Here is a 57201-nt window from a genome sequence, read left to right as displayed (position 1 = left end):
AAATTGCTGTGCAGGCTGATTGCCTAACTGTATGGACTGAAACGCACCATTTGTATACTCAGATATAATTTTGTGCCAGAAGGACCGCGAAGCTGCATTGCTCTCGATTTGAGACACGATCCAGCGGCCCGGAAACAGCTCGAAAGCTTGGATAGCAGCAGCGCGGCCGATTCCGAGCTTCTGATATTTGCGTAGAATGAAGAATTCGGCCATCAGCCATGTTATCGATTGGTCAGGAGCGCGCTCCCACTCTCTCACCAGAACCAAACCCACTATTTTGCCGGAGGATCGGATGAAGAAAGGATGCCTGGTTCCGTCCGTCCAGTAATGGTCCAGCATGCGGTATTCGAATTGTCCGTAAGGATTCAGCTCCAAGCTGTCTAAATACGCACTGATCTCATATAGATAAAATTCCAATAAATTGCGTAATATCCCCTTTTCCTCGTAGGAGACCCGTTGCAGCTCTACGTTCATCTCCCCACCTCACGTTCGATTAATTCAAACGCTGAATGACTTGTTCCAGGCTCATTTCGCTCATAGAAGAAATCCGCAAATCATACTTCTCAAATGTTAAAAACTGTGTTAATTCATTCGGCACAATCACGCATTTTAATCCCGCCCTTGTTGCCGCTTTGGCCCCGTTGGCTGAATCCTCAAAAGCGACAGATTCATCCGCTGCCACATCCAAATGCTCTAGCGTTCTCAAGTATAAGGCAGGATCCGGCTTTACCCTCTCCACCTGATCGCCAGTAGAAATCACTTCAAAGTATTCTTTAATGTGCAGTTTATTCAGGAAAAACTCGACCCATTCTCTTGAAGAACTGGAGGCTAGCCCTATTTTTAGCCCCATTGATCTCGCGTCGTTCAAGTAATCCCTAACTCCATCCCTCATAGGAATCGCTTTCATTTTTACTGTATGCAGATCTTTGGCTTGACGTTTGATGTCATCTCTACCGATTTGCATGCCTGCTACTTTCTCATCAATGTATTGGTTCAGGACCGAATCGTCCGTCCCGACACACTTCACGAACAATTCCCAATGAAACTCGAGATGATAAGTCTCAAAAACTTCTTTATACGATTCATACCATACGGTTTCCGTATCAATAATCAAACCATCAAAATCAAATACAACCGCCTTAATCATGCTGAATCCCCCTCTATTTCATTTTGCCTACGGTAATATATCGTCTTCAATGGCACCCATTCTTATATACTTTATCATTTTACGGGATTCCGCTTCTACTCTCTTAGCCCCCTCAGGAGTTAACCACCAGTTGTCCTTTTGGGTCATTTGATCGTCTGCCGGACAAAGGGTATATTCAACCCAGCGGGGCATATAGGTTCTCAAAGTCAAATACGCTCTTCTTACATGATAGGCCGACGTTACGACCAATAGTCTTCGAATATTATGAAGCATGAAGGCTCTGTCCAGCACCATTAAGGATGAAAGAACATTTTCCTTGGTATGCCGGGATTCCGTTTCTATCAAAATATGCTGCGGCTGGACCCCCAGCTCAATAGCTCTATCTCTCATTAGTACAGCCTCTGATTTATTAGATTGACCAGCCCATACGGTTCCTCCTGAGAAAAGAAGCTTCGGTGCCCTACCTTTTTTATATAATTCAACTGCCGCCGGCAGCCTGTATCTTAAGCTTCTATTGCTTCCAAATACGAAAATGCAATCGCCGTACTGACCGTCGTCCACTATGCCTTCGAACAATAAGGTGGTCATCTGTTTTCTCGTTAAACGATCAGGGTCCAATTCTGAAATCCGAACGGTGAACACCCCCGCTTCCATTTAGTCAGAACTTAGAGCTCTACTTCATTTTATCATAAAACCTTAGAAACGACCGGGCATGTCAAAATATAAATGTTGCAAACATACGTTCTATGTTATACATTGGTATTATGGGTAATAATGGGAAGTGATGTTTTTTCTACGATCATGAATTCGTAATCGAAACATCATTCAAACCAAAAAAAGAACCTAAGGAGCTGACTTATAGTATGACAGTTAGATTGATCCCTTATTTAGTCATGAGCGGTAATGCCAAAGAAGCCATTGAATTTTATGAAAAAGCATTAAATGCTAAGGTGAACCAAAGTTTAACATTCGCGGATATGCCAGAAAATCCAGAATTCCCATTGCCTGATTCTGCTAAGGGACTGATTGCTCACGCATTATTGAAGGTCGGCGAGACGGACCTCATGCTTTCCGATACATTCCCAGGTCAGCCTCACCAAAGCGGCAATCAGGTTACGATCTGCATCTCAACTAAAGACGCAAGCCAATCCAAACAAATGTATGAAGCTTTGCAGCAGGGCGGTCATGTAAATATGCCTCTGCAGGAAACCCATTTCAGTCCTGCTTTCGGTAATGTAAGGGATAAGTACGGCGTTACATTCCAAATTTTTACGGAAGGTGTCCAATAAGAAGGCTGCCAGCAATAGTCGGGTAATTGGAAAAAGCTCCGCCTGTTCTATACGCCGCAGCGGAGCTTTTTCGTTATAATTAGCCTACATCAAGTAATGCAAGCCGTTCCCTTACACTTATTTCAACCTGTTAGATAAATCATCCATTTCAGCTTTTATCACTTTAATGTGCACCTTTTTTATAGCCTTCAAGTAACCGTCTAAAGCCACGAAACACTCCGTTCTGCCCTTCATGCAATTTGTAATAGCCTAAATCATAGAACGGACTGTTGCCTTCCAATTCTCCAAAATCAATGATTCCTGTGTACTTCTTGGATTCCTGAAATATGTGAGTATCGTCGAAATCCCCATGAATCAAATGAGGCTTATGCCTTAGCATAAGCGAACTACCGGATTGTATCAGGTTGGCGATTTGGGTTGTTTCCTGTTGGGTGAAAATGGGTTCCGATAACAAAGATAGATTATCATCTAAGTGCCCAAAGAGATACTCATGCATCGAATGTTTTTCGCCGTTCAGCTCGGTCCCTGGTTCGGTCCATTCCCTTCGGATCATCCCATAACCATCTACTTTTACTTCATGGATCAAAGCTAATTGTTTGCCTGCCTCGAACAGTACAGCCTCGTAATCATTCTTTAACGTACAGTCTCTAACAGACGAACCAACGATTTCTTTTACAACCATCAAGGACATATCCAGCGCTTCATGTCGTGGCTCGAAGTAAATGACCTCCGGTACGTGTAGGTTACGAAGCCTTAATAAGGAATGCACATGCACTTCCACACCGAAGCTCATGCCGATCTCAGGTAATATCCGTACGTACAACGTTTCTCCACCTGTTTGCACTCGATACACATAGGTAGATGATCCTCTTAATACTCTTACCAAATGAAAGTCTCTAATTGACAACGCTTCACCTACGGCTCGTTTCACTACTTCAATTTCTGTACACTATGCTTTTTTAATATGAGCTATTCCTCCCTTAGCGCTACCGTCATTTTACGTTGGGTTTCTCCCAACCGTTCTTCTGCGCCATAAAGAACCAACGGTTCGCTCCAGCTGAAGCCATCTCCTTTGTATCTCGGAATCAGGTGCATATGGTAATGTGTCAAGTCGTTGAATACGCCGCCGTTTTGGCATATCGTGATTCCATCTGGATGGAATACTTGTTTTAATATCGAGGATAGCTTCATAGAGGCTTCCATGATGCGATGCGCCACTTCCAGGCCCATTTCCTCCACATCTAGTACATGCTTTTTAGGAAGGATTAGGGTATGGCCTTCGTTAAAAGGAGCGATATCCAGAACGCAGGTTATATGCTCATTCTCATAAACCACATTGACGTTGGGTTCCCTTCCATTTGCAATTCGGCATCCTAAACAATCCACTTATTCTCCTCGCTCCTTTCCTATTTGCACACGCTTAGCCATAAAAATATCCGGCTTACCGAAGCCGTTAGCATCCGGCAACACGCCAACGACTTCAAACCCCAGCTTTTTATAAAATCCAAATGGGTGTCTGTTCCGGTTCGTCATGTTCATCACTTTGTCCAGCACATTCGGGTAAAGATCTTCTCCATATAGGCTCGTGCTGTTAGTCTCATCGTCTGAACCTAGATAAATGGTGATGCCTCCTCTAGCTCTGACAACCGCTTCAAAGTCGTCTACTAACGCTTTACCAATCCCTTTGCCCCGATAACTTTCCTCTACAACGAGCGGATGCAATTCCCACGCCTTACCTCTATAATTGCTTTGTCCTGCTATCCATCCTACGACGGTGCCGTCTTCTACAACAGCAATTCGGCTTATTCGATCCTCCTGCAAGCTTTCTTCTACTTCCAGGAGAGCTTCCTCCATGTCATTCCAAGCTTCCGTAAAGCCTTTCATCAACAAGACCGCAACCTCATGTATAGGTTTCTTATCTTCCATAGATAAATCAATAATGTGCATACAAGCATCCTTTCAGACTCTCTGTCTTTTTCTATTAATTGCTTGCCGTATGTTTTAAACTACATCCTTAATTGTTTTATTTTACCATACAGATTAAGAGCGCTTGGAGTGAAAAAATAAGTATGGCCATACTCTCCTAACTGAACAGCCCTTGTTCGCGGTACTACTAGCTTTTGCATCGATTGGGCTAAAACCCGTTGACAACAACTGGAAATGGAGTTACGATAAACAAAAATGAATGAATCATTCATTCATTAATGGAGGCGTTGTAACCATGAAGAAAATAATGAATAATAATCATTGGACGGTACAAGGCAAGTATGTTGTCCTTACTGGAGCTACTAGTGGAATCGGATGGGCCGCGGCAAAGGAGCTTGCTGCCCGGGGGGCGCACTTAGGCATCGTTGCTCGCAATCAAACCAAAGCGAGTGAAGCAGCTGCTCAAATCCGTGCTCTAACTAATGGACGCACAGAAGTAGACATATTCCAAGCGGAAATGGCGTCTCAAGCATCCATTCGCCAGGTTGCAAACGACATTTTGACCCGGTGCCCCAGGATTGATATCTTAATTAATAATGCAGGGGCTATGTTTGATACCCATCAGCTCACTGTCGATGAGATAGAAATGACTTGGGCCGTCAATCATCTGGCCCCCTTTCTTTTAACCAATCTGTTGCTTGATCGACTGAAACAAAGCCAGGCTGCCCGTATCATTACGACCGCCTCCCACGGTCACAAAATGGCTAGGCAGGGTATCCGCTTTGAAGATATCCGCGCGAAGCGCATGTACAGCTTCCCACATAATGTATTAGGGGGTGCAACCGTTCGCTATGCTGAAACCAAGCTGGCTAATATTTTATTTACTGCTGAATTGGCTGAACGGCTGGAAGGAACTCAGATTTCCTCGTATTGCTTTGATCCTGGCCTAGTTTCCACCAATTTCAACCAGAATAATGGGCGACTGGCTCGTATGACGATGGGAGTTATGAACTTATTTTCCCGTACCCCCGAGAAAGGTGCTGAAACATTAGTCTGGCTGGCTGACTCCGACGAGGTTGCAGGTCAAAGCGGACTTTACTATGCTGATATGCAGATAAAAACTCCATCGGTACCCGCTCAAAATAAAGCTGCGGCTAAGCGTTTATGGGAAATAAGTGAGGAACAAACGAAAAACAAAGTTGGAGTGTGAATAAGATTGAAACCATTGAATGGAATTGGAACCGAGCATGTTCAGGATGAGCGTAAAGACCGGATAAAGAAAGCAGCGCTCAAAGTATTCGCAGAACGGGGCATCTCGGGTACCAAAATGAGCATGATTGCCTCCGAGGCCGGCGTAAGCCAAGGGCTTTCCTATCGTTATTTTGATTCCAAAGAAGAGATCTTCACTATGCTTGTGCAGGAAGCTATGGAAGAAGCCCAATTTGCATTAAAAAACATTCATCATCTACCAGGCACTCCCTTGGAGCAAATCAAAGCACTGACGATGCAAATGCTTGATGAAAGTCACAAATACAGTTTTCTCCTACTACAAAACGCGCAAAAATCAGACGAGGTCCCCATTAAAGCTAAAGAAATCCTGCTTCAATATTCTCCTAAAGAAACCATCGATCTTCTGGTTCCCATACTGACGAAAGGACAACTAACAGGGGATTTTTGCGAAGGGAATCCTTACGATCTGCTGATGCTTTACTTCTCCGTAATAACAGGATTGATGCTGCAGGAAGCTCCTGAGAAAGGCTGGCTGAATGAAGTAGATCATCTTCTGAAGATCTTAACAAAATAAGACCCTTTGCGTATATGAAGTGCTAGTACTGTACTGCATAAAGCATACTAAGGAGGCATGAAATTGATAAGCGAAGAGGTTTTAACGGAAGTGCTCTCTCAACTCCAGTGTCCTCCCTCATGTGCTGAGCTTCTTGGTGGTTACAACGATAATGTGTTCGAGGTGGGTCGTGAAGAGAAGATTGTAGTAAAAATTATGGAGAGTTCAGTCTATTCATATGCGAGCCAAAGAGCTGAATTGGAATGGTTAGATTATTTACACGCACAAGGTGTCAAAGTCGTTAAACCGCTGCGTTTAAAATCGGGTAACTATATCCAGCCCATATCAAATGATTTCTATTTTATTACCTTTGAAAAGATTAATGGCTTACACCCTAGTCCGCGCGATAAAGATGTTTGGGGGCCGACCTTATTTGAACTATGGGGTGAAGCGATGGGCAAAATCCATACCGCCGCTAAAAACTATGTACCCACGAGCAATCATCCCCATTGGTATCAAAACAGCTTGCTGTTACAAATACATTCCATTCAACTTGATCCTCTCATTATGAAGAAGTGGAACAGTTACGATAAACAATTAAAAAAACTACCTAGGACTAAAGATTACTACGGTCTTATTCATGGGGATCTACATCATGGTAACTTTCTTATTACTGGAAATGACCTGACCATTATAGATTTCGCAGACAGTGAACACCATTGGTTCGCTTATGATGTGGCTATCGCTATTTATCATACAGCCCATACGGTACCGAAATTGGATAGAAAGGAATTCGTTAAAGGTTTTGTCTACTCTTTTATGAACGGATATACTCGTGCCAATTCAAACACAACGTTTCTATCACAGATCGATGATTTCATTAATTACAGGCATCTATTCTCTTATACCTATCACACACTTAATGCAGATAAGAGCCAATTAACAGAGCAGCAGCATGAATATCTCCATGAAATGGAGCTGTCGCTTTTAACCAAATCATCTTATTTAGGATTCTCTGTAATATGATCACACGATGTTGAGGTTCTCAATTGCTTCGCCCGGCACTCCATTACTATTTATTAAAAATAGCAAGAAATTCTGCATCTTCTCGTACATCATCAAATTCAGGCTGCTCCATAAACATATGAATGTATCTTGAACGCAAGCCTCCGTTGCCTTTGACCTTTAGTTCAGACAAATGCAGATGGCGCATGGTTTCTTCTTTATTTTTGGTTGTTGCCCAAACACATACAGCATAGAAGAAATGTGTGACTCCAACTCCTTGATGTTCAAGTGCAAACTCATATAAAGGCATGGCCTGTCGATACCGTTTCTCCCACATCAGACAAGTTCCAATCTCATGAGCCATGTCGCATATTTCTCCTATATTACTGGTTTTACCTTGATTGTACAGGGTCATACAGCTCTCTATTGCTGCTATAGCCCTATCAGCGGTTTGCTCATAATGATCCCAATCCTCCTGAGCACTATACAATCCGAGCTCATAAGATGTTAACCGAATATCAAATTGATTGAATTCATCCCATGAAGTGTCTTCGTATAACACGGTACGATAACGCTCAAGTTCGTTCAGAGCCTCCGCGTAGTGTTTCAAGTAAAATACAAGAAGCCCCACCGCCGTTTCAACGTATAGTACTCGGTTGTGACGATTGCTCGCTGTCGGTTCAATACAATGCATTAATTCGTAATAAATTTCGAACCATGCCTGAGCTTGGTTTTCCTGCACCCAACCAATGGCTTGAGTGCTATCGTACATCACTTTTATCCAGTAATCCGGCTTCATGTTTTCTTTCGACCATGCCAAAAAATTTCGCTGTTCTTTCGTCATCTCTGGATATCTCTTGAGAAGAGCTAGATTGTCGACAAGCTCCCAATTTGCCCAGAATCGGTCCTCTAGAGACTCACCTTCAGCATTTTGCAAATACTTTCTCGACAAGGCCACTCTTTCATCTAAACCTTTATCGCCCAAATATCCGAATATCTGATGGGCCAGTCTCACGCTTTCTATCGCATAATGAGATTGGATTAATTCTTCTTTAACTAGTTGATAAGCACTTAACAGCAAGGTTTCCTTATCTTTTACTGGGTCTATTTCCGTCGCTCGCATAAATTTTTCTAGAGCCGAGGATGCGTTCATTATTCTCCCCCTTCCAACTAGTTCATAGCCATACTGTCACTCACCCATGTAGATGGGAAGCCATATCGAAAAAGTGGAACCTTTACCTTTACAGCTCTTAACCTCAACATTCCCGCCATGCTCCGCTATAATCCACTTTGCAATCGATAGCCCTAACCCGCTGCCTGGAGTTGTACCTCTAGACGAGTCCGCTCGATAAAATCGATCAAAAATATGAGCGATTTCCTCCCCCTCCATACCAATACCAGTATCCTGGATAGTGAACCCAATCTTACAATCTATCTTTTCGACTTTTAGTTTTACATATCCGTCTGGTGTGAACTTTAAAGCATTATCGATAAAAATGAAAAGTAACCGCTGCAAATCATCACTATCTCCTACGACGCGGATATCTTGCAAAAGCTCTATGTTTTCCGCTGACCATTCAACGGTTTTCGGGATTGACTCTGTCTTTCTTACGACCGCTTCAATGATCGGTTTTAACTCCCATACTTCCTTTTTCAGCTGTAATCCTGAATCTGCTCTAGCAAGGGACAAAAGATCATTAACGAGTCTCCTCATTCGCTCGGATTCATCTGTAATATCCTGAAGCGCTTCTAGTGAAATTTCAATTTCCTCTTTTTCAGGTAAATGGGTCAGCTTGTGATTTAAAGCTTCCCACACTTTCTTCAAAAGTACTGCATTCCCGTAAATGGTCGTAAGCGGGGTTCTAAGCTCATGTGACGCATCGGCTACAAATCTTCGCTGCTTCATGGATGATTGATTTAACTCGGCATAGATGGTTTGTATCCGTTCTAGCATCTGATTCATGGTTTCACTCAAATGACCTATTTCATCAAATGGACCTTTATGAAGGATCCGAGTTCCGAAATCTCCACTATGCTGGATTCTTTTTGTCGCATTTACTAATGAATATACAGGCTTTAGAGCTTTGCGTGAACATAGCCATCCCATGTACGTAGCTAAGGATACTACAATGATCGTTAACAAACTAAGTATCCAACGCAGACTCAAAAGAAATCGCTCCATTAAGCCAACATTATAAGCAGCTTGTAATACACCTACGATGCTGCCATTTAAAATTAACGGATCACTATATACCAAGAAAGGCGTGTTATGAATATGAACCGTGGAGTAATCCCCCCCTTTATTACTTAATAATGCCTTGGAGGATAGAGGAAACTCTACTTTACTTAGATTTTCAGTCTTCGTCTTAGAACCACTGGTGAAATTGGTAATCTGGATGAATATACCTGAGCCAACGGTATCAATATCATCAAGTCCAATATACAAATTCGATCCTCGCGGAGAAATCTCCAATTGATAGGCGACATTTTTATGAATCAGCTCGGTTTGAGCTTTTAGTGATTTTTTTAAGTCATTATAAATAGAAAACTGCATGAACACATATAGTGCAATACCAAACAACAATAAAGCACATGTCAAAATACAGGAATAAAGTAAGGTCAATCTTAAACGGACCGTCACGATATATCACTTCCATTTTCAAAGTAAATATACCTTTATTATCCATATACAGATTAACTTTAAGTTAAATTAACATAAATCTTCAAGAGCCATCTGCAAAGCTTTGTCCCTTCTCTGCCAGAGCACGACGAATCAGATCCATAGCTTTAGGACCCATGCCGTGCAGTTGAAGAACCTCGGATTCTTTAAGCTTCGTGAACTGCTCCAGACGCAAATATCCAGCACCAGTTAAAGCCCTTAGTGCCGGCTTCGATATACCAGCAGGAAGATCTGACACCGGATCTACGAGACTGGCTTCCTTAGACCCATTCACTTTCATCGTCATTATGGGGGCTCCTTTTTCATTGTTTTAGAAAATCATTCCACTTAACTAAGGCAAAAACTTCGCAGCATAGTTGATTCTCATATAATCTTGCTGGAAACCATATTGGTGATACAGTGACTTAGCCGCAATGTTCTTACTTTCTACGGATAGTCGAACATCCTCAGCCCCTAGAGCTTTTAATCTCTGCAGAATTAAGGAAAGCAGTGCCTTTCCGACGCCTCGCTTTTGATACTCACGTCTTACTGCGACGGTTGGTATTCTCGCCTGTGTTCCTCTGAGGATGGATAAGACAATTCCCATAGGTTCCCCTGCTGTATCGGTACACATGATATATAGATTTGGAGAAAAGCCTGTGCCTTGGAATTCATGAACTACACTTTCTACACTCCTATTTCCACCAAAAGCATCATTATAGATCTCCGCCCAACTCTGGGCATCTGTAACGGTTGGGGTACGGAACAATAAACCAGATGCTTGACTGAAATCCTTCAATTCCAGCAAAGGGTTCAAGCGGAGAATTTCCAAGCTATTTTGCTCCTGCATGCCGAGTTGAATTCCAAGTGTCGTTTCTCCAGGAATAAGAGTGATTGCGCGGTGAATGAAATGAATCGGGATACATTCCTGTTTTGCTTGCTTCTCAAGTCTTGAGAATATAAAGTGAAACATAGCCGTACCGATCCCTCGCCTGCGCCAATCGGTGTCTACTGTCCCATAGCAGTATACCGCTATGTGAGAATCCCGTTTAACGAAACATAATGAAAAGCACGCAACGATAGTTTGCTCAGTCTCGACGACAAATGTATTATCACGTATTCTTTCACCCGGTTCATCTAAACCTTGTTCAAACTCCTCAGCCACTATCCCATTCATCAAATGAAGCGGTTCGCGGTTAATCATGGACACTATTACATCCGTATCTGACCGCCTATGTAATCGAAAGATCAATTCCATTTTCTGAAGCTCCCCCTCTTTTCTCCCATCAAGAAAATTCACTATCCTCCGCTCGCCATTGAATTCGCATTCCATTCATGCTCGAGGATGCTGAATACGAAAGAATCACGCCATCCGTCCTTAATCAACATTGCATCCCTTAATCTTCCTTCCTGCGTCATCCCAATTTTGAAAAGAACTTTTGAAGATCCTACATTTCTAGGGTCACAAGTCGCGTAAATACGATGCATTTGGAACTCTTTGAAACCAAAATCCACCAATAATTTAGCAGACTCCGTAGCAAAGCCTTGACCCCAATATTCCGGATTGACGATATATCCAATTTCACCGCTTTTGTCAGTCACACTTCGAATATTAAATTCCCCTGAACCAACCATCTTTTCAGTAGCACGCTCCATTATCGCAAATACATACCTTGTTCTAGGTAATTGTTCAGCATCTTCCATGGCCTGCTTAACAAATAATTGCGATTGTTCCTCTTCGTTAGGTCCCCATGCTTGGAATCGACACACACTTTCCTGCGAAGCATAGGCATGTACATCCGTCCAGTCGGTGAACTTGAGCTCACGTAAATAAATGCGGCTTCCTGCTAAAATGATCATGATGAAACTCCTCTCTTTTTCTTTCAATCTTGAAAAGCTCTTGGTCGATTCACTATTCGTTCCACAATACCATAAAATTCCATATCCATGACTCCCTCCACTGAGTTCGCGGCTTTCATTAAGAAAGATCCTTTTTTAAATAATAGTGCTTATGACCACCTGCATTCAGAATTGTCCCGAACACTTCAAAACCAAGCTTTAAATAAAAATCTAACGCTTGGAAGCTTAACGTATCCAGTTTTATGAAATCACAATTCTTCTCCCTAGCTATAGTTTCAGCTTGTGTCATAAGTTCCTTCCCATAACCTAATCTTCGATGTTCCTCATCAACAAAAAGATATTGTACCTCCAACCAGTTCCAGCATATTTCTCCTACCATCCCACCGAAAATTTGACCCTCTTTATTTTTTGCAAATAAATGCATCTCTTCATATTTACCTCTTAAATCAGCAGGAAAATGATGCAAATTGTACTCAATCATCTTGTTTCTAATGTAGGTTTTTCCGTCGCTGCTTAATTCATGAGATATGTATACTTCCATTCGACTTGCTCCCTTCACTATGCACATCGAGCCCCATAATATAAATTTACCTTATACTCCCTATTCCACAGTTGTAAAATATCTTTTATACATGAATATTACCGAGTGGTATCCCCTCCTACCGTCAGTAACTACCTTCTGAAGCAACCGATATTTAAGCATCGTACATTTAAACAATGTGGTCAGGCCAGAGTTAAAATAAAAAGGACTGCCATAGCGGCAGCCTTAAGATAGTACATTATCGGACCATAATGTCTGCTTGTTTATCTGGATGTACCTCATTGTGCTTCTCCAGCCGCTGCATCAATTCATCAGCCTGTTCCGGCCAATGGGTAAGGAATTCCTCCCAACCCTGAAGCACGAACCTGCCTGGCAGTCGATTGGTTCGTCCGAGCGCATCGGAAACAGCATCCCAATCAGACAAAGCTTCTTTCGATCCGATCTTTCGCTTTAACAACGTAAATACATGAGTCTCCTCCGTCACCTTATGCAGTGGAACGAAAATCCGATGGTCATCATTCACATCAAAATAGTTGCCATCCAGATCATAGAACTGAAAGTTGATTCCGCAATCATGTCGATCAATCAATTCCGTAACCTGTACTCCATTAGCTCTCAAATGATTGTACAATTCTTCGATATTTTTGACGCTAAAGCACCACGCAGCCTGCGGCTCGCCACCATCTTCTTTATAGAAGTTAACTTTAGATTCATGATCCGTATGGATCAAAAACAACCCCATGCTCGGCATCGATAACATAGCATGACTTCCCGGTTCGAGAATGCTGGCTTTCATACCCAGCATCTGGTAGTACCATTCAGCAGCCCTAACTACATCCCTTGTTGGAATGTAGACACAAGCTAGACCCTTCCATTCAAATGTTGCTGCTTGGGGTTGGTCCTCCGTCTTCATCTGTACGCTCATCATAAGCCTCCTAAATATTTTATTTCAGAGCAGTGTGCCTGATCATAATAAGGATGCCGTCGCAAGGTGATAATCTGACATTAGCCCAAATATATTGAAACATTTGTAGGGATATACCACTCGAACCGTACTATTTCTGGGTAAGCGTCTTAAGCTGAACTGGGTGTTGAGGCTCTAGAACATGCGTCTCTTCCCGTCCTGATCTTTCCACAGGAGAAACCGGTCAAACAATCTACCCTCTTCATCAATGGCCCTTATCTCCATATCGTCTGCCGTTATAACAACCTGCACAAAATGAGGCACAGCCAATGACTGCGACGTATGCCATTCTCTCTTCGGCAGCAGCCAATTAGGCATAGCGCCTGCACCCCCAGCCACGATATAAATGATGCCGTTATCCATATCTACTTTACCTTCACGCAGCGGATGGCTTCTTTCATATACAATGGTGTGAGAATTAAATACAACATCCACCCCGTACTGTTCCATCACTGGGCACAGCAGACGCATATCCTCTACCTGATAGCCACCTGAAACATACGGTGGATAGTGGAAGAATACGACCTTCCATTTCGCAGAGGCTGCCTGCAAATCTTGGACTAAAAAATCGTACTGCTCGTTCCCCGTACTCAATTCCCCTGCCGTATTCGGGTAGCTGTCCCGTTTGATGAAATCGGTGCTGTCCAGACAAATGAAATGAACATCTCCATAATCGAACGAATAGTAGTTTTGGGGAGGCGCAAAAGCGAAGAAATCATAGTACCATGACCCGTAATTTTCGTGATTCCCAAGGCAGCTATAGAACGGCGTATCCAACAGCATTTCCTTGCCCGGACCAAAAAAATACGTTTCCCAATCCTCGTACTGTTTGCCATCATTAACAACGTCACCTACAAACAAGGCGATATCGGGCCGATATCTTTTCATCTGCTCAAATATTCGCTTATTGATTTGACCCTCGGATTGATCAAATCCGCTATATCCTCCTGTTTCGCTCGTCACTGTGAAGGAAAAAGGAACTCCTCTTGGGACTGCCGTCTTTAACGGATAAGGACCTGCTTCTATTTCTCCTTGTTCGTTCTTGGAGTAAACCTTGTAGAAGTAAAGGGTGCCTGGTTCCAGTTCCTCTACGGTAATTCCATGAATGAGTGCAGCTTCTTCATTAGCCACGGAATGCAATCGCTTTTCCGGTTTCTTGTAATTCCCCTGATGTCCGCTATGTATCCGATGTGCCAAGAATATGTCCACACTGGATGAGGCCAGATCTGATGTCTCCCACATGATGGTCATAGAGTGCTCGGTAGGCCACTGCAAATAAGGTCCTTTGACGATAGAAAGCATGTTAAGCCCTCGCTTTATTAGGATCGTATAGATGCTTCAGCTATATGCCAGCAAACACCAGCCGGGTCGATCAGGTGAATTTCACTACAAATATTCGAACAACTCTTTCAGCGTCGTTATCGTATGCTTCACAGGAGCAGCAGGGACTTCATCCCGCCTATTCAGCCAAATTCCCTTGATACCAAGGGCTTCACATGGAACGATATCAGTGTGCACATCGTCACCTACATAAATCACTTCACTTAAGATAGTTCCTGCATGTTCACAAGCACTGTGGAATATGGCTTCGTTGGGTTTCGAATATCCTATGTCTCCCGAGGCGATCACAATATCAAAATAATCTGTCAGTCCCATCCGTTCCAGCTTGAGTCTTTGCTGCTTGGCATCCCCATTCGTAATGACCCCTAATCGGCGACCTGAGAGATTTTGAAGACACGGAACTACATCCTCATACGGCTGCCAATGCATTTCGAAATAGTGGATATACGTCTGGAAAAAGGTTGCCGCTTCCTCGTCACTAATTTCTTAAGGCAACAGCTCTTTCATTCTTTCCACCTGCTGCTGCTTGAAGGTTAGCTCACCGGTCAGAAACCGCGAGTAATGCTTGTTCCCAATACGACACCACACATCGTAAAAATCATCCTGACTGCAACCCCAATCATACCTAGTGCTGTAATGCTCCTGAAACGCTTGGACTCCCAAAAGCTCCGCTGCTTTAAAATCCAGCAATGTTCCATCCAAATCGAAAAAGATCATCCTTGCTCACCTCAGGAACGATTATTCGCCAATTGCTGCTTCTTGGCCGGTATTTATCGTATAGACATAAAACCCGCTTCTCTTTTCCCAGCCTCTAGCTGTCCAAAAATGATTTCCAATCTCATTGTTCTCAAGAACGAAAATGTGGCACTTATCAATCCCCTGTGCTTGCAGCTTGCTCAAACTCATATCTACTAACTGATGGCCGATCTTCTGCTTCCGATAGTTAGGACTCACCGCTAAGTGGTAGATGAATCCTCTTCTTCCGTCGTGTCCGCATAGGATCGTTCCTACAACCTTATCGTTATCCTCATATACGTAGCTAAGCCCAGGGTTTCTAAGTAAATAGGCTTCTATATTGTCCTTGGAGTCGGCTTCGCTCAGAACCAACCCGTCAATATCCTGCCACAAAGCCATCATTTGTTCATAATCTTGAATCTGCATTTCTCTCATCGTAGACATCGTCAGGTAACCTCATTCATCATTATTTTCTTGCTATGATCATAAAACGTTTGGAATTCGTCCTGATTCCTTTGACGGTGCCGTTTTCCTGTATAAAAGCTTGAAGCCGTTCAAAGTCATGTTCCTCTTGACCGAAATTAGGAATAATTGGAGTATACTTCAACGTGAATACAAGATCTTCATAACTCTGGTAATACTCGGTTACGTCATAGTCAAAGGATTGGATATCTGTAAACCCCGCCTCCTGCAGATCATGCATATATTGGTGCTTCAGCATCCCGTCCACTACACCATGGCCTTGCCCACGCTGGAACGCCTGCTTCAAGTTAAGCTTATCGCCCTCAGCGACCTGTTGAGTCAAAAACACGCCATCTTCAGCCAATACTCTTGCCACCTCGTAAGCAGCAAATTCCGAGTGACGACAAGAAATCACATTGAAAAATGAGTCCGGGAAAGATAGATTGACCGCATCCATTTGTAAAAAACGTACATTCTTCCCCTTAGCATGGTGCAGTCGGCTATTCGCTGTGCGAATCATGCTATCCGAGATATCAATTCCGACTAACAGGTGAGCAGCATCCAGGATGGTTAAAAGCGCTTCTCCTCCACCTGTTCCTATATCGAGCAGTAAATCCGATGGCTTGCATCTTTGTGTAACCTCATGATAAAACTCCCATTTATCTCCTTCAGATTGGGACTTAACTCGACTGAAATCCCATCCGTTTATAGCTCCAACCTTTTCGTAAAATTTTTTATAATCAAATACATTCATGTTGCTTCCACCTTTCAAAATGAGAATAAGTTCATTTGCGGAATTGCCCGACATTATTCAAGTTTTAGTTAGGTATACGATCAAAAGGACAGACCTCTCCCTTGATAGCTGGCACGCGTTTTTGACCCAGCCCGATAACTAAATACCTCGAATCGTACGGATATGCATCCACTTCACCTCATTTGAAGGATTAGCTTCATTATATGGGTAGATTTAACCTGCAACAAGCTGAAACGTAAGTCCATTACAAAACATTCTCCTCACGCTCATTTGGGCTAAGTTATATTTTTTTTGATATCTAGAAGGGTCTCAAGCGCAACTAGTCTTCCCTTCATTTTTTTCATCTCAAAAGATTTGGCATCCAACATGGCCTGTGCCAGGCCCAAAGCTCTGAATAGAGCCGACTTTAGAAGATACGCAAACAAATCGTCTGGATCGTACGGCTTGGCTTGTTCACTCGACGCTGCATACAAAGCAAGTGCCTCGTTAATTCTTTTCACCGAGCTCGATTGTCGAACATGATACAAACAGGTCCAGTACAGAAACTGGGATAAAGAATACAACTCATTCTCATACTCAGGGGTAAAATCAATGATAGACACGATTTGATTCTCGTAAAATATAACATTTCCAGGTCCCAAATCCGCGTGAATAAGCTGCTTGGGTGTCAAATGGAAGAAATCCAAATACTCGGATAACAGCTTCCCTGCATTTCTTATAAGCGCTTGCGCCGCAGAATCAAACTGGCATTGTTCTATGATAGATTCCAGATGCCTACTCATCCATTGAACAGATTTTACCCGGTCCCAGCTGTTGAGCGTCTGGATCTCTTCCGGTTGAAACGGTACTTTAGTCAAGCATCGATTGTACTCGTGTATATAGATGACTGTGGAGGTGAACTGTTCATCATCGTAATGCTCCGGTGCATCTCCAGGTATATATTCCAGGAGACACCAAGCGTTCGATGACAGCAAGTCTCCATTAACGGTTGGAATAAGTTTTGCCTGCCTCAAGCAGTCTGCATCCAGTACTCGTTGAACTTTATTGTAGATTTGTACGAAGTCGAACCTGCCAACCTTTTTACATACAAATTGTTGCGATTCCGTAATGACCAAATAACAGTCGTTTCTCCCCATCGGGTATACTTCTACAAGCGCATCAATAGCGTAATCCCTTCTTAGAAGCTCTCGGATATCCATGGCCTCCTCCCTCTACACGTTAGTTAAGGGTTTCGAAGATAGCCGCATGATCTGGTTGTCTTTATACTCTCCATCGAACAACTCGCGTGCGTACAATACTTTGACCTTTTCAAATCCACATTTCTCGTAGCTTCTGATAGCTCTTGTATTCCAGGTTTGAGGGTCTATGTAAATGTCCTCCACACCCTTCTCGTCGAGCAAATGATGAATAGCCAGCCGCAAGGCCGCTGTCCCGATCCCTTGATTCCAATAATCGCTCTCTCCGATAAAAATATCCATACCGTACTGGGGTTTATCCGCCTTGGCCTCATAAGCTTCGATCTCCTCCTGTTGCAACGGATAGAACTGTAAAAAACCTATAAGAGCATGATCAAGCTCGATGATACATGGGGTTACGTAGTGCTCACCTCTTGCCCGAGGCCCGTATTTATCCATTATTTGCTCGAGGGTATACTGGGTTCCAGGTCCTTCGATATAACGGAGCACCTGCTCGTCATTGAGCCATTTCAGAAGACTTGAATAATCTTCATGGGTATCCTTCATTAAACGGATCGATATTCGGTCATCCTTCGCCAGCAATGTCGACACCTCATTTCTTTCCTTTTCTAACAAAAATCATTTCTGTAACAGATAGAGAGATTCTGTTGTGAAACACTAGTATAATAGGATATAGGAAACAAACGATGGATTAGGGGGATCTAGGATGAATGAGAAAGTTACCAAGGCGCTGGACACGGCTTTAGATCATTGGAAATCCATGTCACGCTCGGACCACGATGAGGCGGAAGATACGGCAAATGCATTCGAAGCCTCTTTCTATAAGTTCATTGATGCTGTGCGTGAATGGGTAAATGAATTAGAACCGCGACCTCAAACTCTGGATGAATTGTTGGAGCAGCCCTTCATTCAAGAAATTACGGACCGGCTTCCGGTACCGCTGTACTTAAACTTTGAAACGGAAGCCGAACTTATTGTGGAAAATAAGAGTAGGATTGATGATGAGAAATACGATTAATAAAGCTTTGCTTCAGGCGCGGCGGTAAATACCGAGCGCCTTTTACTTATAAACATAGTAGAGGGTTATTCTTCATCGCGGCTGTCAAACAGCTCGTCGATCATACGCTCCTTATTGTTAAGGAACTGCTTCATGATGATGAAATGATCCGTCTCCTCCAACCGCCTGTTCTCTATCCCCTCCGGCGTCAAATAGTAGATGGTCGAGTCAGGATACGCCATCAGGATAGGGGAGTGCGTTGAGATAATAAACTGGGAGTTTTGTTGGACAAGCTCATGAATGCGCGACAGCATCGCCATCTGCCGGAATGGGGACAGAGCAGCTTCGGGCTCATCCAGTATATACAAGCCCTGCCCTCCAAATCGATGAAGGAATGCGGCAAAAAACGATTCTCCGTGAGACTGCTCATGCAGCGACTTTCCACCATAGGAATCCTTGATAGGCGGGCCGAAGGAAAACTCGCTATCCAGCTCTTCCATATGTGACGCCAGATTATAATAGCTCTCTGCCCGGAAAAAGAATCCATCCCGAGGCTTGCGCCCGCCGCTTACCAACCGAATGTACTCATGCAGATTGGAGTGGGTGGCTTGCGTCGAAAATGAGAAGTTCTTCGTGCCTCCCTCGGGATTAAATCCCCATGCAACGGCAATAGATTCCATTAACGTCGATTTTCCCATCCCGTTCTCTCCTACAATATAGGTAACCTTGGGATGGAAGGACAATGCATGTAAACTCTTAATAGAACCCAGATTGAACGGGTATTGTTGAAAAGAAGGAATGTGTTCGCGCATCAATTCGATCTGCCTCAGATAGGGATCGCGAGAGTGCATCTTCATCTGCTTCATCAGCTCCACTACTATCGGGTTAGTTATGCTAGCTTTTCACGCTATCTAACCATAATCTTTTTTACTCCCAATTGATTGTAAGTAATATCCATAATAGCAAACATAAGTTCCTATTTCAATATTGAAAAAGAGCTGCCGATAGGCAATCTCACTGTGAATAAGGAGAAGATAAGAATCCTTTAATTTCAGGCTCGATATTTATCGCATTGTCTATGTTTCAATATTTCTTGCGTTTAAAAATAATAACTCCAATTACAACTAATATTGCGATTAAAATGATTGGTACCATTGGATTTCCTACGATGAAGTAGGTGTCTCTATATTGATAATCATCAATAGCTAATACCATTTTTTCAACCTCCAGTCTGGTAAAATCCATCCTAATGTTGTTTCAATCATAGCAAATTATTAAATCGAGTATTTTTTCGATTGTTATCTATATTTTTGATTCATGATTAACCTCTAGTCGGCTGGAACTATTAAGGGGGTATTTATATTATTTATTTGTAAATCAGGATTAGCATGCTTTAGACTACCCATTAAACTCTTATCTCTAGCAAACATTATATACGAATCTCATATTCCTGAATCTTCTTTATGGAATACATTATTTGTATAGCCTCTATTGCTCACGAGGTCCCAGCCAATCATCTTAAAATAGTCACTAGCACCGAGAGTTCTAGATCTTCCCCATCTTCCAAATTCCATTGGACTGTGTAAATAAAAATATAGGTCCTATAGAATGGCTTTTCGCCCATACGTTCTGCCCCATCCAACAAACACTTAAACGGAGACTCGTCCAACTTGTCGGTATCAACAACATAAATTCCATTAATCTTCACAGTAATATTATCCGTGATTGGAATCCAACCGTTCGGCAATGGCTCCGGTTTCTGTCCTGTCACTGTTTCCTCCAAATATTATTCAGATTATCATGATTCAAATCGTTTATTTTGACAAGCCAAATTTATACCATCATTTGTAATACAACTGAAATATACCATTCATCTTCCTTTAATGTACGTGGGCTATAATAATCCATGACCCCCTTTTTAATATATAAACCTTAAGACCCGCGGCCCGTTGCCAGTGGGTCTCTTTTTTTGTGACCGTAAGGGCACCAGCCTACCTACAAAAAAGACTGCCTCCCGGCAGCCTGAATGTCACCTGCTTCATTTTTTCGTTTCTCTGCTCAAAGCCGATTTAATATCTGAACTCAGCCTCGCAATATTAGGCTCTGCAATACCTTCCATCGACAGCTTCGCTTTACGCTTCAGCTTGGCGATTCGGTATACGCTCGCGTCAATCGTTTCCTTAGTAATAGTTCCCTCCCGCGCAGCTTGGAGTAACGCATTCAGAACCGCCTGCTCCTTCTCGGGCTCATGTCCGACCAGTACTATATCCGCTCCTGCCTTGATCGCTTGAACAGCAGCTTTATCGATCGGCATCGTTTTCCCGATAGCCTCCATTGTCATGTCATCCGTGATGACTACGCCTTGAAAGCCCAGCTCACCCCTCAAATATTTCTGAATGACGACGGGGGAGAGCGAAGCCGGGAGCTGTGGATCCAGCTTCGTAACGAGCAGATGGGCTACCATCACCGCATCGGCTCCTTGACGGATCGCCTCGGCGAAAGGCGCGAACTCCACGGTTCTCAATCGATCGAGATCATGCTGCACAACCGGAAGATCCTTATGCGAATCAACCGACGTGTCTCCATGTCCCGGAAAATGCTTTACAACAGAAATAATGCCGCTAGACTGAATTCCCTTCATTTCTTGAATGCCCATAGTGCTGACCGTTTCGGCTGTGGCGCCGAAGGACCGGTCTCCTATGACCGGATTGTTCGGATTGCTGTTCACATCCAGGACAGGGGCAAAATCAACATTCAATCCGAATGCCCCCAAAGTATGGCCTAGAGCGCTCCCTACCTTGTAGGCGTAAGCCGGATCTTGCGTCTTTCCTACACTCTGGCTTGTAGGGAATGCCGGGATGTCCTTCGGCATCCGCGATACCCTGCCGCCTTCCTGGTCCACGCTAAGGAATAGCGGCAGCTTGCCGTTCACGTTCTCTTTTTGCATAGAGTTGAACAAGCTCCAGGCTTGATGACTGTCTTTTATATTAGGTCCGAAGAAAATAAAACCCCCGACATGATCATTCACAATATGCTTCCGTGTTGTATCGTTCAGCCCCGTTCCGTCCACACCGAACAGCACCATTTGTCCGATTTTCTCCTCCATCGTCATCGAATCCACTAACTCCCGGATCGGGTCTGGGGCTGGCGTCGGTATCGGTGCCACTGTTGATGGTGGGGATGCCGTATTACCTTGTTGAGACCCTCCTGTGCAGCCGGATAATGCCAGCGTGCCGAACACAAGAGTACTGCCAAGCATGATGTTCCAAAATGAACTTTTCATCCACTCACCTCCATTTTTTCCTTCTCTTGTTAGTTTGGCGAGCTTTGCTCCTATTTAGTCCTTCGAGATAAAACCAAGATCAAAATAAGCAGGAAAAGAACACAGTGCAGAGAATACTATGTTAAATAACCTAACTTAAGAGAGGATGAAACTCTTTGCTATTCCAAAAACAAGATCGACTCGTTATGATTGGAGACTCCATCACCGACTGCGGCAGAAAAAAGCCTGAGGGCGAAGGCCGCAATGATTCTCTCGGGAATGGGTATGTAGCCCTGGTCGATTCTTTCCTTCAGTCTGTCTATCCGCAGCTTGGCATTCGTGTCACGAATATGGGAATCAGCGGCAACACCGTGCGTAACTTGAAAGATCGCTGGGAAACCGATGTAGTAAACTTGAAACCGGACTGGGTGTCGATTATGATCGGCATCAACGATGTGTGGCGTCAATACGATTTGCCACAGCTTGTTGAGAAGCATGTTTACATAGACGAATATGAGCAAACGCTGCGGGAACTAGTTGAACGGACAAAGCCTTCACTCAAAAGCCTTATCCTAATGACCCCATATTACATCGAGCCGAACCGTAACGATGGTATGAGAGCAGCCATGGATCAATACGGTGCTGTCGTCAAGAAAATCGCCGATCAGTACGGGGCCATTTTCATTGATACTCAAGAGGCATTCGAGCCTGTTCTGAAGCATATTTATCCCGCTACTTTAGCTTGGGATCGGGTACATCCGAACATGACAGGCCATATGACCTTAGCCAGAGCATTTCTTAATGCTGTCGGCTTCTCCTGGAACGGAGAACGCTAAACCTACCGTTTCTCGGATTATGCGAATAGGGGCTGCCGCTGAAGCGACAGCCCTTTTCGCATTTCGGTAGCCATATGGGAAACTCACTTTCGGAGAAGGACTAGACACCAATGACTGTCAGCTCTTTCGGGTACGATGTCAGCACTTCCACACCGTCTTTGGTTACCCGCACGTTATCTTCTATACGAACGCCACCTAGACCTGGAATATAGATTCCGGGCTCCGCTGTGAACACCATGCCCTCCCGAAGCAGATCTTGATTACCTCCGTGAATGGACGGATACTCGTGGATTTCGAGCCCGAAGCCATGTCCCGCGCGTGTAATGAAATACTCACCGTACCCTTTGTTGTCAATAACGCTTCGTGCGGCATGGTCCAGACTTCCAAACGATACTCCAGGACGCACAGCCTCAATCATACTCCGATTTGCCTGCAGCACGGTCTCGTAAATCTCCTTATGCCGTTGACTGAGTTCCCCTACAGCAAACGTCCGCGTCAAATCCGAGGCATACCCCTCCACAAAAACGCCTGCATCGATAAGTAAAAACTCACCCTCACGGACTACATCCGTTCCTGGCATCCCATGAGGAAGCCCCGTTTTTTCACCGGTTAATACCATCGTATCGAACGAAGGGCCCTCTGCTCCCAGCCGCTTCATCCGGTATTCCAGCTCAGCCACAAGCTCTACTTCCGTTACGCCGGGTTTGACCAGCTTCACCGTATCGCTAACAGCTTCCTCTATACATTGAATCGCGCGACGAATCGCCGTAATTTCCTGTTCGCTTTTGATAACCCGGAAATCAGCGATCCGGTCATCCAGTTGGATGACCTCCTCAGCACCGGTTGCTTCCTTCAATGCTAAGTATCGCTTCACATTCAAATGCTCGGCTTGAATGCCCATGCGGGATATTCCCGTATTGAGATGCCGCTTCAAAACCTCATATGGATTTTCTGCATCTTGATGCGAGATAACACGGCTTAGGTTCGTTGAACGTACAGCCTTCTCGTAATCAAGCACGGGAACCATCAATAAAGGCTCCTCTCCTTTGACGCAAATCAGCGCCATAAACCGCTCGTGCGGATCCGAATAAAAGCCGGTAAAATAATAAACCAGCTTAGGCAGTGTAATAAATAGGACATCTAACGATTCATCTTCGATAAGGGAATACAGTTTATGGATACGCTCGTTCATAGGATTTGCCTCCTTATTTAACTGCGGTAGCAAGGCCGCAGGTTGGTTTCAATTCCAAGTTCATCTTCATTATTATTGTATCATATCTAATACCCCCGCTTCCTCTAAGGGGATCTCAGGGCAAGATAACTGCACATAACTATATATAACAATACAAGACCCACACGAATCATCGCATGGGCCTTGAGCCATGTTTCCTTTATACTCCAGACCAAACATCCTTCACGTAGCGGCCATCCTTCTGCAAGCTTTGCAGCCAACCATCAGCAGCTTCTTTCGAGGTGCCTTTGATTTCGCAATACGCCTTCTTAATCGTTTCTTCGACCTCAGGCGCCATCTTGCTTCCATCTCCACACACGTATAAAATGCCGCCTTGATCCAGCACACCTATGAGTAGTGCAGAATCCAGCTTCATCAAATCCTGAACATGAGGTCCAGCATGACCTTCTACGCGGGAAAACGCCGTATGCAGCGTCACAAGCCCGTCACGCTGATCCTTCTCCAGCTCCTCCTGATACAAATAATCATGCTGAGGATTGCGGCAGCCGAAATAAAGATGCGCCTCTCCAAGAGACTTGCCTTCCTGCTTTAGAGCGCGCCGCGCTTGAAGGAAGCCGCGGAACGGTGCTACTCCCGTACCCGGTCCGATCATAACAATCGGGGTCTCCGAACGGTCAGGCAGTTGAAAGCCGGACTCGGGGGTTTTGACGAACATGACGATGGCATCCCCCGCTTCGCGTCTCGCCAAGTAATTGGAAGCCACACCCAAGTATTCACCGCGCCCGCTCTTGGCGGGACCACGGACGACACCGACGGTTATGCTTGCTTTATCCTGTTGCAGCTTAGACGAACTCGAAATCGAATAGTACCGCGGTTTCAGCGGTGGCAGCAGTTCGACGAACCGTTCAAACGGCAGCTCGCAGGCCGGATATTGCTCTAGCAGCTCCAGCATCGTTAGCCGTTTGCTCTGTACCTGCTCCTTATAGGCCTCCTCATGAAGGAGAGCCTCCAGCTCTTTCTTGTGCGGCGGACAAACAGTGAAGGCAGCAAGCTCACGCAGCTGTGCCCGCGTGGCCGCCTCCTGCAGCTCCACGCTGTGGCTCAGCAGATCATGTACGCTTATTGGCTGATCCAGAGGCAGATGGGCGACACTGCGTCCGGTTGCGCTAATAATAAGATGATCGCTGCCGTTCAGCCCATAGCGGCGCAGCACGCGTCCTACAAGCTCCGGCGAATTCTCAGGAATAACTCCGAGATGGTCACCCTCCTGGTAAGCTACTCCCTCCGGAAGTACAATCTCAAGGTGCCGCGTGCTTCTTTCACTGCCTTCCTTTTGGAGCTCCCGATTCTCCGCAACGGTGGCGAGCAGCGCATCATAGCTATCCGCCAGAGGCGTTCCGACCAGCCCGCTCACAAATTGCATACTTAAGGTGCTAGTCTCCTGCTGCGGCTTACTGCTGCTTTTCAAGCCCATCTCGTGCAGCACATCCGGCCACAGCTGTTCACTCCAATCGTCGACCTGCTTCTCGAAGTCGCCGCTCGCATCGGCCTCTCCGCGTACGACCAGACGGGTCGCTCCCTTGGCTTCCAATTGTTCGTCAATCGAGCGCGGAACATGCTGATACGTGCTTGCCCAGTTGTGGTCACCGCAGCCGAACACGGCATAGCGCACTCCCTCCAGTTCACCCTGCTCTACACCTTCGAGCCATTGCACGAATTTGCGAGCATTGCTAGGCGGTTTACCGTTGTAGGATGCACTTACGATAAATACAGCCCCTTGCTTAGGCAGCTTGCCTACGTAATCATTCAACGGAGCAACCTCACTGCGGAACCCCTGGTAACGCGCTTTATCTGCCAAATCTCTTGCAATGCCTTCGGCAGTACCCAGATTGCTTCCGTACAGCACCAATAAAGGAGTATTATGAGCCGATTCGACAGAAACCGTTGAATCTTCCGTCTGTGCAGTCCGCTTCTCCGCTTGAGCCGCTGATCCCACTGTAGAGAAGACGGTTTGCTCGCCGCGAGGACGCACGCGCATCGTGAAGCCCTCCGGCTTCAACGTCAACGTTTCTTTTACCTTCAGCTGATAATTGGTATGGTCGATAATTTCAAAATGACGCAGCACCATCCCCAGCACGAGCGTTGCTTCCTGAAGAGCAAACTGCTGCCCAATACACGCGCGCTGTCCGTTTCCAAAAGGCTTGAAAGCATGGAACGGAATCTTGCTGGGATCTTCAAATCGCTCTGGAACAAACTCATCCGCATTGTCGCCCCATACCTCGACATCCCGATGCAGCTTGGGGATCAGAACACTGACGCTCTGGCCTTGCTTCATAGGATATTTCCCAGCCAATAACGTATCTTCCTTCGCAAATAACGAAAACGCGGGAGCTGTAGGCCAAAGTCGCAGTGCTTCATTAAGAATCATTCGTATATAGTTCAATTCCCGAACTTGCCCGTACGCCGGAACCGGGTCCTTGAGCACACGATCTACCTCTTCGTACGCCTTTTGCAGCTTATCCGGATTTTTCAATAAATAATATAAAGCAAAAGACAGCAGACCGCTGGTCGTTTCATGTCCGGCGATCAAGAAGGTAATAATCTGATACCGGATGTTTTCATCATCCAATGCTTCCCCTGTGTCCGGGTCCTTACCGTTAAGCATGTGTGCGAGCAGGTCGTCGCCTTCACTTCCGTGTGCCTTACGTTCTGCGATAATTTTATCCACCAGCGAGTTCATCGACTGAATGTCATGTTTGTACTGGCGTTTGGTGATGACCATCAGTTTATCCTGTAGTCCGAGACGCTGCAGCTGATTCATCGCTTCGTTCAATGCGCGTACCATGCTGGTGATAAATGGATGCGGCTGCTCTCTATAAAAGCTGTTGAATCGGTAGTTGAATCCGCACAGACCGATCGTATCCAGCGTCAGGCGTGTCATATCCTCGGGAACCTCGACACTTTCATCCGGATTAAGGCGTGACCACTTCTGAATTAGCTGAACCGCAATATCGACCATCATCCCATGATAGCCTTGCATGGCTCTTTGAGAGAAGCTAGGCAGCAAAATATTGTGCGCCTTGCGCCAATTGGGCTCTTCCGTTTCACTTGTAAACAAACCATCCCCGGCAAAAGCACGTACCTTGCGTAGAGGCGCCCATACTCTTTTATCGAACCGGGATTCGTCGCAAGCGTCCTCAACCAGCTCATGGCTGGATATAAAGATTTCACTTCTCCCTGGCATATCGAATCGAAAGATTGGTCCGTACTCATAAGCAACCTTCACCAGCGATTGAACCGGCTCATCCAAATTCATTTGAGGCAAGTTACCGAGCGGTCCGAAGGTTTTGGGTTGAGGGATTGTAACAGATTCAGGTTGAGTCATGCTGTTCATCCTTTCTATTGGGGCTTTATCATCTATTTAGTCATAATTACATCTTGATAACTTTCCACTAATTCGCTTTATTATACAAAAACAACCATAGGAATGAATATTCATTCCGTATAGGAGTCAGAACTACGCAGACATGTCTTTCTGCACAATTCTTTCATTCTTCATGGGCTGCATCAACCGTTCTTCGTATGGACGCTAACCGCATCCCAGCAGCATTCCTCGATCTGGAGCAGCATCTCCGGTGTTTCCTTCAGCTTTCCCGCTCGGATCAAAGTGAATACCTTGGTGAACGCTCCAAATACGATAGCAATCAACACATCCGCTTGTAGAGGTCGAATGATCCCCTGTTCTATCCCCTTAGCGGCATAAGCATGGAGAAAGTCCATCAATTGACGAAACGATTCCCGGCTCTCCGGGTCCAAATATCTCGCATTGCTGTGAGTGTCCACGAAATAAAATCCGTGAATATTTTCTTTCGCAAAACGAACCATTCCGAAAAACACATGCTTAAACTGTTCGCGTACGCTGCCCAAGTCCGGATAATCACGCTTTACAGCATCATTAAACTGCTTGACGCAGTCTTGAAACAAAGCGTTAACGAGAGCTTCCTTGTTCTCAAAATAACGATAGATGGTACCTGTACCGACCTCTGCCTTGTCGGCGATCATAGGTACGGTTGTCCCGTCGTATCCCCGTTCGGCGAATAAGACAAGGGCAGCTTCCACAATCTTATCCCTCTTGCTTAAAGTCGCTTCCATTTATCACCCTCCTCCCAAGAAAAATGAATGAACATTCATTCCTTACCCTTTAATTGTAATTAGCCTCATGGCTAAATGCAAATTTTGCTGCGCATCCTTGACCCGAATTGAATTTTTTTTGATAAAAATACACTTATATACAAATTATAAATTCTGAGGGAATAGCTGGATAACCAGCTAAACGACGGGAGGTGAACCAAGATGCGCTTCACAAGCTGGCTGGGTAAAAGCAAATACGCCTCCGCCCACAAACCTAGCCAACAGGATTCGGCTAATGATTTCATATCGGACAATGTAACCCAAAATGTGGCTGTGCTTCAGCAAATGTTCATCAAAAATCCGGATCTTGTCGTCAGGCTCATCAATATAAAGAAGTCGGGTGAGCGTGCTGCACTCCTCTATTTAACCGGCCTTACGGATAAAAATTCGATCAACAACAACGTGCTGCGGCCTCTTCAGTTCGAAACCGGAGGCAGCGAGGACCCTTACGGGCTTGCTCTTACAATCGGACATATCCAAACGAAAGAGCGTTACTCAGAAATCGAGTACATCATCCTACAAGGCAATAGCGTTCTTCTGGTGAATGGCCGGACCACAGCATACGTCCTTGATACGTCTGGCTGGCCTCAGCGGGCTATCGAAGATCCCCAGATGGAGGCGTCCTTGAAAGGAGCGCATCAAGGCTTCGTAGAAACCGGCAGCCAGAACATTGCGCTTATTCGACGCTATATTCCTAATCGTGAGCTCAACACAATAGAGATTATGGTCGGCCGCAGAGGAAACAGCAAGCTGTCGGTCATGTACCTGGGTGACATAGCCCATCCAGAGGTGCTGCAGGAGCTGCAGAACCGCATTGGTCAACTTGATATCGACGCCATTATCAATACGGGAGAATTAGCGGAGCTCATAGAGGACAACCCGTTTTCCCCTTTTCCTCAATATATATTGACTGAACGCCCTGACGCCGCAGCTTCTCATTTATTGCAAGGAAGATTCGTTGTGGTCGTCGATCGATCTCCAAGCGTCCTGATTGGACCAGCTACGTTCGCGTCATTTTTCCAGGCCGTTGACGATTACAGTACGCGTTGGTCTATCGCAACATTTATCCGTTTGCTTCGTTTTTTTGCTTTTTTCATTGCCGTTTTTTTACCGGCCTTCTATATTGCGGTCATTTCCTACAATTACGAAATCATTCCGATCAAGTTGCTGCTTTCAATTGGAGAGTTCAGAGGGCGCGTGCCATTTCCGCCTTTTGTGGAAGCCATCATTATGGAGGTTACGCTGGAGATGATGCGTGAGGCCGGAGTTCGGCTGCCTGCTCCTGTAGGGCAAACCGTCGGTATCGTAGGCGGCATCGTTATCGGACAAGCTATTGTGCAGGCAGGGTTCATCAGCAACACGATGGTTATTGTTGTTGCTTTTACCGCTATCGCCTCATTCATCCTGCCCAATTATGATATGGTTGCGGCAGCGAGGCTGATCCGTTTTGCCATGATGATCGCCGCTTCGATGTTTGGGGTCGTCGGCATCATTATAGGATTAATGATCATGATCGGGCATGTCATTGCACTCGAATCATTAGGCACACCTTATGGAAGCCCATTTGCACCGGTTCGTTTTTCCGACTGGAAAGATACGTTCGTTCGCTTGCCGTTATGGATGATGAAGAAGCGCCCGCTCAGCACAAGAGCCATTCAAGCAGATAAACTAGGATCAAATCGTCCGAAGGGTGATGGAGATTGAAACATCATACAGTCAATAAGATGACCACCCTCCAGTATATTTTTCTCACATCGGGTATTCAGATCGGTGTTGCCTTCCTGGCCTTACCACGAATTCTTGCCGAGAAAGCCGGAACGGACGGATGGATGACCATTATCGTCGCTTGGGCCCTTAGTCTTGCTGCTAGCTGGGCATTGATCCAAGTTATGAAAAGGACTGCGAACAACGGTACCTTGCTGGAATTGTTAACGCAATATGCAGGTATCGGGGGCAGATGGATCATAGGAGCTGCAATCGCCCTGTATTTCTTTTATTTCGGATATGCCGGCATTGTCCGCGCCGTTCTAATAACGAAGATATGGGTTCTGCCGCAAACGCCTTCCTATATCATCATGCTGCTTTTTCTCATTCCAACATACATTATCGCAAGCAATGGACCTATGATTCTTGGGAGATACGCCGAGTTGGTTATTTTGATGGGATTGTGGGTTCCGTTCGTTTACTTGATTCCGTTCAAGGACGCTCGTTGGCTGCATTTGCTTCCGGTCATGAAGAGCGGATGGAGCCCGATCCTAAGCGCTTTACCCGATTCGATTTATGCTTACGTCGGTTTTGGAGCAACGCTTATCCTGTATCCGTATTTGGAGAACAAAGATAAGGCTACCCTCGCTTTGGTCATTTCGAATTCGCTGACGCTTGTATGTTATTTGTTCATTACTATTGCCTGCTTTGTTTACTTCAGCCCTAAAGAAATACAGGAATATACCGAGCCGGTCATCACCTTATTAAAAGCAGTGGAGTTTAAGTTCGTTGAACGGGTCGAAATCTTATTCATCTCTTTCTTTTTGCTTATCTTCTCCTTGTCTTGGATACCAACCTTTTATATGGGTGTCTTTTGTACAAGCCGTCTGATGGGCAGTCAAGACTCACGCAATCACTTGAAAATAGTATTAATACTTCTTGGAGTAGGTACTTACTTCTTCATGCCGACCTCTCGGCTGAGTGTACGGATGGACGCTGTCCTTGGCAGACTTGGGTTCATGGTGGAGTATCTATTCCCCGTCTGTCTGTTAATCTACATTTGGATTTATGACCGTTTTCAAAGGAGAACGAATGCATGAACAAAAGAGTGCTTGCGGCATGCACCCTGTCGGTCGTTGCTATAACCCTGCTTACCGGATGCAGTGACAGATCGGATATGGAGGATGCCACCCTTCCCCTTGCGCTCGGGCTTGATATTGATGAGAACAACAAGTTTCATGTGTATATATCCAGCCCCGAGTTTAGTAAATCAGTCAAAACCAAGCACCACGAAATCAGTGTACCTGCTGAGACCCTACGCCAATCCAGATCCGGACAGGACGCTCATTCCGCAGGCGCTTTTCAAGGAAGGAAATTCCAGGTTGTTCTGCTAGGTCAACGCCTTCTGCAGCAGGAAAACTGGTTCCGTATGCTGGATGTTCTTTTCCGCGACTCCAAAAATACGGTAACCGACCGCGTCATAGCTATCAACGGTTCTATCGAAGATTTAATCTATTTAAATCCTCCGGATGAACCGTACCTGCCTTTGCTTCTCAAGGGTATGGTCGATACGAAGAGCGCGCGGTCTGAAACGGTAAAAACCACGGTACAGGAGCTGCACCGGCAAATTTTCGAGACGGGTATAACCCCTTCAATCGCAGAGGTGAAATTGGACAAGAAAGACGATATCAAGCTGAACGGAACTGCCCTGCTTGATCATAAAGGCAGGTATGTTACTACTCTTAACGCTCAAGAAACCGTACTGCTCAAACTTTTGCAAAAAGAAGCAAAGAAAACGACCAGTCTTACATTTACCGTCCCTGGAGTACAGAAGAGAAGTCCCTTCGAAACCAATAAAATCAGTATGAATACCGACCAGGTAAAAACGAAAATTAAATCCTCCTACATGGATAATCAATTTCATTTCCATTTTACCGTTCATATCCCTGCTGTCCTATCAGAAAAGATGTTTCCGTACGACATGAGAAAGAATGGGGATCAATTAACGAACATCATAACCAAGCAAGCTCAAAAACAGTTCGCGGCTCTTATCAAAAAAATACAGCAGCACAAGATTGATCCTATAGGTCTTGGACTGTATGCCAGAGCTTATCAGTATGAGCAGTTCATGCAGGCGGAAGATCATTGGGGCGAGGAGTTGGCCAAGGCCGACATTCAAGTCTCGGTGACTATCAACATAAAAGCCATGGGGCCCGTAAAGTGAGGTGAGGATATGAAACCATATGCCTTCAAGGAAATTACGTTTATGCAGTTTGTGTTTATTTCGTTTGGAGCCCAAGTGAGCTTTGGCTTGCTGTCATTGCCACAAGAACTGGCGAACCATGCGGGGACGGACAGCTGGATGTCGATCCTGTTAGGATGGATCTGTTCCCTTGGCGCGAGCTTCATGATGATTCACATTATGAAAAAATCACCGAACGGCACCTTGTTTGACCTGCTGCGAAGCTATGTCGGCCGCTGGGCGGGATCCGCGGCTGCCGTGATCTTCGCATGCTGGACTCTAGCATACGGGTACGTCGGGATTGTTAGAATCGTTTTGTATACCGAAGTATGGCTGCTTCCGCAAACTCCTGGTTATATTATTATGCTGCTACTGCTCGTTCCCGCGTATTATATTGCCCGTCACGGATTTCGAATACTTGGCCGGTATGTAGAGTTCGTTGTGATCATTTCCTTATGGATCCCATTCGCTTACTTACTTCCTCTGAAAGACGCTCATCCCCTCAGCTTGCTTCCTGTATTGAAGGAGGGCTGGGGACCTGTATTGTCGGCGCTGCGCATAACGTTTCTTTCTTTTTCAGGAACAGAGATCGTATTCATTCTTTACCCAATGCTTCAGAAAAAACAGCTTGCAACAATAGGCATTGTTATTTCCAACACGCTTACCATGCTCGTTTTTTTACTCATAACGCTAATATGCCTCGTTTATTACGGTCCTGATGAACTAACGGAGTACAACGAACCTGTCATTAATGTATTGAAAACCATCGAATTCAAGTTCGTGGAACGGATTGAAGTGTTATTCATCGCGTTTTATTTGCTCTTTTTCTCTCTATCCTGGATTTCCTCCATGTACATGACCGTATACTCGACCAGCTGGATTTTCGAACAAAAGGATCATCGGATTCATCTGAGAATACTCTGCTTCATTATCGGTGTTGTCGCCTTTTTCTACATCCCCAGCTTTAATCAAAGCGACTATATGGAGAAATTCATGTCCATGTTCGCCATAGGTATCGATTATGCGCTTCCTGCCATCCTGTTAATTTATTTAGGGATTCATCAACATTTTCGATGGAGGAAAAACGAATGATGCGGTTATGGTTACGCGTTGCCATTCTATTCCTTGTTACTTGCCCAATTATGGGCTGCTATGACAGGCTGGATATAGAGGATGCTTCCTTCGCTCTATCACTCGGTATGGATCTCGATAAAAACAATAAACTCCTTCTTTTTAACGTCTACCCGGTTTTCGAGAAAAATGTTAAAAAACCATTCCATGAATCCATCTCACATGGCGGAACCTTCCGAAAAACGAGAACTCAGGCAGATGCTTACTCTGCTGGTGCCTTCCAAGCCAGGAAAGCTCAAGTAATGCTCATCAGCAGAAAGGTTCTGCAGTATCACAATTGGTTCGAGCTGTTAGACGTTTTTTTTCGGGATGCCAAAAATCCGCTGACTATCCGAATGATTGCCTATGACGGACCGCTCTCGGAAATCATCGACCTGAATCCACAAAATCAGCCTATGCTGCCTTTGCTGCTGCGCAAAATGATCGATACGAAGAGCGCCAGAAACGAAACTGTAAGCACGACGATGCAGGGATTACACTGGCAAATGTTCGAGAAAGGTATCACACCGTCGATTTCAGAGGTAGGTCTTGGCAAACCGGAAGAGATCCGACTCTATGGAACAGCGCTGCTGGACCATAGGGGAAAATACAAAATGTCGTTGGACGCCCAGCAGTCGGTCCTTCTAAAAACGTTGCAAAATGATGCCAAAAAATCGGCCAGCCTCACCCTTACTCTTCCCGGTGTCCCCAAAACTGGGCCTCTCGAGACGAATAAAATCAGCTTTTCAACGAATAAAGTGAGAACCAAAACTACAACTGCTTATCGTGACGGCAAATTTCAGTTCGATATTCAAACCAAAATGAAGGTCGAGCTATCAGAAGTGTTATTCCCTCTCGATCTGCGTTATACGGAAAAAGAGCTGGAGAAGATTCTCTCAGCTCAATTGAAAAAGGAGCTCGAACAGCTCCTTCAATCCTTTCAAAAGCAAAGTATCGATCCAGTAGGGCTGGGCCGTTATGCTCGGGCTTATGAATACGCTGAATTTAAAAAAGTACAAGATCGTTGGAGCGAAGCCTTCGCTAAGGCAGAAATTCATGTTAGCGCCAAAGTAACCATTCAATCGTCGGGACCTGTCAGAATCAATCATTCCATTTAGGGCTCGTCAAGGCTTCGACAGAAATACAATGTCATGATCCAGCACTTGGGTAAAGCCCTGCTTCTCCGCCACTCGGACGGATGGAGCGTTATTTTTCCAGCTGTCCCAGTAAGCAAGCTTATGCAGGGCTTTGCATTGTTCTATAAAATGAGCTGCGGTTTTCGATATGAGACCAGCGATGCTTCCACACAATCGACATAGACTTCAGCCAAAGTCATTCCTTCTATAACGGAATCCAATACGAAGCTGACCTGTTCGTCAGAATAGTAGCGTTTCAAATTCGATAGTCCATCAACAATCCGGTACATGCAACAGCTCCTTGAATTCATTTTATTTTGAGATGAAGGCTCACTCCTTTTCATTCTTATCAGGTGGTAACCCACTTCATTAGGTAAACAATCATCATAATAAAAAAGTAACAGTCTGAACATCCACTCATGTTCCGACTGTTACTCCCACAGTACTTGCAACCCTTATTCGAATAAATCTGTGACGGCTCCTTTGGAAGCAGATGAAACTAACCTTGCGTATTTGGCAAGAACCCCCGAGGACGCTTTAAGAGGCGGTTGGCTCCAAGCATTCCTACGCCGTTCCATCTCCTCTGGTGTAATCTCTAGCGTAATCTCTTGGGTTTCGCTGTCGATCGTGACTGTATCCCCGTTCTTTAGAAGAGCAATAGGTCCGCCTACTTGGGCTTCAGGTGACACGTGTCCGACCACAAAGCCATGAGATCCTCCGGAGAATCGGCCATCCGTCATCAGCGCGACTTCTCCGCCGAGCCCTTTGCCTACAATCAAGGCCGTGACCGACAGCATCTCAGGCATACCTGGCCCACCCTTGGGACCGCAGTACCGGATGACCAATACGTCCCCTTTGCGGATCTCATCCTTCAATATCGCTTCCGTTGCCGCTTCCTCACTGTCATAGACTCGGGCAGGCCCGGAAAAGCGCAGCTTTTTCATCCCCGACATCTTGGCTACTGCGCCTTCTGGCGCCAAATTCCCTTTAAGAACGACCAAAGGGCCGTTGGGCTTTAACGGTTGGTCGAAGGAACGAATGACATTCTGTTCTTCGTGTAGAGGTGCAGCTTCCGCTAAATTTTCAGCCAATGTTTTCCCTGTAATGGTCATGCAGTCACCGTGAAGAAGTCCTCTCTCCAGCAACAGCTTCATAACGCCTGGAACACCGCCAATATCGCTTAAATCCTGCATTACATATCGACCACTTGGCTTAAGGTCCGCGATGTGTGGAACATTAAGGCGAATCCGTTCGAAATCATCCAACGTCAAATCCACGTCGACCGAGTGAGCAATCGCGATCAAATGCAGGAACGCATTCGTCGAGCCCCCCTAGCGCCATGACAAGAGTAATCGCATTTTCAAAAGCTTTTTTTGTCATGATATCTCTCGGATAAATTCCTTTTGCAAGAAGGTCCATGACCCGCTCCCCAGCAGCGGCGCATTCCTCAGCCTTAACAGGAGATATCGCAGGAGTGGAAGAGGATCCTGGCAGACTCATTCCCATCGCTTCGGCTGCGGACGCCATAGTGTTAGCCGTGTACATCCCTCCGCAGGCTCCGGCCCCGGGGCAAGCACTGCACTCAATCTTGTGCAGCTGTTCATCCGTCATTTTGCCGTCATGATATTGCCCGACCGCTTCAAATGCGCTCACAATGTCTACATCTTTTCCGTCCAGCTTGCCTGGTTGGATGGTGCCACCGTACACATAGACGGAGGGGATATTCATTCGACCGATTGCCATTAAGCAAGCCGGAGTATTTTTGTCACAGCCTCCGACGGCTACCAAACCATCAAAGCGTTCGGCATTCGTTACAATCTCGATGGAATCCGCAATGGCTTCCCGGCTCGGCAGCGAAAATAGCATGCCCTCGTGCCCCATGGAAATGCCGTCCGATACGGTAATCGTGTTAAAAATTAAAGGAGCTCCACCGTGCGCTTTAACACCTTTTTTCGCTTCAAGGGCTAATTCATTAATGTGGATATTACAAGGAGTTACCTCGCTCCATGTACTCGCCACGCCAATCATCGGCTTCTTGAAATCTTCATCCTTAAACCCGACTGCACGAAGCATCGCACGGTTAGGAACCCGGTTCACTCCTTCGCTTATTACATGACTACGAGTCCTTAAATCTTTATTGTCGCTGCCAGCCATCATCCTCAATCCTCTCCAGATTAAATTAATGCGTGCAATTCCTTCATAGGGCGGATCAGATTTTGCTTCATCATAGCCGCGGCCGCTTCACTGTCGCCCTTTGCTAACGCTTCTATAATTGCTGCATGCTCTTGGACAGATGCCAGAGTTGCTGTTAGCTGCTGCTTCAAGAATACATATTTGAACCGTCTAATATGAATTTGCAAAGATGCGCTGAACGAAGCGATGTATGCATTGTCGGACGCATCAACAATCAGATTGTGAAACTGCTCGTCAAGCTCCATGGCCTGATAAGGCTGCGCTGCTTCGATAGCTTTGGAAAATTGAAGATTCAGCTCCTTCAACGTTTCTATCTGCTGCGGCTGAACGGTTATCGCCGCCATCTCCGCTGCCAAAGCATGGAGAACCGCAAGCGTAGGGTACATTTTCAAAATATCGTCCTTCTCAATATTCGTAACCTTCGTTTCTTTGCCCGGATGCATGGACACTAGCCCCTGTACTTCTAGAAGCTGGAGCGCTTCTCGGATCGGAGTTCTGCTCACGGCAAGAGATTCCGCTAATTCGGCGTCAATTAATTTTTCCCCCGGTTGAAGGGTACCATCAATGATCCAGCGTTGAATTTGCGACAAAGCCCGTTCTTTGGCAGACATACGTGTAGGCGAAGAAAAATTAGCAGGAATCGGCATTCAGATCATCCTTTAATCATTATTGTTATATGCAATATATCGCATAAATATATTACATGCAATAGTTTTTAAAACATTTGTGCTATTTGTACGCAAAAAAACCGCCTCATCTCGAAGCGGAAGTTTCGTATATTTGTGCACGTTGAACTTAAAATGTCTTGCAAACGACCCGCTAGGTACACTCCTCCTGCGCATCATATTTTAGCACCAAGTCAGCTCGCTTCATAGGAGCCTCATTCTCCAAATAATAATCTTCCGCTTTCCAATATCGGTTTTTAAACTCCCACCTTCAAAGCCTTGCCTATGCGGCAGATGCCTTCATCAATCTGCTCTTCATTCAGATGGCCGTACCCCAGAAGTACATGGTTTGGGGAAAGTACTGTCGCGATTACATGCTGCTCTTGCAGTACATCGTTCAAGCTCTCTGGAAGCTGACGTTCAAATTCTATTACCAGGTGTAAGCCTGCAGGTCGACCGCATACCCGGAATGGTGCGTCTACATGATTATTCAGAGCTTCCATGAGAAGTCCGCGCCTTTTGCCGTACAGCTTTTTCATTTTGAGAATATGAGTATTCAAATACCCTTCCTTCATAAAACGGGTCAACGCAAGCTGGTCTATGCTCGGGGTCTGGTAATCGTTCAACCGCTTCAGCTGCTTGCACGAAAGCACCAAAGGCTCTGGCACCACCATGTAGCCTATCCGAAGAGAAGGAAACATGATTTTGCTGAACGTCCCGATATAGATCACTTTATCCGTACAAAGACTTTGCAAAGAATGAACGGGTGGCCCATCAAATCGAAACTCGCTATCGTAGTCATCCTCCAAAATATAACTGCCGCAGCGGCGGGCATATTCCACCAACTCGATCCGTCTTTGAATTGGTAGAATACCACCTAGCGGAAATTGGTGCGATGGCGTCACATAAATACACTTGGGTCTGCTGTTGAGCGGGAGCTTATGCGTCAGCATGCCTGAATCGTCTACAGGTACCCTTTGCAAAATAGCACCTGTCGATGACAATAGGGTCTGTAGATCATTGTTGGACGGTTCTTCAACTATTGCTTCATCCCCCGCGGTTAACAGCACCCTCACGATAAGATCCAAAGCCTGCACCGCCCCGTTAGTGACAATGATCTGCTCCGGTTTGGCAATAACTCCCCTTGTCCTCCAGAGATGATCGGCCAATACCCGGCGTAATTCCAAGTCCCCGGAGGAATCCCCATAGCCTAATTGAGCTGTCGAGGCATCTTTGCACACACTCTGAAGAATCGCTCCCCATTGCTTCACTGGGAATAGATCAACGGCAGGAAGTCCCGTACGAAACGAGATCACATCCTCTACCTTTTGGCCATCCATAGATTCTGCATTTGATAAACCTATTTGCTTTTCCGGAGTAAATCCATGCAAATATGTCCCTTCCGCTACAAAACTTCCCACTCCCTGCCTTCCTGTGATAAAGCCTTCAGCCAATAAGAGCTCGTACGCTTCAAGAATAACGTTACGTGATACATGGAGCTCCCCGGCCAGCTCCCGTGTAGAGGGAAGCTTGTGACCAGCAGGCAGCGTTCCAGATAAAATAGCGCTTCGGAAGGCTTGAAACACTTGGCGGAACATTGGTAATTTGGAATTTTTATCAATGGAAAACCACATGAGTCATTCCCTCCTTAAGTGGTACTGTCAAAGCTATCCTTAATTGGCACTACAACCAACCAGCTGTCGTTGCTACAGTAAGCATGACTGAATCATAAAGGAGATGCTGAATTGGATGAACACTCGTACTACTGCTTATTTGGAGCTGACAGCTGCCGCTTTTCTCATAGGAAGCTCTGTAGTTGCCGGCAAATGGACAACGATGCAAATGCCTGTTTTTTTATCACAAGCCTTAAGCTTGGTCATTGCCTTATTGCTTTTAATCCCCATTGTGTGGATGAGTCGAACCGCAAAGATTTGGCTAGGAAAGAAAGATTTGCTGTATTTATTATTACAAGCATTTCTCGGCATGTTCCTTTTCCGCGTCCTGCTCCTCTATGGATTAAGAACCGCGCCTGCTGCTGAGGCTGGTATCGTGACCAGTTTAACCCCGGCTGCCGTAGCTGTGCTCTCGTTTTTTTTCTTAAAGGAGCGGCTAACGCCAAGACTCGCCATTGGGATTATGTGCTCCCTCATGGGGATTATCAGTATCCAGATACCCGGTTGGTTCATGGAGTTCCCTTCGGCTCGATCATCAAACTCATCCTTTGGACTCGTTCTTATTCTAGCCGCTGTAAGCGGGGAAGCGATGCTCACCATACTGCGCAAAATGACAGCAAGCAGCGTGTCTTCCCTGATAGGAACAACCTACGTGACCTTGTTTTCCTTCCTTATGTTTACACCCTTTGCCCTAGTTGAAGCCACACAGTATGATTTCTCCCGCATAAGCCTGGGGGATGTCGGCCTGCTGCTGTACTATGGGATTTTCGTTACCGCTGTCGCCTATCTCCTTTGGTTTCGAGGGGTTGCCAAGGTTTCTGCCGGGACAGCCGCCGTCTTTACAGGATGCATCCCTATCAGCACTCTGCTGTTATCCTATGTAGTACTGCAAGAGCCTTTCTCTATTGCTCACCTCGTAGGAGGTACTTTCGTGTTCCTCGGGATATGGCATGTATCCAGAAATCATCAAGCTAAAGTCCGTTTAGTCGCTGCTAAAAAGTGAAACTCTATCTCTATCAGATAGGGTCACAGCTTCAGACGAAATGGAATACCAACATGCTCTCGGATGTACAAAGCTGTTTCTTCATGAGTCAGATGATTTAAAAGCTCATTTGACTCTACTAGCTTTATCTCATCAATTTCGCTATCAAGAGGCTTTAAGTCATTCGCATTTCCGATAAATTCAACAAGAAACATCGTGGTCTCTTGCCTCTCGTATCCGATCCGCTTCCTGGTCTCATCAGAGAACGAAAACGTTATTTGCTCAGGAAGCTGTTGTTTAACGACATATTGATCGGTTCCGGTTTCTTCAGCAAGCTCGCGTATAACTGCAGCTTCTAGGCTTATATCTTTTGCTTCTACCCCACCTTTTGGGAAGTCCCACACTCCCGAATGCTTGCCAAATGTGTTCAGAACCTTATGGACTAAAATAAACTTGCTTCCTTGATAAGCTATGGCTCCGACCGCATGCCGAACGGTTTGAATTGTAATGTTCTTATTCTAGCCGCTGTAAGCGGGGAAGCGATGCTCACCATACTGCGCAAAATGACAGCAAGCAGCGTGTCTTCCCTGATAGGAACAACCTACGTGACCTTGTTTTCCTTCCTTATGTTTACACCCTTTGCCCTAGTTGAAGCCACACAGTATGATTTCTCCCGCATAAGCCTGGGGGATGTCGGCCTACTGCTGTACTATGGGATTTTCGTTACCGCTGTCGCCTATCTCCTATGGTTTCGAGGGGTTGCCAAGGTTTCTGCCGGGACAGCCGCCGTCTTTACAGGATGCATCCCTATCAGCACTCTGCTGTTATCCTATGTAGTACTGCAAGAGCCTTTCTCTATTGCTCACCTCGTAGGAGGTACTTTCGTGTTCCTCGGGATATGGCATGTATCCAGAAATCATCAAGCTAAAGTCCGTTTAGTCGCTGCTAAAAAGTGAAACTCTATCTCTATCAGATAGGGTCACAGCTTCAGACGAAATGGAATACCAACATGCTCTCGGATGTACAAAGCTGTTTCTTCATGAGTCAGATGATTTAAAAGCTCATTTGACTCTACTAGCTTTATCTCATCAATTTCGCTATCAAGAGGCTTTAAGTCATTCGCATTTCCGATAAATTCAACAAGAAACATCGTGGTCTCTTGCCTCTCGTATCCGATCCGCTTCCTGGTCTCATCAGAGAACGAAAACGTTATTTGCTTAGGAAGCTGTTGTTTAACGACATATTGATCGGTTCCGGTTTCTTCAGCAAGCTCGCGTATAACTGCAGCTTCTAGGCTTATATCTTTTGCTTCTACCCCACCTTTTGGGAAGTCCCACACTCCTGAATGCTTGCCAAATGTGTTCAGAACCTTATGGACTAAAATAAACTTGCTCCCTTGATAGGCTATGGCTCCGACCGCATGCCGAACGGTTTGAATTGTAATCTCCACCTTTTCTCCCCATTGTCATTCCCGTCTAATAGCAGCTCCAGAATAGATCGAATGATATTTTTCAAAAATAAAAGCTTCCTTTTCCTTCGTAAAGCCGATCTTCTCCGCAACTCGAATAGACGGTAGATTCCTAGGGCCGATTATACTTATGAGCCTATTCAAATCTAATCGCTCAAAGCCATACCTCTTGCAAATCGGGCACTTTTAAGTCGGTAAGCCACTTTAAAGTGCCTTCTTAACAACAATCCGGTAATGAATTATTGTTGAATTACAGGATTTGATCCCATCCCATTTAAAAGAAAGAGGGTAACGCATATGAGAATGCCAGAGCAAACCAAACAATTTTTGGAGGATATTTCGGAGTTCCCTGCACTTCACCTCATGTCACCTGAAGAAATAAGAAAGACCGTTGTCGCCAATGCCATTTCGGACAGCTTCGAGTCGGTAAAGAAAGAGGATTATGAGCTTCAAGGTCCTCATGGAGAATTCTCAGTAAGAATATACCGTCCGTCCGAAGACCAACCATTGCCTGTTATTAATTTCTATCATGGGGGCGGCTTTGTATTCAACCGAATGGGTGACTATGACCCGATGTGCAGCAAGCTGGCTTCATCAACCGGTTATGCTGTCGTATCTGTAGATTACCATCTTGCTCCTGAGTATAAATTTCCCGTACCGGTGGATGAAGCATTATTTGCCGCACAATGGGTATACAAAAATGCCAAGTCGCTTGGTGTAAACCCCGATAAGATGGTCGTTTCAGGTGAAAGTGTAGGTGCGAATCTGGCTGCCGTAGTGGCTCAACAAGCTCCCAAGAACGGTTTGCCGACTATTTCTTATCAAATACTGCTTTGCCCTTTGACAGACTGGTCGGGCGAATACGAGTCTAAGCAAACCTACGGATCAGGATATTTTCTGACCAGCGCGCTTCTCAATTACTGCGCAGACCACTACCTCAACGACGCTGCTGATAAAACCAATCCGCTCGCTTCGCCCCTGCTTGGCGATACGAATGATGTGCCCCCTGCTTTGATCGTAACTGCTGAATATGATCCATTGCGGGATGAAGGAGAACGGTACGGACAAAAGCTGGCCGAGAGCGGAATCCAAGTGACCATGAAGCGGTACGAAGGCATGATCCATTTATTTTATGCCATGACCGACGTATTTGAAGACGGACACGACGTTTATGATTTGATTGCCAGACAACTGCGGACGCAGGAATAATGCGCTATTTCTCAACGCAAGAAGGGACGGATGAAACCTGCTGTGTAACGGTCCGTCCCTCTCTAGTTGATAAATGGCAAGTTGTTTTAGGTCAAGAACCATAAAACTTATTCATATTCTTGGTATACAGCTCGACAATATTGCCTTCCGTATCTTTGAAATACAGATTGCTTGCTTCCGGATCATCTTGTGAAAAGATTAATAAATCAACATTCAAAGCTTTCAGTGTGGCTATGTTGTCTTCGAAGCTCTCAGGCTTAACGTATAAAGCAAAATGAACATGAAGGCCGCCTTCGTCATATAAGCCCTTTTTCCACTGACTGATTGGGGAATCCTTGATGTGCAGCTGCTCTTCCGAAAAATGTCTTGGGAGCCATAATCCGAGCCGCGTATTGCCGCCGATGTAGAGCCAGGTAGCCCAGATCGTTCCCACACCGCTCGTATCGAATTGACCATTAGCATAGCTCCACTGATCGACAATGGGGAATCCCAGTTGATCAGACCAGAAATGGACTGCTCTTTCCATAGATTGAACCTCCAACACTAATTCCGAGACTCCTTCGACTTGTAGCTTCATCTTGCTCCCTCCCCTATTATTTCCATATTACCATAAGTTGGATAAATTTAGATTAATAATGAAGGCTTCTTCTTGTCCAAAATCACCTGTGAGATAGTTCTATGTCTTGTCCTCAATAAGAGCCCTTGTTACAATCATAAGTGCGTTCAAATCTATTGATAGCTATTCATTGGTGGTATGGGGAGTGTTATTTTGGAAACGTACGTTTTTGTTTTAATCGTAGGGTTGGCAGCAGGTGCGATTAGCGGCATCATCGGTACAGGCTCGTCCATCATGCTCTTGCCCGTTCTTGTATTTGCCTTCGGTCCTAAGCAAGCGGTACCCATTATGGCCGTAGCGGCTGTCATGGCGAATATTGCTAGAGTCGTCACTTGGAGGCGTGAAATTCATTGGAAAGCATTTGTGGCGTACTCACTTCCAGGCATCCCTGCTGCAGCACTAGGAGCACGCACATTGTGGGTATTACCCGTTCATATTATTGATATAGGGCTGGCTTTATTTTTCTTGCTGATTATTCCGGCCAGGCACTGGTTAAAATCAAAAAATGTACATATATCCCTATGGCAGTTGTCTATATCTGGAGCTGTCATAGGCTTTTTGACCGGTATGGTTCTATCTACAGGACCGCTCAGCGTGCCGGCTTTCACTTCGTACGGACTAACAAAGGGAGCGTTCCTAGCCACGGAAGCCGCCAGTTCGCTAGTTATTTATTTCAGCAAGATCGTAACGTTTCAGGAGCTGGGAGCTCTCCCGTTAGACATGATCCTCAATGGAGTTATCGTCGGCAGCTCACTTATGCTAGGCACCTTAGTGGCCAAGGCTGTCGTACAAAGAATGAGTGTCGTTTCGTTCCAGTATGTGCTGGACATTTTACTGTTTTGCTCAGGAATCTCTTTGCTTTGGGCGGCAATTCATTGATTTTCCTTCCCATCTTTAATTGCTTGGTACCAGTGATAAGGCTGTATCTCTTCCAAAGTTTTAAAACAAAGACTCCCGTCCGAAGTGGATACAGCCGCTTTGACTTTCGCCCCCCAATAAAACAGTCTTTCCTGACAGATGCCGCACGGAGTCAATATTGAATATTCAGCTGTTTCGTTATTTCTAATGACACAGAGGGAATGTGTTATCGGAGTATTAAATTTATGGGACTTTCTTTCAATTAATTCGATAGCAGCTTGATATAGTCTCTGCTCAATATTCAATGGACTCCCCAGCATTCACTTCGTCTTATAAAATTACACGGTGCCTTCGTAAGCATAGCAAGGGGCAGAATTTTCAACCGATGGACTTAATCTTAACTCGTTACGCAGAACAGGCATCCCGATTCCTCTCTCGCTTTCACGGACAGCCGCTTGTTCTAAAGTTTCTTCTTCCACCATCCATCCCAGAAAATCCCCCCAGTAGGTCGAATTTCCCCGTCACATTTTTAACTAAAAGGATCCAACTAATATATCAATCAAAAATCTAGAAAATTCAGAATCCATATACTCCATATGGGCAATGGGTGTATGCGGTGCACCATCTAAAGGAAGAAACACACTCTTCACCCCAGCTTCATTTAGTCTGTTGGTGAAGCTGCAGCTATTTTCGAATTTGATAATTTCATCTGCGGTACCATGTATGGTTAAGGCAGGAATGCTATTCGAGTGAACATCTAAGTGTAAATCTTTAGGGGAACCCCATAAATTCAGCATGGCCTGAACGCCGCTTCTGTCTGGTTGCCGTCCGTAAGTACCGTCACCATAGCATAGGTTAACAGCTATCATTCCACCAGCAGAACCACCTGCGATAAAAAGCTTTTGTGTGTCAACACCATACTTCTTGCTGTTATTTCGTACCCAATCCAGGGCACAGGAAGCATCGGATAATGCATCCGACATCGTTCCTTTAAAGTCATCACGAGGATTTTCTCTTACTCTATAATCAGGAGCAACACAAACGTATCCTTTTAGCGCAAATCGTTTTGCAAACTCGACTATATAATTCTGGCTTTTGTCCTTACCCGGTCTAAACCCGCCCCCATGTATCCAAATAATTGCAGGTCTCTTCATTTCTTTATCGTCGGTCGGAGTATAAATATCCAGCTTAAGCTTATCAAGATCACCCTGTACGTTGATCGCTTCTGAAAATAAAATATCTTTCACAATATCGACTTCAGAAAAGCATGTGTCCAAGTATCTCAATGACATTTCTCCTCAAACAAGATTTGGAAAAATCATACTATTCCATCTGTAAGAGATCAATAAGTATCGGAAGATGCTTTCCTTTGAAGTGATCCTAACAGGCAATCGGTGGACTCGCTTGAGTTGTCAATGGATCAACGAGTTTCCTATGCCATCGAACGCCCCATAAATAAGAACGAAAGTAAGCTGCCGCCCAATAAGATTGCAGCTGTAACGATGAGAGCCCCGTGCATCCCGACAATAAAAGATTCGCTGCCGTTCAATATCGCGCCGATAAATGCAACACCAAGCGTAGCACCAAGCTGTCTGCTGGAATTGAGCGCGCCTGATACGATCCCGGTTTGTTCCTTTGGCACGGAAGATATTACGGCCGCCATAAGCGAAGGTATCGTAAAAGACACTCCGAAGCCTACCAGCAGCAAACCACCCCATGAGAGGATATAGCTCGTGTTCACGTCCACTCCCGTTTGCAGAAGTGTCCCCAGTGCCGTGAGGCCAAAGCCGACTGTCATTGGTATTCGGGCACCAATACGGCTTACAATACGTCCGGTAACTATCGGGTTGACAGCAAGTGGAATCGTCATCGGCAGAAGAGCAAGTCCAGCTAAATGAGCGGATAATCCACTAATTTGTTCATAGAATAAGGGCAGTACAAAAAGAATAGCCGACAAGCCGATATTAATCGCCATACCAGCAGCCATTCCAGCTGAGACCGTGGCGTTTTTGAAAATGGCTAGCGGAAGCATTGGCGCCTTCCCCTTTGCTTCAACGATTAAAAATAAGATAGCGCTAAGCAGTGCCAAACCAAATGCCACTGTAATAACTAGGGATTGCCATCCGTACGCTTCCCCCTCCATAATAGCGTAGGACAGGGCAGATATAGCGGCGATGGCCAAGATTTGACCCAACAGGTCGTACCTTTGCCCTTGCTTCCGTTTCATTTCAGTAACAAGCAGCGAAGTTATAATTAGACTTGCTACGGCAAGAGGCACATTGAGAAGGAATATGCTGCGCCAACCGAACGAGTCGACCAGGAATCCACCTATGACCGGTCCTGACGCCATCGCAAATCCGGTAACCGCTGCCCAAATACCAAGAACCCGTGCACGCTCAGCCGGTTTGGGAAAAGTATGAGCAAGAAGCGAGAGAGACGAAGGCATGAGCGCGGCACCTCCTATACCGAGTATCGCACGCATGGTGATGAGCCATTGAAGCGACGGGACAGCAGCAGTCACTGCTGAAGCCGCAAGAAATAGAACAAGACCGCCTATATATACGCGCTTCGCTCCCAGCTTGTCAGCAATCCCACCCATGGAGAGCAGTAAACCAGTGAAAACAATGGTGTACGCATTAACTACCCATTGCAGGTCGACTATTCCTCCTCCCCATTCATTTTGAATGGCTGGCAGAGCAATGCTCACGACCGTTGTGTCCAGAAGCACCATAAAATAACCGAGCGAAATCCCAAGAAGCAGCAGCACCTTAGTCAGCTTGGTGGTGCTCTCCGTTTGAATTTGCATTAATTTTTCCAAAGGTAATCCATCCCTTCTATTACAAAATGGAAGTACAGGTCACTTCCTTCACGGACAGTGTATAATGGATGGTAGATTAAAATAAGATGAGGGTTTATCCTAGGAGATTTACTCCTACAATAATCAACGATAGGGGTAGATGAACATGTCGGAACCAAACGCTAATGAGCGGCTTCATGAGCTGGCGCTGTTTTTGCGAACTCGGCGTGCCCGCATATCGCCAGAGCAAGCTGGCTTGCCTAGTGGAGGCAGAAGGCGCACGCCAGGACTACGTCGTGGAGAGGTGGCAATGCTCTCAGGCGTCAGCGTAGATTGGTACACTTGGCTTGAGCAAGCGCGAAATATTCAAGTATCCGCTCAAGTTCTGGAAAGCATCGCTCGGACTCTCCAGCTTGACTCCAATGAGCGTAAACATTTATTTATGCTAGCAATTCAGCAACTGCCTGCCGATATGACGCCATTGGATAACCATATAAGCTCAACGCTGCAAACGTTCCTTGATCTGCAAGGAACAAGTCCGGCCTACGTTACGGACCAACGCCTTAATATCGTTGCATGGAATAAGGCTGCCTGCTTGGTATATGGGAATTATGAGGCTATGTCGGAGCGAGAATTGAATTCTATTTGGCGGACGTTTACTTCCCCCTATGTTCGTCAATTGCTTAAGGAGAATTGGGAAAATCATGCCCGGCATCGATTGGCTAACTTTCGCGCCAAATACGGAAACTTCGTAGGCGATCCTTGGTGGGGGGAGTTTATCGAGGAATTGAATCAGGCTAGCGCAGAATTCAGAGCTTGGTGGCCACAGCACGACGTCCTGAGCGGCCCTGAAGGGAAGAAAATCAATGATCATCCGACAGCAGGACGTCTTGTATTCGATCAGATCTCGTTCCTTTTAACAACGGCTCCTCACCTTACAGTAACGATTAATTTGCCTTTAGACGATGAGGAAACCATCTCAAAGATTAAGAAGCTTTTATCCCAATCATAGTGTCAAGTCATCTTATCTGAATAAAACGAACTATAACCTAACAGGCTGCCGAATAGGGTTATCGCAGCAGCCTGCTTGTTAGAATTGTATTACTTTAAACCAATCACAATCGAACCCGCGGCTTGGTTTACCAAGATCATGAATATTATATATCTATTAATGGGATCGGATTAAATAGAAAAGGTTCGCCGTTAAGATACGCTCTTATGATGGCTTGGGCATAGGGTTGTTCTGCGATTAAACCAGCCGTTTCTCTCGGATCGGAACAATGTGTGCAATAGTTCTCGATCATGAACATAACAAAAAAACATTCCAAGTGACTAACATAATGCTCCTGCAGCTTTCTTGCACTCTCGTAGCCTTGAATGAAAAGGACTCGCTGCTGTGGGTACAGACCTAATATCGCACCTGCTACATCATATAGAAAATATCCGTAACCGCAACGACCAAAATCAATTGGGCTGACTTCATCGCCGTTGAACACCAGATTGCCAATATGTAGATCGGAATGGATGAATCCGTAATTTTCGTTTGTTTGATGCATAACGCCCAATTCAGAAATGATTTTATCGGCAGCCGCCTGGTATGATTTCCAAGCTTCATCTGATAAGAAAACATTATAATATTGCCCCAGCTTGGTCATATCACATCTAAAGCTATCCTCTCCCCAAGTAGGACGAGTAAAACCAGTAGGCGGGACGAATCTCATGCTCGCCTCATGAAGTTTCGCTGTCATGATTCCTATATTGAACACCCGACTGTCCGTGAGCTTCCCGCTGGCTAGCTCCCCGTTCACCCATCGCATCAATGTAACGCTAGGGTTGTGGTAACCTTGTTCCGTATGAATCTCCAGTACATAGGACCCATCACGGCTTGCAATTCCCTCCGGTATAGAGAAATCGACGCAAGGACTCAGTGCGTTGAGAACCATAACTTCAGATAAAATTTCCTCTTGCGTCATCATATCGGAATGTATTCGCATCAAGAAACACTCATCGTCTTCCGCTTCAATTTTGAAAGTAATTGTATCTGATAACTGGTTATAATGAATATGTTCCCAATTCACGTCATACTTTTGCAATGCTAACAACGCAACTTGTCTTGCTCGTGACATCAAAGAGCGCCTGCTTTCATCGGTATCCAATTGAAAAAACCTCTTCATCTTGATCCCCCTTAGAGCTTGGATAAATCTTTACCACTAGATAATTATTTTACCAACTTCTTCCTGTTAAATCTCGATAAAAAACGATTATACTAAATCATTTCATGACCCTATTACTTATAGGTTAGAGCCATCATCTGTTAGTTGCCGTTGCATAAATTATCTAGCAATCTGCTCTGGAAAAGCTTAACTTACTTACTTTAGTTGAGAAACGATAAAAAAATGAGTAAAGTATAGGATATAAGGAGGCGAATCAAAAATGCCCAATCTGACAAACAAAATGGAAATAGGAATCAGTACATTTCTGGAAGCAACACCGGACCCTGTAACCGGTAAAACCATTAGCCATGCCGAGCGGCTACGTGATGCCGTTGAGGAGATTGTACTTGCCGACCAGGTCGGTCTAGATGTGTACGGGATTGGAGAGCATCATCGAGCAGATTATGCAGGTACCTCACCTGCTGTTGTATTAGCTGCAGCGGCAGCGATGACCAAGCGGATCAGGCTTACAAGTGCCGTTACCGTGTTGTCCTCGGATGATCCGGTCCGCGTATATCAAGCTTTCTCTACCCTTGACGGTATCTCTAACGGTCGAGCTGAAATTATGGCTGGTCGGGGCTCGTTCATTGAATCTTTCCCTCTCTTCGGCTACAGCCTGGACGATTACGACGAATTATTCGAAGAAAAACTGGAGCTGCTGCTTAAAATTAGAGAATCAGAGAAAGTAACCTGGCAAGGTGGTCATCGGCCAGCCATAAATAATCTGGGTGTATATCCCCGTTCCGTTCAAGATCCTCTTCCTGTGTGGATCGCAAGCGGCGGAAATGCACAATCGGCTGTTCGTGCTGGCATGCTCGGTCTTCCGATTGCCTTCGCCATTATCGGGGGAATGCCAGAGAGCTTTGCTCCGTTAGTCGCCCTCTATAAGGAGGCCGCCGCTAGAGCGGGACATGATCCTGATAAACTGGAGATCGCCACTCATTCGCACGGATTTGTCGGAGACACAACTGAGCAAGCCGCCGATCTGTTCTTCCCTACAACGCAAGCCCAAATGAACGTCATCGGGCGCGAACGGGGCTGGGGGCAGCATTACACTCGAGCAACTTATGATGCCGCGCGCAGCCTAAGAGGCGCACTCTATGTCGGAGATCCTGAATATGTTGCAGAAAAGATTATTCTGCTGCGCAAAAACTTAGGGGTCACCCGCTTCTTCCTGCACGTCAACGTCGGCACGATGCCGCATCGTGAAGTCATGCACGCTATCGAGCTGCTCGGTACCCGTGTCGCCCCCATCGTACGTAAGGAGCTTGCCCGAAACGAATCATAAGGATAAATACGATACTGTATTAAGACGCGCATCAATCCGTTTGTAGCTATAACACGAAAGAAAGTGTGTGAACCATTAGGTCCGCACACTTCTTTTTTATATGCTGATATCTCATATTATCGCTGGATTAGGAAGAGCTTAAGAAACACGATTCAATAAACTAACCAAATAGGAGTCCAAACGTTCAATGATGATTTGTTCGGTTAGTCCTGTCATACCTAAGGCCGTCCATCCTCCGTACACCTCAGGAGGCCAGTAGGCAAAATCGATTAAGGTGACAAGATCCCAATAGGGATCATAGGAAAAAGAGGCACCCGCATGATCTTGATAACAAGATAAAAAGTCATCGGCAGTTGATACATCATAGAGTTGTGCTAAGTTGACGCGACAATGTCCAACATCGATGCCTGCAGGACCGACACAGCCGTTGACCCAGTCTACAATGCCGCTCACTTCTTCCCCGTTCCATAATATGTTGGTTGGATGATAGTCCCGATGAATGAACCGCGCTGCAGCTGAGGGAAGGGAGCTCTTGACCATATCGGCCGCAACCTGCCACTTGTCCGGGATCTTTGACCAAGATGATGTATTGAGCTTCGCAGCGTCGCAATAAGGGGCGAATGTCCACGGAAAATGGCTCGCATCTACCTGATGAATACGGACTAGCGCTTCAGCCATCCCTTTTATCCAGTGGCTCTTGTTCTTCGGCTCTAATACAACGGAACCCTCTAGTCGAGTCATAAGCAATGCCGGTGTGCCGCACTGGCTTCCAGTTTGGTCGAAGGCAATCAGCTTCGGTGTCTGCACTCCAAGAACTTGTGCTGCCCGGAGCAAGCTTTCTGCTTCACGTAAAGCCAAATCCGGTTGTTCCTGCACCCATTCTGCATTGTTAAACTGTCGCAGCACAACAGAACGCACTTCTCCGTGTATGGACAAAGAAATCCCGTGAACAAGTGAGGAAATTCCCCCTTGAAGCTGTTGTATCGAAACAATGGTCGCTTCGGGGTGTACGGCCTCAATAACCCACTTAAGGACGTGATCTGAAATTGTTGTATCGATCGAAAACATAACCTTCCCCCCTTTACCAATAAGTCTTATCTAACAATAGTTATCGATGATTCCCCTTATGTATCCGTAGCTAGATCGCTGATATGGAGGCTGATTGCCTTTTCCACCTTTTGCACCCATGGAACCACGAGTGACCTCATAGACCATTCGGTATTCTCCACTCTCTTCCCCTTTACGCCAACGTTCAATGAAATGAACCAGATACTGTTCTTGCACATCGGTTCCCTCTACTGTCGTTTCTCTTTCCACATCATATCCTTCGATCTGCAGCTTTACTACTCCTACTTGTTTGGGGAAGAAATCTATCGTGGAACCGCTGCCTGAGGTTGCAAACGCTACGGCATCTAAACTGGTAAATGGCGGCTTGGGTGGCGATAACATGTACACTGTCCCCACGATAATCCCCAATAGGAGAATAGGTGCGCTTAACAGAAGCATACGTGATTTGCGTTTCAGGTATGGCAGAAACATTAACCATAACCTGTCGATAACAAAGAAAAGGATCGCCGCTGCGCCGCCCATTATACTAAATAGAGATGATTGAAGCACGAATCCGAATAAAAGCCCGAAGATGACATGCATCAAACCAGATGCCAACCACTCGCCAGGACCAGCGGCATTTAACTTTCTAGCAGCTAACTCCAGGAGGGAGGAAACGAGAATGCCGTACAGAAAAATTGAAGGTACCGCGTATAACGCAATGATAGTAGCCCAGGACGCGTAGTTTCCAGCTGCTTGCCAAGCTTCCCCACCCAGGGTCATATAGGGAAAGGAAACCCCAAGCACCATCGTCCAAGCAGTAAAATAAGCGACTGCACTTTTTCTCCACAGCATCTTTTACCCCCCTATGGTCCGAGTTCTTGCTAATTTGTACTAAGGTATAATCTAAGCTTCAGTGGAGTTAGCCATTTTAATTATTGCCATTGCAGCTGTCCCTTTCTCTATCCCTTGAATCTGGAACGTCAAAAAATATAATCTCCACTCGCTGATGTACCGTTCCCCATATATGTGCAATAAGATTGGCTATGCTATTGCTCTCGTTCGTAGGCCTCCACACGATGTCTTCTTCAGATAATTGCTTGATGAGTATAGGCATCCACTTCCCCTCTGAATTTCCACAAGAAGCTATCGATGAGTGATCTCGAAATATCCAAGCCTCGCACACGCCTTTCAATTACAATTCAAGAAAATCATACCAAACATACGTTTGCTTGTAAACTGCAATATGCGTCACCATACTTCGCTTAGATGATTGCTAATTTGACAAAAGTTTATCTTTTACTAAGATGCGGCCTAAAGGAAAAGTTATTGTATAAAAAAGAAAGAGGACCGACTTACTGCGAGGCAGTCTACGATCCCTTTCATTCCGTTCTTTAAATATTGCAATACAGCTTGCTTATTCTAAGGGGTCTATTGATTCTGGTTGAATCCCTGCTCCTCTGCGTATCGCCCCCAATGCGGACGACGGCCATCTGCATCGACGAACCCGTATTCGTCCGATAAGCCCCATGAGCTGAGTAGCTGACCCGTTTTATCAAGCACATTAGGATCAGCCGCTAAGGAAGCAATTGCCTGCCCGACGAAATACGGGGTTTCTGACTGTAGGAAATGAACATCCTTTTTGCCTGCTTCCTGCCAGTTTTCTTCCGTTACACCGAAATGCTCCAGCATTTCTTCCGATCTCAGGAAGCCCGGGGTAACCGATACGGCTGCAATGCCGTGCGGCTTTAATTCGGCCGCCATCGCTTGTGCGAGGTGGGAGACTCCAATTTTTGCAAGGCTGTAATACAGATTCCCCCGGTAATGATAGCCAACGCCATCGGTCACCTCGATGATGAGTCCCTGTTTTCGTTTTACCATCAGCGGTGCACCGTAATAGGAAGTAATCAAGTGCGAGTGTACCGCTTGTCTTTGCAGGAAGAGACCATCAGCCAGTGAGCTTTCCCAAAATCCTGTACCCCATTGGACGAGGCTCTCACCTCCCCATACATCATTGACAAGAAGGTCCAGTCGGCCATTCTGCTCATCGGCTATGCGTTCGAACAGCGCCTTCACCTGCGACTCCTCGGTGTGATCCACACGCTGGTAAATACCTAAACCGCCTCGTGCGGTAACAAGCTCCGCGGTTTCCTCGATGGTTTCAGGTCTCCTCATCGGAGATGGATTGCCTCTCGTACTCCTTCCAGTCACATATACAGTTGCCCCTGCTTCTCCCAGCTTCATCGCTATAGCTCTTCCTGCACCGCGGGTCGCGCCTGCGACAACCGCAATCCGGCCTTCCAACGGTTTGTTTTCATTCGTGTGCATAGGGATACAGCTCCTTTTCCCTTTAGTCTCATCCATATCTTAGCAAATTAATCATGTCATCCTTTGTCATATATGTATGATAAGATAGAAGTAATTCATTAAAGCAAGGAAGTGACGTGATATCTTGAGAGCGGATCGACTTTTGAAAATCATGCTGCTGCTGCATACACAGGGGTGTCTGACCTCGAATGAGCTAGCAGTGAAATTGGAGGTATCCGTGAGAACCATCTTCCGGGATATGGAGGCGCTTAGCGCCGCAGGCGTGCCTGTTTATGCAGAACGTGGCGCACATGGAGGCTGGAAACTAACGGAAGGGTTCCGCACGGATTGGGCCAACCTTAATAAGAGTGAGATCGTCTCCCTACTCGCGGCAAAACCCCACCGCCATGTGTCCGATCTCGGTTGGAACAGCACATTTGATGCTGCGCTGCTTAAGCTGCTGGCATCATTGACACCGACTCTGCGGCGCGATGTGGAGTACACGCGTGAGCGGCTTCATGTGGACGGTGCCGGCTGGCATCCATCTGGTGAGGATGTACCGCTGCTGCCTCTTGTCCAAGAGGCCGTCTGGGAGGGCAGACAGCTGCACATGGACTATACTTCAGGGAGAGGCTCCAGCTATCGCACCGTGCATCCGCTCGGTCTCGTTGTGAAGGGCTCGCTCTGGTACCTCGTCGCCGTACCTGCGGATACAACCCTAACCAGCAATGGGAACGGAGAAGAGCCGGAGCCGCGCACTTACCGCGTCTCACGCATTCGTTCGGCTGAATTGCTCCCCGCTCCTGCAGAACGCCCGGAAGGCTTCGAGCTCGCCACTTACTGGGAGCACTCGGTGAGCCGTTTTCGCGCTGATCTGCCACAGTTCCCAGCGCGAGCACGGGTGCATGAAGACGCGCGTACGCGACTCGAACAGACTCGCTACATCCGCATCATCACTTGGGGCGAGACTTCGTCAGATGGCAACTGGCAGGAGGCTGATCTTGCATTCAATACACTGGAGTCGGCAGCCGATATCGTGCTTGGGTTCGGGGCACAATTGCATATTCTTGAACCTGCCGAGCTGCGTGAAGCGGTTGTTGCCAGGGCGCAGTCGATCATCACGATGTACGGTTAATTTCATTTTTCGAATTTGAAACATAGACGGATCGTATGTAATTGTAAATCATTAGGAGGTATAATTTATGAGAATCGAAGATGCCATCCCGTGCCCTTGGAGTAACACTGCCCAGGATTTGAACGTCCCAGTAAGATCTCTTAGTTGGATAAGGCGGCTGCAGATAGAAGATGCCCTGAAAGCTTCTTTTGCTGACTATTGATTCTCTCTACAACAGCTGCATATTGCTCCGCTCTCTTGCTTATACTCTCAACGGTATTCAATTGTAACCTCTCGGCAAAAAGAGCGAACGCTTCTTCTCCCTTGGGAGATAAACCGTTCAACAGTTGCTTGCATTCAGCAAAGCCGCGCCAAAGAGGCCAGATACATTCCCTCGGATAGCCCATGGAAATCATGGTCCGAATGCCTTGAACATGGTACTCTCTTTTAACCAATTGGACCTCTGGGCAAAGAGTCGCAGCTTCGGAATATAACTCCTCCAGCAGCTTATTCCACTTTTCTATCTCTATCGGCGTTAACTGATCCGCTCCTAAACAACGCAATATGGATTCACTAATATCCGGCAGGCCGTACAACGAACTGGTTTGCGTAATATCCATCATTCCTTTGCGTGCAGCACTAGGTGGGCGCAAATCAATAGAATCCAGCAGCGCAACCGTCGGGCCGACCACTGTTCTTACAAAATCAAATCCTTGATGATTATCTTTGTTTTCCCTGCAATATACAGGATCTAGCCAGCGATTCGCCCGGTCCTGCAAATCTGTAACGGCTCTCTCAATCGCTTCCTCCACCCATTGAGCATTTTGAAGCAGTCCGTACGTTTGTTGCTGTGGTTCGGAGAATTTTCGTTCCTTCTCCCACAAAATATGTGCTCTGTGCAATGAAACAATAACCGACAAGCGCATGGTTTCCGGCTGAGATAAATTGCCCCAAAAATAATGAGCCAGCTCTAATGTAACTCCCGACTCTTGAAAGATACTATGTTGATTCAATCGTGGGTCCTTGATGCTATCATTAGGGGAGCCATGCCAATTAATATCTATGTCCGAATGAGGTAATTGAGTGTCTGGGTTCCATATGGAGCCGGTCAGAATAAATCCGTCTATACCGGGATGAAGTGATATAAGATCTTGAAGCAGATTCTCTACGATGCTTGCACGCTGGGCCGGTAAAGGCCCTGTATGAATGGATGCAGCCATGGATAATCTCTCCTTAGGTAGATCAATATTTTGATTACAATAGGACTAACTTTCGATCGCTTATAATTAGAGTTCTAATTATTATACAAGTTTTTATTCCGATTTATGTTTAATCTGCTGCAAATGATCGGATAGCTTGTTTAAAAGCTTACTCAACTGCTCGTTCTCTTCCTCTGAAAAACAAGATAAAGGATCAAATTCCTGAATGGAATCAAAAGCTTGCTTTAATGACGTCAGCTTATCTCTCCCTTCCGATGTAATCGCAATATGGACTAGCTTCCTATTAAGCGGGTCTTTGCTCTTTTGGACCCATCCTTGCCGTTCCATATTGTTAATAATGACTGTTGCCGTTGGACGGTCACAATAAAGCATTTCGGCGATTTGCGATGGGTTTAGAGATGGTTTCGCCACTAGTTTTCGAAGTACGAACTGCTGCTTTAATGTGATCTGATGAGGCACAAGCTGCTTTTGCAAATATCGCTGCCAAGTTAGGAAAATGACGCCGATTCGTGACATTGCAGGTGGGTTGCTCGACATTTTCATTTAACTCCCTATAGTTAGTATTCTAACCATAATGTACCATAGGGGTAAAGAGAAGCACAAGGGTTACTCAGCATGAATAACCACGTTATGGATCTTTTTTTGCATATCATACACAGCAATATTCATGAAAACCAATACTACTTACCGTAAAGCTGCGAGAGTTTAGCTTCAGCCTCAGCTGCAGCTCGACGAAACAGATCATCTGCTACCTGAATCCGTTCAGCTATATCTTGTACGGTTTTTACCCCATATAGATTTTCCAAAGCCAGCACCACATCGGCAGGAAAATCCCGTGACGCATGAACTAGGAAGCAGTCCGCCTGGAAAGGAGTATGGATGATGCGAAGCATATCGACCAGTGGCTGCAAAACAAACTTCTGGTAGTAAATCAATGATTCCAAAAATAGTCCGCGCTGCGCATATTTCACTGCTCGGCTTCTTTGACTATAAATGCCTTGAGCCCGAAACCATTGTCTACGCAATTCTGAGCCATGCGACGCATGTTCAACATGTTCATATTTCACAATACCTGCTTTATCTACCAAAACAACAGGTATAACCGTTTGGTCTTCATGTATAAAGGCAACAGGCATGCTTTCGCTCTGGACCGTGACATCAATTAATAGATGTTCCGATGTTTCCAACAGATGATATACCTTATAGCGGTTATTGGCAG

The 57201-nt window shown here is 45.7% G+C and carries 61 protein-coding genes and 2 pseudogenes (2 of these 63 cut by a window edge); 18 read left to right on the top strand and 45 right to left on the bottom strand.

What is annotated here, in order from left to right:
* The 3 genes in view from QMA13_RS06205 to QMA13_RS06195 are tightly spaced (at most 27 nt apart) and all read right to left on the bottom strand, a layout consistent with a single transcriptional unit that may run on beyond the window.
* A protein-coding gene (locus QMA13_RS06205; protein ID WP_282940261.1) for a GNAT family N-acetyltransferase crosses the window boundary here: on the bottom strand, positions 1-474 show its 5' portion. Its footprint begins 18 nt before the window's first position; 474 of the gene's 492 nt are visible here — the first part of the coding sequence; it begins with the start codon at positions 472-474; the stop codon falls past the left edge of the window.
* Between the two features lie 19 nt (positions 475-493).
* Positions 494-1147 carry an HAD family hydrolase gene (locus tag QMA13_RS06200; protein WP_282940260.1) on the bottom strand — a complete coding sequence of 218 codons (654 nt, stop codon included), beginning with the start codon at positions 1145-1147 and terminating at the stop codon, positions 494-496.
* A gap of 27 nt (positions 1148-1174) precedes the next feature.
* Positions 1175-1801 carry a YdcF family protein gene (locus QMA13_RS06195; protein WP_282940259.1) on the bottom strand — a complete coding sequence of 209 codons (627 nt, stop codon included), beginning with the start codon at positions 1799-1801 and terminating at the stop codon, positions 1175-1177.
* 209 nt (positions 1802-2010) lie between these two features.
* Here QMA13_RS06195 and QMA13_RS06190 point away from each other — a divergent pair, with 209 nt between their 5' ends.
* Positions 2011-2436, top strand: a complete 426-nt coding sequence (locus tag QMA13_RS06190) for a VOC family protein (protein WP_282940257.1) — start codon at positions 2011-2013, stop codon at positions 2434-2436.
* A 163-nt stretch (positions 2437-2599) separates the two neighbouring features.
* Here QMA13_RS06190 and QMA13_RS06185 read toward each other — a convergent pair whose 3' ends face one another.
* Genes QMA13_RS06185 through QMA13_RS06175 form a run of 3 tightly spaced genes read right to left on the bottom strand, consistent with a single transcriptional unit; the run spans position 2600 to position 4362 of the window.
* Positions 2600-3367, bottom strand: a complete 768-nt coding sequence (locus QMA13_RS06185; protein ID WP_282940255.1) for an aminoglycoside phosphotransferase family protein — start codon at positions 3365-3367, stop codon at positions 2600-2602.
* A gap of 38 nt (positions 3368-3405) precedes the next feature.
* Positions 3406-3822 carry an HIT family protein gene (locus QMA13_RS06180; protein ID WP_282940254.1) on the bottom strand — a complete coding sequence of 139 codons (417 nt, stop codon included), beginning with the start codon at positions 3820-3822 and terminating at the stop codon, positions 3406-3408.
* Positions 3823-4362 carry a GNAT family N-acetyltransferase gene (locus QMA13_RS06175; protein WP_282940252.1) on the bottom strand — a complete coding sequence of 180 codons (540 nt, stop codon included), beginning with the start codon at positions 4360-4362 and terminating at the stop codon, positions 3823-3825.
* A gap of 295 nt (positions 4363-4657) precedes the next feature.
* Here QMA13_RS06175 and QMA13_RS06170 point away from each other — a divergent pair, with 295 nt between their 5' ends.
* From QMA13_RS06170 to QMA13_RS06160, 3 genes are all read left to right on the top strand, one after another.
* The gene (locus QMA13_RS06170) at positions 4658-5572 is read left to right on the top strand and encodes an SDR family NAD(P)-dependent oxidoreductase (protein WP_282940250.1); all 915 of its coding nucleotides are present in this window, start codon (positions 4658-4660) and stop codon (positions 5570-5572) included.
* A 6-nt stretch (positions 5573-5578) separates the two neighbouring features.
* Positions 5579-6166, top strand: a complete 588-nt coding sequence (locus QMA13_RS06165; protein ID WP_282940248.1) for a TetR/AcrR family transcriptional regulator — start codon at positions 5579-5581, stop codon at positions 6164-6166.
* Positions 6167-6229: 63 nt separating this feature from the next.
* Positions 6230-7171, top strand: coding sequence for a phosphotransferase enzyme family protein (locus QMA13_RS06160; RefSeq protein ID WP_282940246.1), 942 nt, complete (start codon positions 6230-6232; stop codon positions 7169-7171).
* 46 nt (positions 7172-7217) lie between these two features.
* On the opposite strand, the gene QMA13_RS06155 is transcribed toward QMA13_RS06160, so the two are convergent.
* The 14 genes from QMA13_RS06155 to QMA13_RS06090 all read right to left on the bottom strand — a co-directional run bounded on the left by QMA13_RS06155 (position 7218) and on the right by QMA13_RS06090 (position 18253).
* Entirely contained in the window at positions 7218-8303 is a 1086-nt protein-coding gene (locus QMA13_RS06155; protein WP_282940244.1) for a hypothetical protein, read from the bottom strand.
* Between the two features lie 36 nt (positions 8304-8339).
* A complete protein-coding gene (locus QMA13_RS06150) occupies positions 8340-9791 on the bottom strand; it encodes a sensor histidine kinase (RefSeq protein WP_282940243.1) in 1452 nt (483 codons plus the stop codon).
* An 82-nt stretch (positions 9792-9873) separates the two neighbouring features.
* Entirely contained in the window at positions 9874-10116 is a 243-nt protein-coding gene (locus QMA13_RS06145; protein ID WP_282940241.1) for a helix-hairpin-helix domain-containing protein, read from the bottom strand.
* Between the two features lie 45 nt (positions 10117-10161).
* Complete coding sequence (locus QMA13_RS06140) at positions 10162-11067, bottom strand: GNAT family N-acetyltransferase (RefSeq protein ID WP_282940240.1); 906 nt, start codon at positions 11065-11067, stop codon at positions 10162-10164.
* Positions 11068-11108: 41 nt separating this feature from the next.
* Complete coding sequence (locus QMA13_RS06135) at positions 11109-11669, bottom strand: GNAT family N-acetyltransferase (RefSeq protein ID WP_282940238.1); 561 nt, start codon at positions 11667-11669, stop codon at positions 11109-11111.
* A gap of 118 nt (positions 11670-11787) precedes the next feature.
* Positions 11788-12210, bottom strand: a complete 423-nt coding sequence (locus QMA13_RS06130) for a GNAT family N-acetyltransferase (protein ID WP_282940236.1) — start codon at positions 12208-12210, stop codon at positions 11788-11790.
* A gap of 238 nt (positions 12211-12448) precedes the next feature.
* Positions 12449-13138, bottom strand: a complete 690-nt coding sequence (locus QMA13_RS06125) for a VOC family protein (protein WP_282940234.1) — start codon at positions 13136-13138, stop codon at positions 12449-12451.
* A 171-nt stretch (positions 13139-13309) separates the two neighbouring features.
* Positions 13310-14476 (bottom strand): purple acid phosphatase family protein, encoded by a 1167-nt coding sequence (locus QMA13_RS06120; protein ID WP_282940232.1) that lies wholly within the window; start codon positions 14474-14476, stop codon positions 13310-13312.
* Positions 14477-14560: 84 nt separating this feature from the next.
* Positions 14561-14998 (bottom strand): HAD family hydrolase, encoded by a 438-nt coding sequence (locus QMA13_RS06115; protein ID WP_282943279.1) that lies wholly within the window; start codon positions 14996-14998, stop codon positions 14561-14563.
* 3 nt (positions 14999-15001) lie between these two features.
* Positions 15002-15232, bottom strand: a complete 231-nt coding sequence (locus tag QMA13_RS06110) for an HAD family hydrolase (RefSeq protein ID WP_282940231.1) — start codon at positions 15230-15232, stop codon at positions 15002-15004.
* 21 nt (positions 15233-15253) lie between these two features.
* Positions 15254-15694: a GNAT family N-acetyltransferase gene (locus QMA13_RS06105; RefSeq protein WP_282940229.1), complete on the bottom strand. Its 441-nt coding sequence runs from the start codon at positions 15692-15694 to the stop codon at positions 15254-15256.
* A gap of 22 nt (positions 15695-15716) precedes the next feature.
* Complete coding sequence (locus QMA13_RS06100) at positions 15717-16466, bottom strand: class I SAM-dependent methyltransferase (protein WP_282940227.1); 750 nt, start codon at positions 16464-16466, stop codon at positions 15717-15719.
* 275 nt (positions 16467-16741) lie between these two features.
* Positions 16742-17665: a phosphotransferase gene (locus QMA13_RS06095; RefSeq protein WP_282940225.1), complete on the bottom strand. Its 924-nt coding sequence runs from the start codon at positions 17663-17665 to the stop codon at positions 16742-16744.
* A gap of 12 nt (positions 17666-17677) precedes the next feature.
* Complete coding sequence (locus QMA13_RS06090) at positions 17678-18253, bottom strand: GNAT family N-acetyltransferase (protein WP_282940224.1); 576 nt, start codon at positions 18251-18253, stop codon at positions 17678-17680.
* Between the two features lie 115 nt (positions 18254-18368).
* Here QMA13_RS06090 and QMA13_RS06085 point away from each other — a divergent pair, with 115 nt between their 5' ends.
* A complete protein-coding gene (locus tag QMA13_RS06085) occupies positions 18369-18680 on the top strand; it encodes a hypothetical protein (protein WP_282940223.1) in 312 nt (103 codons plus the stop codon).
* A gap of 65 nt (positions 18681-18745) precedes the next feature.
* On the opposite strand, the gene QMA13_RS06080 is transcribed toward QMA13_RS06085, so the two are convergent.
* From QMA13_RS06080 to nagZ, 3 genes are all read right to left on the bottom strand, one after another.
* On the bottom strand, positions 18746-19471 hold the full coding sequence (locus QMA13_RS06080; RefSeq protein ID WP_481858205.1) for an AAA family ATPase: 726 nt from the start codon (positions 19469-19471) through the stop codon (positions 18746-18748).
* A gap of 701 nt (positions 19472-20172) precedes the next feature.
* Positions 20173-20430 carry a hypothetical protein gene (locus QMA13_RS06075; RefSeq protein WP_282940221.1) on the bottom strand — a complete coding sequence of 86 codons (258 nt, stop codon included), beginning with the start codon at positions 20428-20430 and terminating at the stop codon, positions 20173-20175.
* Positions 20431-20697: 267 nt separating this feature from the next.
* A complete protein-coding gene (gene nagZ / locus QMA13_RS06070; RefSeq protein ID WP_282940220.1) occupies positions 20698-21942 on the bottom strand; it encodes a beta-N-acetylhexosaminidase in 1245 nt (414 codons plus the stop codon).
* Between the two features lie 185 nt (positions 21943-22127).
* On the opposite strand from nagZ, the gene QMA13_RS06065 reads away from it, so the two are divergent.
* Positions 22128-22757, top strand: coding sequence for an SGNH/GDSL hydrolase family protein (locus tag QMA13_RS06065; protein WP_481858204.1), 630 nt, complete (start codon positions 22128-22130; stop codon positions 22755-22757).
* A gap of 100 nt (positions 22758-22857) precedes the next feature.
* On the opposite strand, the gene QMA13_RS06060 is transcribed toward QMA13_RS06065, so the two are convergent.
* The 3 genes from QMA13_RS06060 to QMA13_RS06050 all read right to left on the bottom strand — a co-directional run bounded on the left by QMA13_RS06060 (position 22858) and on the right by QMA13_RS06050 (position 28101).
* On the bottom strand, positions 22858-23949 hold the full coding sequence (locus QMA13_RS06060) for a M24 family metallopeptidase (RefSeq protein WP_282940216.1): 1092 nt from the start codon (positions 23947-23949) through the stop codon (positions 22858-22860).
* A 199-nt stretch (positions 23950-24148) separates the two neighbouring features.
* Positions 24149-27334, bottom strand: a complete 3186-nt coding sequence (locus QMA13_RS06055; RefSeq protein ID WP_282940215.1) for a bifunctional cytochrome P450/NADPH--P450 reductase — start codon at positions 27332-27334, stop codon at positions 24149-24151.
* A 182-nt stretch (positions 27335-27516) separates the two neighbouring features.
* Complete coding sequence (locus QMA13_RS06050) at positions 27517-28101, bottom strand: TetR/AcrR family transcriptional regulator (protein ID WP_282940214.1); 585 nt, start codon at positions 28099-28101, stop codon at positions 27517-27519.
* A gap of 201 nt (positions 28102-28302) precedes the next feature.
* On the opposite strand from QMA13_RS06050, the gene QMA13_RS06045 reads away from it, so the two are divergent.
* The 5 genes from QMA13_RS06045 to QMA13_RS06025 are packed head-to-tail and all read left to right on the top strand — an operon-like array spanning position 28303 to position 34314.
* Positions 28303-29844, top strand: a complete 1542-nt coding sequence (locus QMA13_RS06045; RefSeq protein WP_282940213.1) for a spore germination protein — start codon at positions 28303-28305, stop codon at positions 29842-29844.
* Positions 29841-30944: a GerAB/ArcD/ProY family transporter gene (locus QMA13_RS06040; RefSeq protein ID WP_282940212.1), complete on the top strand. Its 1104-nt coding sequence runs from the start codon at positions 29841-29843 to the stop codon at positions 30942-30944. Before QMA13_RS06045 ends, QMA13_RS06040 begins: the two co-directional genes overlap by 4 nt.
* The gene (locus QMA13_RS06035) at positions 30941-32068 is read left to right on the top strand and encodes a Ger(x)C family spore germination protein (RefSeq protein WP_282940211.1); all 1128 of its coding nucleotides are present in this window, start codon (positions 30941-30943) and stop codon (positions 32066-32068) included. Before QMA13_RS06040 ends, QMA13_RS06035 begins: the two co-directional genes overlap by 4 nt.
* Before the next feature lie 9 nt (positions 32069-32077).
* Entirely contained in the window at positions 32078-33178 is a 1101-nt protein-coding gene (locus QMA13_RS06030; protein WP_282940210.1) for a GerAB/ArcD/ProY family transporter, read from the top strand.
* Complete coding sequence (locus QMA13_RS06025; protein WP_282940208.1) at positions 33175-34314, top strand: Ger(x)C family spore germination protein; 1140 nt, start codon at positions 33175-33177, stop codon at positions 34312-34314. Before QMA13_RS06030 ends, QMA13_RS06025 begins: the two co-directional genes overlap by 4 nt.
* Before the next feature lie 140 nt (positions 34315-34454).
* Here QMA13_RS06025 and QMA13_RS06020 read toward each other — a convergent pair whose 3' ends face one another.
* The 4 genes and pseudogenes from QMA13_RS06020 to pdxR all read right to left on the bottom strand — a co-directional run bounded on the left by QMA13_RS06020 (position 34455) and on the right by pdxR (position 38824).
* The gene (locus QMA13_RS06020) at positions 34455-34622 is read right to left on the bottom strand and encodes a hypothetical protein (RefSeq protein ID WP_282940207.1); all 168 of its coding nucleotides are present in this window, start codon (positions 34620-34622) and stop codon (positions 34455-34457) included.
* Between the two features lie 165 nt (positions 34623-34787).
* Positions 34788-36486 (bottom strand): annotated as a pseudogene (ilvD, locus tag QMA13_RS06015) (dihydroxy-acid dehydratase).
* Positions 36487-36506: 20 nt separating this feature from the next.
* The gene (locus tag QMA13_RS06010) at positions 36507-37172 is read right to left on the bottom strand and encodes a GntR family transcriptional regulator (RefSeq protein ID WP_282940205.1); all 666 of its coding nucleotides are present in this window, start codon (positions 37170-37172) and stop codon (positions 36507-36509) included.
* Positions 37173-37447: 275 nt separating this feature from the next.
* Positions 37448-38824, bottom strand: coding sequence for a MocR-like pyridoxine biosynthesis transcription factor PdxR (pdxR, locus tag QMA13_RS06005; protein WP_282940204.1), 1377 nt, complete (start codon positions 38822-38824; stop codon positions 37448-37450).
* A gap of 115 nt (positions 38825-38939) precedes the next feature.
* Here pdxR and QMA13_RS06000 point away from each other — a divergent pair, with 115 nt between their 5' ends.
* Positions 38940-39866: a DMT family transporter gene (locus QMA13_RS06000; RefSeq protein WP_282940202.1), complete on the top strand. Its 927-nt coding sequence runs from the start codon at positions 38940-38942 to the stop codon at positions 39864-39866.
* Between the two features lie 23 nt (positions 39867-39889).
* On the opposite strand, the gene QMA13_RS05995 is transcribed toward QMA13_RS06000, so the two are convergent.
* Positions 39890-40276: an NUDIX domain-containing protein gene (locus QMA13_RS05995; protein WP_282943275.1), complete on the bottom strand. Its 387-nt coding sequence runs from the start codon at positions 40274-40276 to the stop codon at positions 39890-39892.
* A 54-nt stretch (positions 40277-40330) separates the two neighbouring features.
* Between QMA13_RS05995 and QMA13_RS05990 the strand changes: the two genes are divergently transcribed.
* Positions 40331-40801 carry a DMT family transporter gene (locus QMA13_RS05990; protein ID WP_282940200.1) on the top strand — a complete coding sequence of 157 codons (471 nt, stop codon included), beginning with the start codon at positions 40331-40333 and terminating at the stop codon, positions 40799-40801.
* Positions 40802-40824: 23 nt separating this feature from the next.
* Here the strand turns inward: QMA13_RS05990 and QMA13_RS05985 are convergent, their stop codons facing one another.
* Positions 40825-41295, bottom strand: coding sequence for an NUDIX hydrolase (locus QMA13_RS05985; RefSeq protein WP_282940198.1), 471 nt, complete (start codon positions 41293-41295; stop codon positions 40825-40827).
* A gap of 15 nt (positions 41296-41310) precedes the next feature.
* A pseudogene (locus QMA13_RS05980) lies at positions 41311-41487 on the bottom strand (GNAT family N-acetyltransferase); the annotation flags it as partial.
* A gap of 123 nt (positions 41488-41610) precedes the next feature.
* Here QMA13_RS05980 and QMA13_RS05975 point away from each other — a divergent pair.
* Positions 41611-42522 carry an alpha/beta hydrolase gene (locus QMA13_RS05975; RefSeq protein ID WP_282940196.1) on the top strand — a complete coding sequence of 304 codons (912 nt, stop codon included), beginning with the start codon at positions 41611-41613 and terminating at the stop codon, positions 42520-42522.
* A gap of 91 nt (positions 42523-42613) precedes the next feature.
* Here QMA13_RS05975 and QMA13_RS05970 read toward each other — a convergent pair whose 3' ends face one another.
* Positions 42614-43099 (bottom strand): VOC family protein, encoded by a 486-nt coding sequence (locus tag QMA13_RS05970; protein WP_282940194.1) that lies wholly within the window; start codon positions 43097-43099, stop codon positions 42614-42616.
* 192 nt (positions 43100-43291) lie between these two features.
* Between QMA13_RS05970 and QMA13_RS05965 the strand changes: the two genes are divergently transcribed.
* Positions 43292-44017: a sulfite exporter TauE/SafE family protein gene (locus tag QMA13_RS05965; protein ID WP_282940192.1), complete on the top strand. Its 726-nt coding sequence runs from the start codon at positions 43292-43294 to the stop codon at positions 44015-44017.
* A gap of 317 nt (positions 44018-44334) precedes the next feature.
* On the opposite strand, the gene QMA13_RS05955 is transcribed toward QMA13_RS05965, so the two are convergent.
* The 3 genes from QMA13_RS05955 to QMA13_RS05945 all read right to left on the bottom strand — a co-directional run bounded on the left by QMA13_RS05955 (position 44335) and on the right by QMA13_RS05945 (position 46814).
* On the bottom strand, positions 44335-44478 hold the full coding sequence (locus tag QMA13_RS05955; protein ID WP_282940190.1) for a hypothetical protein: 144 nt from the start codon (positions 44476-44478) through the stop codon (positions 44335-44337).
* A 51-nt stretch (positions 44479-44529) separates the two neighbouring features.
* Positions 44530-45282, bottom strand: a complete 753-nt coding sequence (locus QMA13_RS05950; RefSeq protein ID WP_282940188.1) for an alpha/beta hydrolase — start codon at positions 45280-45282, stop codon at positions 44530-44532.
* Positions 45283-45428: 146 nt separating this feature from the next.
* Positions 45429-46814 carry an MFS transporter gene (locus tag QMA13_RS05945; protein WP_282940186.1) on the bottom strand — a complete coding sequence of 462 codons (1386 nt, stop codon included), beginning with the start codon at positions 46812-46814 and terminating at the stop codon, positions 45429-45431.
* A 139-nt stretch (positions 46815-46953) separates the two neighbouring features.
* On the opposite strand from QMA13_RS05945, the gene QMA13_RS05940 reads away from it, so the two are divergent.
* Positions 46954-47805 carry a helix-turn-helix transcriptional regulator gene (locus QMA13_RS05940; RefSeq protein WP_481858135.1) on the top strand — a complete coding sequence of 284 codons (852 nt, stop codon included), beginning with the start codon at positions 46954-46956 and terminating at the stop codon, positions 47803-47805.
* A 145-nt stretch (positions 47806-47950) separates the two neighbouring features.
* On the opposite strand, the gene QMA13_RS05935 is transcribed toward QMA13_RS05940, so the two are convergent.
* On the bottom strand, positions 47951-48967 hold the full coding sequence (locus tag QMA13_RS05935) for a phosphotransferase enzyme family protein (protein ID WP_282940182.1): 1017 nt from the start codon (positions 48965-48967) through the stop codon (positions 47951-47953).
* A gap of 280 nt (positions 48968-49247) precedes the next feature.
* Between QMA13_RS05935 and QMA13_RS05930 the strand changes: the two genes are divergently transcribed.
* Positions 49248-50294: an LLM class flavin-dependent oxidoreductase gene (locus QMA13_RS05930; protein WP_282943273.1), complete on the top strand. Its 1047-nt coding sequence runs from the start codon at positions 49248-49250 to the stop codon at positions 50292-50294.
* A 138-nt stretch (positions 50295-50432) separates the two neighbouring features.
* Here the strand turns inward: QMA13_RS05930 and QMA13_RS05925 are convergent, their stop codons facing one another.
* The 4 genes from QMA13_RS05925 to QMA13_RS05915 all read right to left on the bottom strand — a co-directional run bounded on the left by QMA13_RS05925 (position 50433) and on the right by QMA13_RS05915 (position 53669).
* On the bottom strand, positions 50433-51362 hold the full coding sequence (locus tag QMA13_RS05925) for a phosphotransferase family protein (protein ID WP_282940180.1): 930 nt from the start codon (positions 51360-51362) through the stop codon (positions 50433-50435).
* 30 nt (positions 51363-51392) lie between these two features.
* On the bottom strand, positions 51393-52196 hold the full coding sequence (locus QMA13_RS05920; protein WP_282940178.1) for a hypothetical protein: 804 nt from the start codon (positions 52194-52196) through the stop codon (positions 51393-51395).
* 76 nt (positions 52197-52272) lie between these two features.
* Positions 52273-52458, bottom strand: a complete 186-nt coding sequence (locus QMA13_RS36525) for a DUF1572 family protein (RefSeq protein ID WP_481858134.1) — start codon at positions 52456-52458, stop codon at positions 52273-52275.
* Positions 52459-52772: 314 nt separating this feature from the next.
* On the bottom strand, positions 52773-53669 hold the full coding sequence (locus tag QMA13_RS05915) for an SDR family oxidoreductase (RefSeq protein WP_282940177.1): 897 nt from the start codon (positions 53667-53669) through the stop codon (positions 52773-52775).
* Between the two features lie 124 nt (positions 53670-53793).
* On the opposite strand from QMA13_RS05915, the gene QMA13_RS05910 reads away from it, so the two are divergent.
* Positions 53794-54783 (top strand): helix-turn-helix transcriptional regulator, encoded by a 990-nt coding sequence (locus QMA13_RS05910; RefSeq protein WP_282940175.1) that lies wholly within the window; start codon positions 53794-53796, stop codon positions 54781-54783.
* Between the two features lie 140 nt (positions 54784-54923).
* Here the strand turns inward: QMA13_RS05910 and QMA13_RS05905 are convergent, their stop codons facing one another.
* The 3 genes from QMA13_RS05905 to QMA13_RS05895 form a co-directional block, all read right to left on the bottom strand.
* The gene (locus QMA13_RS05905; RefSeq protein WP_282940173.1) at positions 54924-55982 is read right to left on the bottom strand and encodes a hypothetical protein; all 1059 of its coding nucleotides are present in this window, start codon (positions 55980-55982) and stop codon (positions 54924-54926) included.
* A gap of 93 nt (positions 55983-56075) precedes the next feature.
* Positions 56076-56519: a MarR family winged helix-turn-helix transcriptional regulator gene (locus QMA13_RS05900; RefSeq protein ID WP_282940171.1), complete on the bottom strand. Its 444-nt coding sequence runs from the start codon at positions 56517-56519 to the stop codon at positions 56076-56078.
* Between the two features lie 143 nt (positions 56520-56662).
* Positions 56663-57201 carry the 3' portion of an aminoglycoside 6-adenylyltransferase gene (locus QMA13_RS05895; RefSeq protein WP_282940169.1) on the bottom strand. It continues 238 nt past the right edge of the window, so 539 of the gene's 777 nt are visible here — the last part of the coding sequence; the start codon falls outside the window, past its right edge; its stop codon occupies positions 56663-56665.

This window comes from Paenibacillus sp. RC67 (genome assembly GCF_030020805.1).
Classification (GTDB): Bacteria; Bacillota; Bacilli; order Paenibacillales; family NBRC-103111; genus Paenibacillus_S.
The sequence above is the reverse complement of the archived record's forward strand: the minus strand, read 5'-3'. Positions and strand labels throughout refer to the sequence as shown.

What these genes read in the sequence shown, in the direction of transcription:
- QMA13_RS06025 (WP_282940208.1), top strand. Translation starts at nt 33,175, where the DNA reads ATGATGCGGTTATGGTTACGCGTTGCCATTCTATTCCTTGTTACTTGC.
- QMA13_RS06055 (WP_282940215.1), bottom strand. Translation starts at nt 27,334, where the DNA reads ATGACTCAACCTGAATCTGTTACAATCCCTCAACCCAAAACCTTCGGA.
- QMA13_RS05975 (WP_282940196.1), top strand. Translation starts at nt 41,611, where the DNA reads ATGAGAATGCCAGAGCAAACCAAACAATTTTTGGAGGATATTTCGGAG.
- QMA13_RS05905 (WP_282940173.1), bottom strand. Translation starts at nt 55,982, where the DNA reads ATGGCTGCATCCATTCATACAGGGCCTTTACCGGCCCAGCGTGCAAGC.
- QMA13_RS06065 (WP_481858204.1), top strand. Translation starts at nt 22,128, where the DNA reads ATGATTGGAGACTCCATCACCGACTGCGGCAGAAAAAAGCCTGAGGGC.
- QMA13_RS06105 (WP_282940229.1), bottom strand. Translation starts at nt 15,694, where the DNA reads ATGTCTACGATGAGAGAAATGCAGATTCAAGATTATGAACAAATGATG.
- QMA13_RS06030 (WP_282940210.1), top strand. Translation starts at nt 32,078, where the DNA reads ATGAAACCATATGCCTTCAAGGAAATTACGTTTATGCAGTTTGTGTTT.
- QMA13_RS06140 (WP_282940240.1), bottom strand. Translation starts at nt 11,067, where the DNA reads ATGGAATTGATCTTTCGATTACATAGGCGGTCAGATACGGATGTAATA.
- QMA13_RS06175 (WP_282940252.1), bottom strand. Translation starts at nt 4,362, where the DNA reads ATGGAAGATAAGAAACCTATACATGAGGTTGCGGTCTTGTTGATGAAA.
- QMA13_RS06195 (WP_282940259.1), bottom strand. Translation starts at nt 1,801, where the DNA reads ATGGAAGCGGGGGTGTTCACCGTTCGGATTTCAGAATTGGACCCTGAT.
- QMA13_RS05900 (WP_282940171.1), bottom strand. Translation starts at nt 56,519, where the DNA reads ATGTCGAGCAACCCACCTGCAATGTCACGAATCGGCGTCATTTTCCTA.
- QMA13_RS06095 (WP_282940225.1), bottom strand. Translation starts at nt 17,665, where the DNA reads ATGGATATCCGAGAGCTTCTAAGAAGGGATTACGCTATTGATGCGCTT.
- QMA13_RS06020 (WP_282940207.1), bottom strand. Translation starts at nt 34,622, where the DNA reads ATGTACCGGATTGTTGATGGACTATCGAATTTGAAACGCTACTATTCT.
- QMA13_RS06110 (WP_282940231.1), bottom strand. Translation starts at nt 15,232, where the DNA reads ATGATCTTTTTCGATTTGGATGGAACATTGCTGGATTTTAAAGCAGCG.
- QMA13_RS06080 (WP_481858205.1), bottom strand. Translation starts at nt 19,471, where the DNA reads ATGCGCGAACACATTCCTTCTTTTCAACAATACCCGTTCAATCTGGGT.
- QMA13_RS06050 (WP_282940214.1), bottom strand. Translation starts at nt 28,101, where the DNA reads ATGGAAGCGACTTTAAGCAAGAGGGATAAGATTGTGGAAGCTGCCCTT.
- QMA13_RS06145 (WP_282940241.1), bottom strand. Translation starts at nt 10,116, where the DNA reads ATGACGATGAAAGTGAATGGGTCTAAGGAAGCCAGTCTCGTAGATCCG.
- QMA13_RS06100 (WP_282940227.1), bottom strand. Translation starts at nt 16,466, where the DNA reads ATGAATGTATTTGATTATAAAAAATTTTACGAAAAGGTTGGAGCTATA.
- QMA13_RS06200 (WP_282940260.1), bottom strand. Translation starts at nt 1,147, where the DNA reads ATGATTAAGGCGGTTGTATTTGATTTTGATGGTTTGATTATTGATACG.
- pdxR (WP_282940204.1), bottom strand. Translation starts at nt 38,824, where the DNA reads ATGTGGTTTTCCATTGATAAAAATTCCAAATTACCAATGTTCCGCCAA.
- QMA13_RS06135 (WP_282940238.1), bottom strand. Translation starts at nt 11,669, where the DNA reads ATGATCATTTTAGCAGGAAGCCGCATTTATTTACGTGAGCTCAAGTTC.
- QMA13_RS36525 (WP_481858134.1), bottom strand. Translation starts at nt 52,458, where the DNA reads ATGCCTATACTCATCAAGCAATTATCTGAAGAAGACATCGTGTGGAGG.
- QMA13_RS05920 (WP_282940178.1), bottom strand. Translation starts at nt 52,196, where the DNA reads ATGCTGTGGAGAAAAAGTGCAGTCGCTTATTTTACTGCTTGGACGATG.
- QMA13_RS06010 (WP_282940205.1), bottom strand. Translation starts at nt 37,172, where the DNA reads ATGCCGATTCCTGCTAATTTTTCTTCGCCTACACGTATGTCTGCCAAA.
- nagZ (WP_282940220.1), bottom strand. Translation starts at nt 21,942, where the DNA reads ATGAAAAGTTCATTTTGGAACATCATGCTTGGCAGTACTCTTGTGTTC.
- QMA13_RS05915 (WP_282940177.1), bottom strand. Translation starts at nt 53,669, where the DNA reads ATGCACACGAATGAAAACAAACCGTTGGAAGGCCGGATTGCGGTTGTC.
- QMA13_RS05990 (WP_282940200.1), top strand. Translation starts at nt 40,331, where the DNA reads ATGCCGAACGGTTTGAATTGTAATGTTCTTATTCTAGCCGCTGTAAGC.
- QMA13_RS06130 (WP_282940236.1), bottom strand. Translation starts at nt 12,210, where the DNA reads ATGGAAGTATACATATCTCATGAATTAAGCAGCGACGGAAAAACCTAC.
- QMA13_RS06035 (WP_282940211.1), top strand. Translation starts at nt 30,941, where the DNA reads ATGAACAAAAGAGTGCTTGCGGCATGCACCCTGTCGGTCGTTGCTATA.
- QMA13_RS06060 (WP_282940216.1), bottom strand. Translation starts at nt 23,949, where the DNA reads ATGAACGAGCGTATCCATAAACTGTATTCCCTTATCGAAGATGAATCG.
- QMA13_RS05970 (WP_282940194.1), bottom strand. Translation starts at nt 43,099, where the DNA reads ATGAAGCTACAAGTCGAAGGAGTCTCGGAATTAGTGTTGGAGGTTCAA.
- QMA13_RS06125 (WP_282940234.1), bottom strand. Translation starts at nt 13,138, where the DNA reads ATGATGAGCGTACAGATGAAGACGGAGGACCAACCCCAAGCAGCAACA.
- QMA13_RS05935 (WP_282940182.1), bottom strand. Translation starts at nt 48,967, where the DNA reads ATGAAGAGGTTTTTTCAATTGGATACCGATGAAAGCAGGCGCTCTTTG.
- QMA13_RS05925 (WP_282940180.1), bottom strand. Translation starts at nt 51,362, where the DNA reads ATGTTTTCGATCGATACAACAATTTCAGATCACGTCCTTAAGTGGGTT.
- QMA13_RS06155 (WP_282940244.1), bottom strand. Translation starts at nt 8,303, where the DNA reads ATGAACGCATCCTCGGCTCTAGAAAAATTTATGCGAGCGACGGAAATA.
- QMA13_RS06045 (WP_282940213.1), top strand. Translation starts at nt 28,303, where the DNA reads ATGCGCTTCACAAGCTGGCTGGGTAAAAGCAAATACGCCTCCGCCCAC.
- QMA13_RS05930 (WP_282943273.1), top strand. Translation starts at nt 49,248, where the DNA reads ATGGAAATAGGAATCAGTACATTTCTGGAAGCAACACCGGACCCTGTA.
- QMA13_RS06085 (WP_282940223.1), top strand. Translation starts at nt 18,369, where the DNA reads ATGAATGAGAAAGTTACCAAGGCGCTGGACACGGCTTTAGATCATTGG.
- QMA13_RS06190 (WP_282940257.1), top strand. Translation starts at nt 2,011, where the DNA reads ATGACAGTTAGATTGATCCCTTATTTAGTCATGAGCGGTAATGCCAAA.
- QMA13_RS06000 (WP_282940202.1), top strand. Translation starts at nt 38,940, where the DNA reads ATGAACACTCGTACTACTGCTTATTTGGAGCTGACAGCTGCCGCTTTT.
- QMA13_RS05940 (WP_481858135.1), top strand. Translation starts at nt 46,954, where the DNA reads ATGAACATGTCGGAACCAAACGCTAATGAGCGGCTTCATGAGCTGGCG.
- QMA13_RS05955 (WP_282940190.1), bottom strand. Translation starts at nt 44,478, where the DNA reads ATGGTGGAAGAAGAAACTTTAGAACAAGCGGCTGTCCGTGAAAGCGAG.
- QMA13_RS06170 (WP_282940250.1), top strand. Translation starts at nt 4,658, where the DNA reads ATGAAGAAAATAATGAATAATAATCATTGGACGGTACAAGGCAAGTAT.
- QMA13_RS06120 (WP_282940232.1), bottom strand. Translation starts at nt 14,476, where the DNA reads ATGCTTTCTATCGTCAAAGGACCTTATTTGCAGTGGCCTACCGAGCAC.